At 63.6% G+C, this 41534-nt stretch carries 32 protein-coding genes; 28 read left to right on the top strand and 4 right to left on the bottom strand.

Annotated features, from left to right (window positions below):
* From VEZ38_RS08220 to VEZ38_RS08155, 14 genes are all read left to right on the top strand, one after another.
* The coding region (locus VEZ38_RS08220) for a group II intron maturase-specific domain-containing protein (RefSeq protein WP_324892869.1) at window positions 1–382 on the top strand (382 nt) is incomplete at its 5' end.
* A 186-nt stretch (window positions 383–568) separates the two neighbouring features.
* A complete protein-coding gene (locus VEZ38_RS08215) occupies window positions 569–1069 on the top strand; it encodes an NUDIX hydrolase (RefSeq protein ID WP_324892868.1) in 501 nt (166 codons plus the stop codon).
* A gap of 232 nt (window positions 1070–1301) precedes the next feature.
* Entirely contained in the window at window positions 1302–2141 is an 840-nt protein-coding gene (locus VEZ38_RS08210) for an SPL family radical SAM protein (RefSeq protein ID WP_324892867.1), read from the top strand.
* 129 nt (window positions 2142–2270) lie between these two features.
* Window positions 2271–2819: an RNA polymerase sigma factor gene (locus VEZ38_RS08205; RefSeq protein WP_324892866.1), complete on the top strand. Its 549-nt coding sequence runs from the start codon at window positions 2271–2273 to the stop codon at window positions 2817–2819.
* Window positions 2816–3535: a hypothetical protein gene (locus tag VEZ38_RS08200; protein ID WP_324892865.1), complete on the top strand. Its 720-nt coding sequence runs from the start codon at window positions 2816–2818 to the stop codon at window positions 3533–3535. Before VEZ38_RS08205 ends, VEZ38_RS08200 begins: the two co-directional genes overlap by 4 nt.
* A 140-nt stretch (window positions 3536–3675) precedes the next feature.
* Window positions 3676–5460, top strand: coding sequence for a sensor histidine kinase (locus tag VEZ38_RS08195; RefSeq protein WP_324892864.1), 1785 nt, complete (start codon window positions 3676–3678; stop codon window positions 5458–5460).
* A complete protein-coding gene (locus VEZ38_RS08190; RefSeq protein ID WP_324892863.1) occupies window positions 5457–6551 on the top strand; it encodes a response regulator transcription factor in 1095 nt (364 codons plus the stop codon). The genes VEZ38_RS08195 and VEZ38_RS08190 overlap by 4 nt, the downstream gene beginning before the upstream one ends.
* A gap of 105 nt (window positions 6552–6656) precedes the next feature.
* The gene (locus tag VEZ38_RS08185) at window positions 6657–7985 is read left to right on the top strand and encodes an ABC transporter substrate-binding protein (protein ID WP_324892862.1); all 1329 of its coding nucleotides are present in this window, start codon (window positions 6657–6659) and stop codon (window positions 7983–7985) included.
* Between the two features lie 28 nt (window positions 7986–8013).
* Window positions 8014–8904 (top strand): sugar ABC transporter permease, encoded by an 891-nt coding sequence (locus VEZ38_RS08180; protein WP_324892861.1) that lies wholly within the window; start codon window positions 8014–8016, stop codon window positions 8902–8904.
* Complete coding sequence (locus VEZ38_RS08175) at window positions 8901–9758, top strand: carbohydrate ABC transporter permease (RefSeq protein ID WP_324892860.1); 858 nt, start codon at window positions 8901–8903, stop codon at window positions 9756–9758. The genes VEZ38_RS08180 and VEZ38_RS08175 overlap by 4 nt, the downstream gene beginning before the upstream one ends.
* Before the next feature lie 24 nt (window positions 9759–9782).
* Window positions 9783–11414, top strand: coding sequence for a glycoside hydrolase family 5 protein (locus VEZ38_RS08170; RefSeq protein WP_324892859.1), 1632 nt, complete (start codon window positions 9783–9785; stop codon window positions 11412–11414).
* 180 nt (window positions 11415–11594) lie between these two features.
* On the top strand, window positions 11595–15275 hold the full coding sequence (locus VEZ38_RS08165; protein WP_324892858.1) for a discoidin domain-containing protein: 3681 nt from the start codon (window positions 11595–11597) through the stop codon (window positions 15273–15275).
* A gap of 99 nt (window positions 15276–15374) precedes the next feature.
* On the top strand, window positions 15375–18491 hold the full coding sequence (locus VEZ38_RS08160; RefSeq protein ID WP_324892857.1) for a glycoside hydrolase family 3 N-terminal domain-containing protein: 3117 nt from the start codon (window positions 15375–15377) through the stop codon (window positions 18489–18491).
* Between the two features lie 169 nt (window positions 18492–18660).
* The gene (locus VEZ38_RS08155; RefSeq protein ID WP_324892856.1) at window positions 18661–20868 is read left to right on the top strand and encodes a glycogen debranching protein; all 2208 of its coding nucleotides are present in this window, start codon (window positions 18661–18663) and stop codon (window positions 20866–20868) included.
* Between the two features lie 60 nt (window positions 20869–20928).
* On the opposite strand, the gene VEZ38_RS08150 is transcribed toward VEZ38_RS08155, so the two are convergent.
* Window positions 20929–21141, bottom strand: a complete 213-nt coding sequence (locus VEZ38_RS08150) for a hypothetical protein (protein WP_324892855.1) — start codon at window positions 21139–21141, stop codon at window positions 20929–20931.
* Between the two features lie 117 nt (window positions 21142–21258).
* On the opposite strand from VEZ38_RS08150, the gene VEZ38_RS08145 reads away from it, so the two are divergent.
* The 4 genes from VEZ38_RS08145 to VEZ38_RS08130 all read left to right on the top strand — a co-directional run bounded on the left by VEZ38_RS08145 (window position 21259) and on the right by VEZ38_RS08130 (window position 23402).
* Entirely contained in the window at window positions 21259–21558 is a 300-nt protein-coding gene (locus tag VEZ38_RS08145; protein WP_324892854.1) for a DUF6509 family protein, read from the top strand.
* Window positions 21555–21836 (top strand): DUF1294 domain-containing protein, encoded by a 282-nt coding sequence (locus VEZ38_RS08140; protein ID WP_324892853.1) that lies wholly within the window; start codon window positions 21555–21557, stop codon window positions 21834–21836. The genes VEZ38_RS08145 and VEZ38_RS08140 overlap by 4 nt, the downstream gene beginning before the upstream one ends.
* A gap of 119 nt (window positions 21837–21955) precedes the next feature.
* A complete protein-coding gene (locus tag VEZ38_RS08135; RefSeq protein WP_324892852.1) occupies window positions 21956–22468 on the top strand; it encodes an RNA polymerase sigma factor in 513 nt (170 codons plus the stop codon).
* Entirely contained in the window at window positions 22440–23402 is a 963-nt protein-coding gene (locus tag VEZ38_RS08130) for a hypothetical protein (protein ID WP_324892851.1), read from the top strand. The genes VEZ38_RS08135 and VEZ38_RS08130 overlap by 29 nt, the downstream gene beginning before the upstream one ends.
* A gap of 93 nt (window positions 23403–23495) precedes the next feature.
* On the opposite strand, the gene VEZ38_RS08125 is transcribed toward VEZ38_RS08130, so the two are convergent.
* Entirely contained in the window at window positions 23496–25979 is a 2484-nt protein-coding gene (locus tag VEZ38_RS08125) for an alpha-mannosidase (protein WP_324892850.1), read from the bottom strand.
* Between the two features lie 173 nt (window positions 25980–26152).
* Between VEZ38_RS08125 and VEZ38_RS08120 the strand changes: the two genes are divergently transcribed.
* The 5 genes from VEZ38_RS08120 to VEZ38_RS08100 all read left to right on the top strand — a co-directional run bounded on the left by VEZ38_RS08120 (window position 26153) and on the right by VEZ38_RS08100 (window position 31091).
* Window positions 26153–27391: an MFS transporter gene (locus VEZ38_RS08120; RefSeq protein WP_324892849.1), complete on the top strand. Its 1239-nt coding sequence runs from the start codon at window positions 26153–26155 to the stop codon at window positions 27389–27391.
* 51 nt (window positions 27392–27442) lie between these two features.
* Window positions 27443–28222, top strand: coding sequence for an alpha/beta hydrolase family protein (locus VEZ38_RS08115; RefSeq protein ID WP_324892848.1), 780 nt, complete (start codon window positions 27443–27445; stop codon window positions 28220–28222).
* 95 nt (window positions 28223–28317) lie between these two features.
* Window positions 28318–29667 (top strand): polysaccharide deacetylase, encoded by a 1350-nt coding sequence (locus VEZ38_RS08110; RefSeq protein WP_324892847.1) that lies wholly within the window; start codon window positions 28318–28320, stop codon window positions 29665–29667.
* Window positions 29668–29697: 30 nt separating this feature from the next.
* Complete coding sequence (locus tag VEZ38_RS08105; RefSeq protein WP_324892846.1) at window positions 29698–30525, top strand: AraC family transcriptional regulator; 828 nt, start codon at window positions 29698–29700, stop codon at window positions 30523–30525.
* An 86-nt stretch (window positions 30526–30611) separates the two neighbouring features.
* Window positions 30612–31091 carry a hypothetical protein gene (locus VEZ38_RS08100; protein WP_324892845.1) on the top strand — a complete coding sequence of 160 codons (480 nt, stop codon included), beginning with the start codon at window positions 30612–30614 and terminating at the stop codon, window positions 31089–31091.
* On the opposite strand, the gene VEZ38_RS08095 is transcribed toward VEZ38_RS08100, so the two are convergent.
* Window positions 31088–33073, bottom strand: coding sequence for a LuxR family transcriptional regulator (locus tag VEZ38_RS08095; protein WP_324892844.1), 1986 nt, complete (start codon window positions 33071–33073; stop codon window positions 31088–31090). The genes VEZ38_RS08100 and VEZ38_RS08095 overlap by 4 nt on opposite strands.
* A gap of 128 nt (window positions 33074–33201) precedes the next feature.
* On the opposite strand from VEZ38_RS08095, the gene ilvB reads away from it, so the two are divergent.
* Together ilvB and ilvN are read left to right on the top strand one after the other, a co-directional pair.
* Window positions 33202–34917 carry a biosynthetic-type acetolactate synthase large subunit gene (gene ilvB, locus VEZ38_RS08090; protein WP_324892843.1) on the top strand — a complete coding sequence of 572 codons (1716 nt, stop codon included), beginning with the start codon at window positions 33202–33204 and terminating at the stop codon, window positions 34915–34917.
* On the top strand, window positions 34917–35387 hold the full coding sequence (gene ilvN / locus VEZ38_RS08085) for an acetolactate synthase small subunit (RefSeq protein WP_324892842.1): 471 nt from the start codon (window positions 34917–34919) through the stop codon (window positions 35385–35387). Before ilvB ends, ilvN begins: the two co-directional genes overlap by 1 nt.
* A 39-nt stretch (window positions 35388–35426) precedes the next feature.
* Here the strand turns inward: ilvN and VEZ38_RS08080 are convergent, their stop codons facing one another.
* A complete protein-coding gene (locus VEZ38_RS08080; protein ID WP_324892841.1) occupies window positions 35427–37610 on the bottom strand; it encodes an EAL domain-containing protein in 2184 nt (727 codons plus the stop codon).
* A gap of 179 nt (window positions 37611–37789) precedes the next feature.
* On the opposite strand from VEZ38_RS08080, the gene VEZ38_RS08075 reads away from it, so the two are divergent.
* The 3 genes from VEZ38_RS08075 (at window position 37790) to VEZ38_RS08065 (ending at window position 41368) form a co-directional block, all read left to right on the top strand.
* Window positions 37790–38662: an SDR family oxidoreductase gene (locus VEZ38_RS08075; RefSeq protein ID WP_324892840.1), complete on the top strand. Its 873-nt coding sequence runs from the start codon at window positions 37790–37792 to the stop codon at window positions 38660–38662.
* A 7-nt stretch (window positions 38663–38669) separates the two neighbouring features.
* Entirely contained in the window at window positions 38670–38945 is a 276-nt protein-coding gene (locus VEZ38_RS08070; protein ID WP_324892839.1) for a YqkE family protein, read from the top strand.
* 389 nt (window positions 38946–39334) lie between these two features.
* Window positions 39335–41368: a hypothetical protein gene (locus VEZ38_RS08065; protein ID WP_324892838.1), complete on the top strand. Its 2034-nt coding sequence runs from the start codon at window positions 39335–39337 to the stop codon at window positions 41366–41368.
* Window positions 41369–41534 lie beyond the last annotated feature (166 nt).

Raw genomic sequence — 41534 nt, 5'->3', positions numbered from 1 at the left:
ACAACTGAAGGAGCGCGTGAGGGAGATTACTTCGCGAACGCGGGGGATCTCAATGGAACGCAGGTTGAAAGAACTTAACCGCTATCTAATGGGATGGATTGGCTATTTCCGCTTGGCATCCGCGAAGACGCATTGCGAACGTCTCGACGAGTGGGTTCGCCGAAGGCTCCGCATGTGTCTGTGGAAGCAATGGAAGCTGCCGAGAACTCGCCTCAGAAACCTTCGTGCCCTAGGTGTGCCTGAATGGGCGGCAAGAATGATGGCTAACTCCAGACGTGGAAGTTGGGAGATGTCCCGAAACATAAACAACGCCCTTAATCGCTCCTACTGGAACGACCAAGGGCTGTTGAGTCTGACTTTTCGTTATCTAGAAATTCGTTAACCTTTAGGAACCGCCGTATGCGGACCCGCATGTACGGTGGTGTGAGAGGTCAGGGGCTAGCCGCCCCTACCTACTCGATTTATATCGAAGCGGTTTGGCTCTTTCAGCGTTATTCGGTATATTGGAATCATAGTGTCGAGTTTAACGGACGGGGATGACGGTCGAACATTGAGGCTCATACAGATAATGATTCACCACGCTGTGACGGATACGCAAGGCTCCGCGCTCGAACGGAGGTCGGCCAGGGGGATTGTTTTGGATCGGAACAACATCCTTCTGATCTACACGACGCGCTACAATGATTACAGCTTTCCGGGGGGCGGCGTGGAGGCTCATGAGCAATTGGAGGACGGATTGCGCAGGGAGCTTGCCGAAGAGACGGGCGCAAGCCGGATCGAGATCATTCGGGAATTCGGGTATGTCGATGAATATCGGCCATCTCATAAACCCGAATACGATTTTATTCATATGACATCCTATTTTTACGTCTGCGAGATCGACCATGACTTTACGAAGGTGCAGTTGGAGGAGTACGAGGTCGCTAACGGCTCCCGCCCCGTGTGGGTCGATATTCGCGAAGCCATCGCGCATAACAAGGCCGTCATGGAGAAGAAGGAAGCGTCCATGGGCTTCTCGATCGCGCGCGAAACGTTGGTGCTCGAGCTAATTCTTAAGGAGTTACATTGACACCGGAGCCGGCCTTAGCGGAGAACTCCGCTAACGGGGCGGTTTTCGGCCGGTTTCGGGCCAAGTTACCGGAGAACTCCGCTAACGGGGCCGCTTTCCGCCGGTTTCGGGCCGAGTTACCGGAGAACTCCGCTAACGGGGCGGCATTCGGCCGGCGCTGCGCCGCGGCGGACCGCCGCCGACTATGACGGAGCATATCGAAGAACGAAAGGAGGGGAGTCCGATCTGCTGCATGACCATCGCAAGGCGCGATATCGTATCGAAGAAGATTCTTACGGAGGCGAAAGGGTACCTGGACGTCGGCTTCACCCATTCGCTGAACCCGTACAGCGGGTGCGCCTTCGCCTGCGCCTATTGTTACGTCAGAGAGATGCCTCTCCAGAAATTTAAAGAGACGCCCTGGGGCGAATGGCTGGACGTCAAGACCAACGCGGTCGAGAATTACCGAACCGAAATCGCAAGCCTGCGGCGAAGGCAAAAGCCCGTCCGCATCTTCCTGTCCTCCGCGACCGACCCTTACCAACCGGCGGAGCGGGAGGCGAAGCTGACCCGGAGCATTCTGGAGGAGATGGTCGTTCGCCCGCCCGATGCGCTCCAAATTCAAACGCGCGCCCCGCTCGTCGCGAGAGACATCGACGTGCTGTCGCAGCTGAAGGCGAAGTGCAACGTCGTCGTCTCCATGACGATCGAAACCGACCGCGAAGACATGAAGCGTCTGTTCGCACCGAAGGCGCCGGGCATCGGGCTGCGCATCAAAGCGTTGAGAGAGGTTCACGAGGCGGGGATCTTTACGCAAGCCGCGATTTCGCCCGTGCTGCCGTACACGCCCGACTTTCCGAAGCGGCTCGAGGGCATCGCGGACCGGATATGGATCGACACGCTCCACATCGGCGACGGCGCGATGGGGAAGCGTTCCGCTCGGCTGGGGATGCCCGGGCTGTTCGAAAGCAGAGATCTCGCCGGGTGGTACCGGCCGGACTTACATCTTCTGGTGGAGAAGCAGTTCAAGGAGGCGCTTCCCGAAGCGATCGTTCGCGTGTCCAAAGAGGAAGCGTACCCGTTCGATTCGTAATCATGAAGCACGGCTGCACACGGCGGCGTTCGCCGGGGGCGGCCGTTTTTTCATTTTCGGGGAAACTTATGCAAGGAATGCAGCGGAACGCGCGGATAGACCGTCTAATAGGGTGGAGGTGATCGACGAGTGAAGCCGGTCGGCAAAGACGAGAAGGAACCGTACTCGCGCGATCCGAGCGAGGCGTTGGAGCAGCTGATGGAGCGTTACGGCAGCGCGGTTCTGCGCACCGCATATTTCTACACGGGCGATCGCCATCTGGCGGAGGATATCAGTCAGGAAGTATTTCTAAGAGCCTATCGAAAATGGTCCTCGTTCCGCGGCGACAGCGCCGTCAAGACGTGGCTGACGACGATCGCGGTCAACGTGTGCCGAGACAAGATGGGCGTCCGCATGTTTTCGGAGCAGCCAACCGACCCGAGCCTCATGGAGCTCGGCCGCACGGTCAGCGTCGAAGAAGAGGCGCTGGAGCGGTGGGAGAAGAGCGAGGTGCTGCGGCATCTCTTGCGACTGCCCGTCCCTTATCAAGAAGCGTTGTATTTGTATTATTACATGGAGCTGAGCACGAAGGAGATCGCCGATGCGACGTCGACGCCCGAGGGTACCGTGCGCAATCGGCTGCACCGGGCGCGCGCGGCGATGGCGCGAGAGATGAAACAAGGAGGCGGCGAGGGATGACCGATACGAGCAAAGAGACGGAGTTGGATCGGGAAGTCGATCGGAAGCTGGAACAACATTTGCGGAGGGAGATGGATGAGATGATGTTCGCGAAGATGGTCATGAGCGAGGAAGCGAAGCGGAAGGTGCGGGAGCGGGCGCGGGAGGGAACGGCGCCGGCGGGCGGACGCCGGTTCGTCCTCCCGAGAACGTGGCTCGCGGGGGCGGCGGCGCTGGCCGCGGCGGCGGCGATCGTCGCGGGCGTCCCGGCGCTGCTGCAGCCGGACGCCCCGGCGCCCGCCGAAAGCCCGATCGCCGGCGCGCCGGCGGCGCCCGGCGACGCCGCGGGCTCCCAGTTGTCGGAGCTGAAGACGACGACGCTCGGCTCCATCGAGGAGGCGCGTGCGGCGTTCGGGCCGGAGCTGCGCGCGCCGAGCGGCGCGCCGCAAGGGTACGCGCTGACGGAGACGGTCGCCGTCGCGCAGGGCGACACGGTCCGCGACGTGATCTTCACGTACGCGTCGGGCGACAAGACGGTGACGTTGTCGGCGAGCCGCATGCCGGCGTCGTTCCCGGCGGACCTATTTACGAAGGTCGACGTCGGCGGCGCGGAAGGCTTCGTCTTCGAGCAGCCGGAGCTCGTCGAGCTGTTCTGGACGAAGGACGGCGTCCACTATTCGATCGTCGGCGCGCTGACGGCCGAGGAAGCGCTCGCCTTCGCCGCGTCGATCGAATAACCGCGCATCAATCCAAGACAACGCGCGAGATCAAGAAAATGAAATGACGAAGCTGCCGCGATTGTACTATATTGATATTAGGGCCTGCGCCGGCGCGCAGGCCTTTCGCGTATTATTCATGCGGGGCGGGAGGCTTCATTATGTTTCTAGGCGCGAGCATTCGGTACCGGTTGATGGTGTTAATGATTTGCCTAACCACGATTCCGGTGCTCGTCGTGACGTGGTTCGCGACGCAGCACACGCGCAGCTCGGTGGAGAAGGAGCTTATCGAAGCGAACCGTTCGCGCATGCTGTGGGCGCAGCAATATTTGGACGAGCTCGTACGGCAGATCGATGTCCTGTTTTATTCGCTGCAAATTAACCAGACGCTGATGGACGGCCTCTCGGCGACGGAGCCGCAAAGCGTCGGCCGCCAGTTCCGTACGCAGCAATACATCCAGGAGACGCTGACGACGGCGTTCTACGCCCATTCGCGCAAAATCGATCAACTTTCGTTATACACGCATCAAAATCAAAGCCTCTACTCCGTCAATTTCTCTACCAGCGGACTGATTCATTCGCTGGATATCCGGAGCGGCCCATGGAGCCGGATCGGTATGTCGCCGATCAGCCTGTATTTTAAGCAATCCGGAGACAGCATCTACGCGTTCCACAGCGTCAACGCATTCGAAACCCGCGCCTTGCTCGGCGGGCTGTCCGTCCGCATTAACGACCAGGTGTGGAGACAGGTGAGCGACATCCTGCGGTCGGGCCCGGACAGCGTCGTATTTCTGATGAACGACGAAGGAGAGCTGCTCGCCGGGTCGTCCGCCTCGGGCTCGTTCGACCGCGCCTTGGCGGCGATTCGGGCGGAGCAGGACGCCGGCGCGCTGCAGCGGTTCCGGCGGACGGAAGGTCACTTCCTGTTCGCGGAGCAAATCGAGGACGGAGGGCTCACGATTTTGAAAGCGGTTCCGCTGTCCAGCGTCGCGGCGAGCGCCGATTCCACCGTGCGGACGGGCCTGCTCGCGGGGCTGCTGGCGGCGGCGGCGTCCGTGCTCGCCTCCATTCTCGTCTCGCTCCGCATCAGCCGGCCGATCGTGGCGCTCGCCAAGACGATGCGCACGGCGCCGATCCACCACTTCGAAATGACCTCGGTGAGGAGCCGCGACGAAATCGGCCTGCTCGAGCGGGGGTACAACTCCATGATGCAGCGCATCAAGGAGCTGATCGAACACGAGTACCGGCGCGAGCTCGAGGTGAAGAACGCACAGCTTCTGGCGCTGCAGGCGCAGATCAATCCGCATTTTCTCAACAATACGCTGAATTTGATCGGCGGCCTCGCGCTGTCGAAGGGCGTGCCGGAAATTCATACGATCACCCGGGGCATCGGCGACTTGCTGCGGTATTCGATCGGGTCGGGGGAGGATACCGCCTCCCTGGCCGACGAGCTAAAACATGCGCGCAACTACCTGCTCATCCAGGAGCAGCGCTTCCGCGGCCGCTGCCGGGTCGTCCTGCGCGCGGACGAGCCGCCGCCCGACGTGCGGATGCCCCGCTTCGCGCTGCAGCCCCTCATCGAAAACGCGTTCGAGCACGGCCTCCAGCCGAAGCCGGGCGCGTGGGAGGTCGAAATTCGGGTACGCTCGATTCGCGGGTGCGTCTGCGTGCTGATTCGCGACAACGGCGTCGGCATGGACGCGGAGACGCTGCAGGCGCTGCGGGAGGAGCTTCGGGCGGGCGTCTCGCTCCGCCCGCAGCCGTCCGCGGCCGAACCGGGGCGGCCTCAGCGCCGCAAGGGCATCGGGCTGCGTAACGTAGACGCCCGGCTGAAGCTGAGCTTCGGCGGGGCCGGGGTTCGCCTATTTAGCCGGCCGGGCGCCGGCACCGCGATCGCGATCGCGCTGCCGGCAGGCGGCGGCGCAGAGGAGGGGGAACGCGAATGAGACGCGTATTGATCGTAGACGACGAGCCGTGGGCGCGCGAGGTCGTCAAGTCGCTCGCCGCTTGGGCGCGGCTTCGGCTCGAGGTCGCCGGCGAGGCGGAGGACGGCGACGAGGCGCTGGCGCTGATCGAGACGCTCCGGCCGGACATCGTCGTCACCGACATGCGGATGCCGGGCGTGGACGGCATACAGCTGCTGCAGGCGATGAAGGACCGCTTCCCGCGGCTCAAGATCGTCGTCATGAGCGGGTATGACGACTTCGCGTATTTAAAGCAGGCGATTCAGTCCCGCGCGGTCGAATATATGCTCAAGCCGATCGACCCGGACGAACTGAACGCGGCGCTCGCCCGCTGCGTAAGCGAGCTGGAATCGCTCGAACGGACGGTGCACACGTCTTGGAGGGCGCCGCTCGTCTTGCCCGAGCCGGGCATGACGGAGCGGTACGCCGCGCTGCGCCAACGCGCGTTCGCGGCGTTGTTCGAGCTGAACACGGCGGCGGCGCGCCAGTCGTTCGAGAAGCTCGGGGAGCTGCTCGACGCCGCGTACCCGGGCGGCCTCGACCGGGCGATGCGGGAGAAGGTGCAAGGCGACTTCCTTCAGGTGCTGGAGGAGTTTACGGCGGAGCGGCCCGGCGAGCTCCCGGCGCCGCCGCGACGGGACGTTCCGGATGCGGCGGGCGGCGATGCGGGGGGCGCGGCGGCGCTGCGCGCGATCGCCGAAGCGTACGCGGAAGCGATCGAAGGCATCGAGCGGTTCCGCCGCAGCAAAACGCGGCTCATCCTCGACGAGGTGACGGCATACATCGACGCGCAGTACGCCGATCCGATCACGCTCGAGACGATCGCTCGCCGCTTCTATGTGAGCAAGGAACACCTGAGCCGGACGTTCAAGCTGGCTACGGGGGAAACCGTGACGGACGCGATCGTCGCAAGGCGCATCGGGAAGGCGAAGGAGCTGCTGCTGCGTCCCGGCGTCTCGATCAAAGACGTCGCGAGCATGGTCGGATACCCCGATCTGCCGTATTTCCACCGCATTTTCAAGAAAGAGACGGGCATTACGCCGGGCGAATTCCGCGAAGGCGGCCGGAACTGAAAGCGATGTCAATATCGTGCAACGAAACGCGCTAATCCGCGCGAATGTTCGATCGCGGGCACTCCCTTATACTGAGGTCGTAACTATTCCAAGGGGGTAACCTACATGAGGAAAGCGCTTTATCTAATGTTGATTTTCGCGATGTCGTTAACGTTGCTGGCGGCGTGCAGCAGCGGCGGCGGAACGCCGAGCGCCGAACCGGAGCCGGCGAAGGCGGAGCAGCCGACGAACGCGGCGGCGGAGCAGCCGGCCGCGGCCGAACCGGCGAAGGAGGTCAAGCTGAAGGTCATGCTCGGCCATCCGCGATTTAAGGAGCAGTTCGAGCGGTACTTCGAGCAGTTCAAGGCGAAGGAGCTGGCGGAGAAAAACATCGCCGTCACGATCGAGCTCGAGATGCCGAATCCGGACCAGGCGAAGCAGGTGCTGCAGGCGAGACTCGCGTCGAACGACGCGCCGGACATTTTCGACGTGCATGCGAACGATCTTTCGACCTACTATAAAGCCGGCTATCTCGAGGATTTGTCGGCGCAGCCGTTCGTCGCCTCGCTGTACGACGGCGTGAAGCAGCAGGTGACGCTGGACGGCAAAGTCGTAGCGCTGCCGCTGGAAAGCTTGTCGTGGGGCTATTTGTATAACAAGAAGATTTTCGCGGACCACGGCATTACGCCGCCGCAGACGCTGGACGAAATGAAGGCGGCCGTCGAGAAGCTGAAGGCGGCCGGCGTGGCGCCGTTCCTGCTGGCGTTCCAAGAGTCCTGGGTGCCGCAGCTGATGACGGCGTTGTCGCTCGGCGGCATCGTCTCCTCCGAGCAGCCGGATTGGATCGAGCGGATGAACAAGGGCGAAGCGTCGTACGCGGACGTGGCGGGCATTTTCGATATTATCGATCTCATTATGGAAAATGGTACGGAAAAGCCGTTCGAGGTCGGCAACGAAGCGGGTTCGACCGACTTCGCGAACGGGAAAGCGGCGATGTGGGTGCAAGGCCCGTGGAACGCGGAGACGATTCTCAAGGTCAACCCGGCGATGGAATTCGGCGTCGCGCCGCTGCCGGTCAGCAACAATCCGGCGGGCACGATGATCAACCTGTCGACGTCGACGACGATGGCGGTGTCGCCGACGAGCGAAAACAAGGAAGTCGCGCTCGACCTGCTCAACTACATCCTCGACGAGAACGATTCGTCGGCGCTGTTCCAGGAGCTGAAATTTAACCCGGTCTCGAAGGTGCATCAATACGAAGTGTTCCCTTGGGTGAACGAAGCGTCCGAATACGTAGCGCAAGGGAAGGCGTACCAAGATTTGAAGCTTCCGAACGGCGTGACCGACGAGCAGGCGAAGCTGCTGCAGAGCTATTACGCGAAGGAAGTGACGAAGGAAGACTTCATCGAGACGATGGATCGCACCTGGGCCGCCGCCGTGAAGGCGTCGCAATGATGCGAGACGCGAAGCGGAGGTGAGCGCCATGCCTACCGCGAGTCGAAGACGGAGGGCGACGCTCTCGCTGCTCGCCTTCGTATTCCCGGCCTTGCTGTTTTATCTCGTCTTTACCATCGCCCCCGCGTTCGGGGGCGTATGGTACAGCTTGACCGACTGGAACGGGCTGAACCGGACGTACGACTTCGTAGGGCTCTCGAATTACGTCGAGGCGCTGCGAGACGACGCCTACTTCCTGGATGCGATCCTGTTCACGCTCAAGTATGTGATCTACATGGTCGTGCTGCAGAACGTCATCGCGCTGCTGCTGGCCGTGCTCGTGGAGTCGCGCCGACGAAGCAAGGTGTGGTTCCGCACGATCTTCTTCATGCCGAACATGCTGAGCCTCATCATCGGCGGGTTTATGTGGGTGTTCATCTTTACGAAGGTGCTGCCGGCGCTGGCCGAAGGAACGGGGCTGTCGTTTCTCGATCAATCGTGGATCGGGAATCCTTCGCTTTCGTTCTATTCGATTTTGATCCTGTCGCTGTGGGGCGGCGTCGGCTACTTGATGGTCATCTACATCGCCGCGCTGCAGAGCGTGCCTCGGCAGCTTCTGGAGGCTGCCGCCATCGACGGCGCTCGGACGCTGCAGCTGTTCCGCCACGTGACGCTGCCGATGATTTATCCGGCGATGACGATCGGCGTCTTCCTGACGCTCAGCTCGTCCTTCAAGGTGTACGACGCGGTGTTCGCGCTGACGGGCGGCGGCCCCGGGCGATCGACGCAGGTCATCGCGCTTAATATCGTGGAGGAGGCGTTCCGCTTCCAGCAGCGATACGGCTATGCGAGCGCCAAGGCGATCGTGCTGTTCCTCATCGTGCTGCTCATTACGCTCGTGCAGCTGTGGCTCATGAAGCGAAGGGAGGTGGAAGCATGACGGAGGAGCATCGGAACGGCGCGAGCGCGTTCGGCCGGCGGGCGGGGAACGCCGCGGCGCGGCTCGTCCTCGTCTGCGCGGCGGTCTTTACGCTGTTCCCGGTCTACATGGCGCTGCTGAACTCGTTCAAGGCGGACGGGGAGATGCTCAGCCGAATTTTGGCGTGGCCGAGCCGCCTCGATTTCGCCAACTACGCGGACGCGTACCGGAAGATCGAGTTTCCGTCGAGCTTCCTGAACACGATCGTCGTCACCGCGATCGGCGTCGCCGGCATCGTGTTGTTCGCTTCGATGGCGGGATACAAACTGTCGCGTACGCCCGGCAAGCTCAGCGCGGCGCTCTTCGGCTTCTTCGTGCTGTCGTCGCTCATTCCGTTCCATTCGATTTTGATCAGCCTCGTGAAGATCGCCAGGGAGCTGCATGTCCAGGGCACCACGTACGGACTCGGCCTGATCTATATCGGGCTCGGGGTGGCGCTCGCGATCTTCCTCTATCACGGGTTCGTCAAGTCGATCCCGCGCGAGCTCGACGAGGCGGCCGTCATCGACGGCTGCGGGGAGCTTCGGCTGTTCTTCGCGGTCATCTTGCCGCTGCTGCTCCCGATCACCGCGACCGTGGCGATTTTGAACGCGCTGTGGATGTGGAACGATTTCCTGCTGCCGCTGCTGATGCTGACGAATAGCGATTATTACACGCTGCTGATTTCTACGAATATGCTGTTCGGCGAATACAACAACGATTGGTCGGCGATTTTGGCATCCCTGATCTTAACGATGCTGCCGGTCATCGCGGTATATTTGCTGCTGCAAAAATACATTCTGAGCGGCATCGCCGAAGGGGCGATCAAGGGGTAACCCTCGCTCGGAAGGGAGAACAGGATGGACGCTGCTGCGAACGAAGTATGCGGGTTTTTAAGGGCGTCGGGGCGTCGGCTCGTCAACGGCGAAGGCCGGGAGCTGCTGCTGCGCGGCGTCGGCTTCGGCAGCTGGCTGCTGCCGGAGGGCTACATGTGGCGCTTCCCCGACGCGGGCGATCGGCCCCGGCGCATCGAGCGCATGGTCGAATCGCTCGTCGGGGCCGAGGAGGCGGAGCGATTTTGGGACGAATACTACGATACCTACGTCGCCGAGGCCGACATTCGGGCGGTCGCCGCGCATGGCTTTAACTCGGTGCGCGTCCCGATCAACGCCAGAACGCTGATCGAAAACGAGACGCCCCTGCGGCTTCGGCCCGACCGGCTTGCGCTGCTTGACCGGGTCATCGCCTGGTGCCGGACGTATAAGCTATACGTGATTTTGGACTTGCACGGCGCGCCCGGCGGGCAAACCGGGACGAACATCGACGATTCCGAACACGACCGCCCCGAACTGTTTCTCGACGAGAAAAACAAACAGCTCACGATCGCCCTGTGGCGTTTGCTGGCGGAGCGCTATAAGGACGAGTGGATCGTAGCCGGTTACGACCTGTTGAACGAGCCGCTGCCGGACTGGTTCGCGGCGTACAACGACCAAGTGATGCCGCTGTATCGGGACATCATACAAGCAATCCGCGAGGTCGACGATCGGCACATGATCATCCTCGAAGGGGCGCATTGGGCGACGGATTGGTCGATCTTTACGGAGAAGCTCGACGAGAATGTGATGCTGCAGTTCCATAAGTATTGGAACGCCCCGGACGCCGAGAGCCTGCGGGCGTTCCTCGAGAAGCGGGACGAATGGGACGTGCCGATCTTCATGGGCGAGGGCGGGGAAAACAACTGCGACTGGTTCGCGGGAGCGTTCCGGCTGTACGAGGACCTCGACATCTCGTGGAATTTCTGGACGTGGAAGAAGCTCGACTGCACGAACTCCCCGTATTCGGTGAGGAAGCCGGAAGGCTGGGACCTCCTTGTCGCTTACTTGGAGGGCGGCGACAAGCCGGAGCCGTCGGCGGCGCGGGGCATTCTCCGGCAGTACCTTGAGCATCTGCGCCTCGAGAACTGCGACTACCGGCCGCAGGTCGTGAACGCGCTGTTCCGGCGGCCGCCCGTGCGCATCCCGGCGGCGTTTTACGGTTACGGCGGGGAGGGCGTCGGCTTCGGGGTCCGGGCGAAGACGGAGAGCGCGACCGGCTTTCGAGCGGGCGACGGCACCGATATCCGGTTCGTCGTCGAGGGCGCGCGGGAGCGGCCGAATTTCCAGCATATGAAGGGCGAGGAATGGCAGCCGGACGAGTGGCTGTACGTTCGGCTCGCGGCGGACGATTGGCTCGCGTACGACGTGACGCTTCGGCCCGAGCAGGCAGCGCTCGAGCTCGCCGTCGAGCTTCGGATGCGCACGGCCGGCGGCAGCTTGCTCCTCTTCTGGAACGGCGAGGCCGTCGGCGCCGTCGCCCCGACGGCGGAGGAGTGGCAAACCGTTCGGCTGTCCGGCAGCGTGCAAGGCGCGCCGGGGACCAATCGACTGAAGGTAAGCGCCTATGGGCATCCCGTAGGATTGCAGTGGGTGTCGGTGTCGCCGCATTCTCCTTGAACGAATGGCTGCGGCAGCGGGGGCGCGACGCGAGGAGGCGCGGGTTCCCGTTGCTTGCGGCCGCGTTTCGGCATGCCTGTAAGCGTTTCCAAATCTAGGGAGAGGGGGGATGTCCATCGGGCAGCTTCGAACGCGCTGACGGATTGAAGTCGACATTATAGGATACGGAGGTTATGTATAGTGCGAAGAGGAAGTCGATCGTTCCGCGCCTTGATGGCGTTCGCCGTGGCATTGGGCTTGGGGTCGGGGATCGCGGCGAAGCCGCAGCCGGCCGCCGCCGCGATAACGTCCGGCGATTTTTTGAAGACGGACGGGAAATATTTGAAGAACAATTACGGCACCGGGGAAGTCGTGCAGCTTCGCGGCACGAACGTAGGCGGATGGCTGGCGCAAGAGGACTGGATGTCGCCGCTCGGGGAGAACGCGTCCGACCGGACGGGATGGACGGCCGACGCTTCCGCGAATGCCGGGTCGGCCGGCCTCGCGCTGGACGGAGACCGGACGACCGCCTGGAATACCGGGGCGAATCAGACGAGCGGACAATGGTTTCAGGTGGACCTCGGAACGCCGACGCTGTTCAACCGCATCTATCTCGACGCGGCGGGCCTAACGGGCGATTACCCCCGGGGCTACCAAATTTTAGTTTCGAACGACGCCGTCAGCTGGAAGGATGCGGCGAGCGGGGAAGGCGCCGTGCAGCAGACGGTCGTTCGATTCGCGCCTCAAGTCGCGCGTTACATTCGCGTCGCCCAGACGGGCGGCAGCGCAACGAATTGGTGGTCAATCGCCGAGTTCAACATTTTCTCGGACCCGGTGCTGCATAACGGAAACTTTACGGCGTCCGCCTCGTCGAGCGGGACCGGCACGTCGGCGGCGAACGCATTGGACGGAGACGTCGACACGCGCTGGACGAGCGGCGCGGGACAGTCGCCGAACCAAACCTTCACGATCCACCTCGGGAAAAATACGGAGGTGAGCCGCGTCTTGATCGATGCGGGGCCATCTTCTCCGGGGGACTACCCGCGGGGGTACGAGGTGTGGGGGCTGACCGACGGCACGTGGAAAAAGTACGCGAGCGGCTACGGTTCCTCCCGTATCGTCTATGCGGAATTTTGGTGGGCGGCTTGGATGACCGACATCCGCATCGTCCAAACGGGAAGCCACAGCAACTGGTGGTCGATCGCCGAGGTGGCCGTGTACGGCGGGGGCAGCTTCGAGCGTTCGGGGTGGACGGTGACCGCCTCGTCCAGCGATCCGAGTATGCCGCCGACGCATATGAAGGACAACGACGCCGCCACGCGTTGGTCGACGGGCGCCGCCCAATCGAGCGGGCAATGGGTGCAGATCGATATGGGCGCGGCGATCACCTTCAACCAGATCGTGCTCGATACGGCCAAGAACAGCGTCGAGGAACAGGATTACCCGCGCGCGTACGATGTGCAGGTATCGAAGGACGGCGCGAATTGGACCCCGGTCGCCCAGGGTCAAGGCAGGGTGAAGGCGACCCCGATCAATTTCCCGGCGGTGAGCGCCCGCTACATCAAAATTTCGTTAACGGCGAGCGCCTCCAACTGGTGGTCGATCGGCGAGCTGAACGTGTATTTAAACAACGACGATTACACGTTGTTTAAGACGTTGAAAGCCCGGTTCGGCGACGCGACGACGGAAAGCATCTACACGACGCATCAAAATACGTGGATTCAAGAGAGCGATCTCGATCGGATCGCGAGCATGGGGCTGAACGTCATTCGCCTTCCGATCGCTTGGTTCGAAATCGTGAACGAAGACGGGACGATCAAGAGCAACGCCTGGGATCAGATCGACTGGTTCATCGCCGAAGCGGCCGAGCGCGACATATACACGCTGCTCGATTTGCACACGGTGCCGGGCGGCGGCTGCCCATGGGGAAGCTGCGGTCGGGTCGGCCCGAACCCGAACGAGTTTTGGACGAACGCCGCGCATCAGGACATGGTGGTCGACATTTGGGAAGCGGTCGCCGCGCGTTACAACGGCAACCCGGCCGTCGCGGGCTACGACCTGATCAACGAGCCGCTGATCGATTACGGCGAAGACGCCGACGACGTGAAGCAGAAGAGCGATTACTATCACCGCTTGTATACCGCCGTCCGCGCGATCGATCCGGATCATACGATCTATATCGCGGCGTTCTTCGATTGGGCCAATATCGCGAAGCCGCATGCGGCGCCGTACCATTGGACGAACGTGGTCTACGAAATTCATCCGTACGAGATGCCCGGCGGCAAGGATTATAACGCGCAGAACGCATTGGTCGAAAAGCAGCTTCTCGAGGTCGCAAAGAAGCTGGAGGACCCGGAATACGGGGTGCCGGTGCTGTACGGCGAATTCTCGTTATATCACTACGACGATGTGTGGGCGAAGTTCCTAAACGGACTGAACGCTCTGAACGTCTCGTGGACGAATTGGTCGTACAAAGTGAGAGGCGGCATGTACGAGGGAATCGGGGGCTACTGGGGCTACTACAACTCGAATCCGAACCCGGTGCCGATCATGAACACGGAGACGGCCTCGACGATCGCCGCCAAGCTGGGTCAATTCGGCACGAGCCAATTCCAGCCGAACCAAAGCTTTATCGATACGGTCGGCAAGGTGTCCAGAGGCGGGGTCTACATGCTGCCGCTGCCGCTGGAGCAAAGCGGCTGGAGCGCTTCAGCCTCCTCGACGGAGCCGGGCGGCTCCCCGGCGAACGCGATCGACTGGGACGCGGCTACCCGCTGGAGCAGCGGCGCGCCGCAATCGAACGGACAATGGTTCCAAGTGAACCTAGGGAAGAAGGAGACGTTCGAGCAGCTCATATTCGAAACCGGCTCCGGCAGCACGTGGGATTACGCGCGCGCCTTCGACGTGCAGGTGTCCAACGACGGCGCGAATTGGACGACCGTCGCGACCAAGCAAGGCTTCGGCCATAAGATCGTCGTATCGTTCGCTCCGGTACATGCGCAGTACGTTCGGATCGTGCAGACGGGCAGCGCGCCGGAATGGTGGTCGATCGCTGAACTCCATTTGTACGGCGAACCCGCGCTCGACCGTTCGGGCGTCTCGACTTCCGCTTCCTCGACGGCGCCCGGCGAGTCGCCGGCGAACGCGATCGATGCGGATGCCGCTACGCGATGGAGCACGGGCGCGCCGCAAGCGAGCGGACAATACCTCCAGCTCGACCTCGGCAAGCCGCAGCCCTTCAACCGGGTGCTGGTCGATGCGGGCTCGTACGCGAACGATTATATGAGGGGCTACGAGATTCAGGTTTCGCAGGACGGCGCGCAATGGACGACGGTCGCGAGCGGGTCGAATCAACAGCCGGCGATGCTCGTGACGTTCCCGAATCAATACGCCAGGTATGTGAAGCTCGTGCAAACGGGCGCAAGCTCCTCTTGGTGGTCCGTAACGGATCTACGGGTATTCGGCGAGCTGGAGCGGAGCCGCGCGGGCTGGACGGCGACCGCGTTCTCGACCGAAGCTGGCGGATCCGCGTCGAACGCGCTGGACGGCAACGACGCGACGCGGTGGAGCTCGGGCGTCGCGCAGGCGGAGAGCCAATGGTTCGAGGTCAATATGGGCGCTCGTCAATGGTTCAACCACCTCGTCATCGACGCGGGCGCAAGCTCCGGGGATTACGCGAGGGATTACATCGTGCAGGTGACGTCCGACATCGACGCCTCGACGGGCTGGCCGACGAACTGGCGCACCGTCGCGAACGGCGAAGGAACCGGACCGGTCATCACGGTAAACTTCGGCATCGTTCACGAGCAATTCGTACGCGTCTTAACGAAGGACAGCTCCGGCAACTGGTGGTCCATCCACGAGCTGCGTGTATTCGAATAACGCCGGATCGTTAGCGGTCCATGAAAAGAAAGGGGCCGTTCCTTCCGTTCGCCGTATCGGGGAGGGGCGGCCCTTCTTTCAAAAGGAGGAACAATGACGATGCGCAAGATATACGAACGATTGCTGAAAATCGGGACCGCGGCTCTTGTATTCTGCGGCGGGTGGCTGCCGTCGACGGCAGGCCATGCCGAAGGCTTCCCGTATCAGGATGCGACGCTGCCGGTCGAGCAGCGCGTCGCGGACTTGCTGTCCCGGATGACGCTGGAGGAAAAAATCGGGCAGATGCTGCAAGTGGAGCGATTGACCGCGACGCCGGAGCAGGTAAGGGATCATACGATCGGTTCCGTCTTGAGCGGAGGCGGCTCGAATCCGTCGCCGAATACGCCGACGGCTTGGGCGGACGAGACCGATTCGTTCCAAGCCGCCGCGCTGCAGACTCGGCTGCAAATTCCGATCCTCTACGGCGTCGACGCCGTTCATGGGCACAACAACGTCTACGGCGCCACGATATTCCCGCATAACGTCGGGTTGGGGGCGGCGGGGGATCCGGACCTTGCGAGAAGGGCGGGAGCGATCACGGCCAAGGAGGTTCGCGCGACAGGCATCCAATGGAGCTTCTCCCCTTGCCTGTGCGCGCCGCAGGACATCCGGTGGGGGCGTACGTACGAGGGTTATTCGGAAAACGTTACCCTCGCCGGCCTTCTCGGCGCCGCTTATACCGAAGGGCTTCAGGGAGCGCCCGGCGAACCCGGTTTCCTGAAAGGAACCAAGGTCGCCGGCTCCGCGAAGCATTGGCTCGGCGACGGCAATACGACGGGCGGCGACGATCAAGGCGAAGTAACGCTGACCGAGGAGGAGTTGGACCCATATATACAGCCGTATAAGGAAGCCATCGCTGCCGGCGTAAGAACCGTTATGGTGTCCTTGTCGACTTGGAACGGCATGAAGGCGCATACCCACCACCGGCTCATTACCGGCATGCTGAAGCAGGAGCTCGGGTTTACCGGCATCGTCGTATCGGACTGGAACGGGACGTATGCGCTGGTGAATCAAGGCGTGTACCCGACGTACGCCGAGGCACTGAAGGCTACGGTCAACGCGGGGATCGATTTGTTCATGGAGCCGGACCATTGGCAGCAGTTCGCGCCGACCTTGCTCGGGTTAGTCCAAGGCAACGAAGTGTCGACGGCTAGAATCGACGACGCCGTCAGTCGAATTTTGCGGGTCAAATTCGAGGCGGGCCTCTTCGAAGCTCCTTATGCGGATCGCGGCTTGCTTCAGGAGGGGACGTTCGGCGGCGCCGCGCACCGCGCCGTCGCCCGCGAAGCCGTGCGGAAATCCGCGACGCTGCTGAAGAACGAGAACCGCTTGCTGCCGCTGTCGAAGAGCGCCCGCGTGTTCGTAGCCGGCAAGAAAGCCCACGATATCGGCTATCAAAGCGGCGGATGGACGATTACGTGGCAAGGCTCCCCCGGCCCCATTACGCCCGGAACGACCATCCTGGAGGGAATTCAGGCGGCGGTCGCGAACCCGGGGAACGTCACCTACGCGCAGGACGGCTTCGGCGCGTCGGGGCATGACGTCGCGATCGTCGTCATCGGGGAAGAGCCGTCGGCGGAGATGATCGGCGACGTAGGCCCCGGCCAGCCGCGGCCGGATTTGGAGCTGGCCGCCGAGGATATCGAGCTCCTGAACAACGTGAAGAGCGCCGGCGTGCCGATGGTGGTCGTCCTGCTGTCGGGCCGGCCGATGATCGTGACGAATGCGCTGCCGGAGTGGAGCGCGTTCGTCGCCGCATGGCTGCCCGGGACGGAAGGGGCCGGTCTCGCGGACGTGCTGTTCGGGGACTATGACTTTACCGGCAAGCTGCCCTTCACGTGGCCGAGAAGCATGGATCGGATTCCGGCGAATTCGAACGATGCCGCATCCTCTCCGTTATTTCCGTTCGGCTATGGGTTGAACGGCTCGCCGTCGCACACGAAGGAAGCGCCGGGCTTCGTCGAGGCCGAGAATTTCAACGCCGCCGCCGGCGTGCAGACGGAAGCCTCCACAGACGTGAACGGGAGTTTGAACGTCGGGTACATCGATCCGGCGGATTGGATGGAGTACCGGCTGAACGTACCCGCGGCGGGAGCGTACCGCATCCGGCTTCGCGTCGCCAGCCCGAACGGCGCGAACGATGGGATCGCGCTGCGCAGCGGAGCGACGACGCTGGCGACGGTAACCGTTCCTCCGACGGGCGGGTGGCAAAGCTGGACCACCGTCGCCCAAACCGTCACCCTCGCGGAGGGCGTGCAGACGATCCGGGTGCAAGCCGAAGCGGGCGGCTGGAATTTGAATTGGCTGGAAGTCATCCCCGCTGGGCCCGAAAGCAATCTGCTCGCGAACCCAAGCTTCGAAACGGCCGGCGCGTCCGGCTGGGAGCAGTGGAACGGCGACGTGCTCGCGCAAAGCGTCGATGCGGATCAGCCTTATTCGGGCAGCCAGAAACTGACGCATTGGGCGTCGTCGCCCTACAAGCAATTGACGCGGCAGACGCTCGCGGTGCCGGACGGCGTATACCGACTTAGCGCTTGGGCGCGCAGCGGCGGGGGGCAGAAGGCGATCCGCCTGTACGCGAAGTCCGGCGGGCGGGAGCGGTCGTCGGAGATCGCCTCCGGTCCGGAGGCCTGGAGAAAATACGTCATCGACCGGATCCAGGTCGTGAACGGCCAGCTCGAGGTAGGCGTATGGTCGGACGCGCATGCGAATCAATGGGCGGCCTTCGACCATTTCGAATTGAGCCCGGCGAATCTGCTCGCGAATTCCGGTCTAGAGTCCGGCGACGCGGCGGGGTGGTCGGAATGGCATAGCGGAGAGCTGGCTATGAAGGCGGACATGGACCAGCCCAAAACAGGAAGCTACAAGCTTACGTTCTGGGGCGCATCGCCCTATCAACAATTGGCTTCGCAGACGTTGTCGGTGCCGAACGGCACGTACCGGTTCGCCGCATGGGTCCGCTCCGGAGGCGGGCAGCAGGCGCTTCATCTGTTCGCCAAGCAATACGGCGGATCCGAAGTTACCGCGGCGATCGGATCGAACCCGGTTCCCGGTTGGACGTACTATTCGATCTCCGGCATACAGGTGACGTCCGGCCGGATCGAGGTCGGGGTTTGGGCCGACGCGGGCGCGAACCAATGGGCGGCGTTCGACGATTTTACGCTGATTCGGCAATAGGGAGACTGCATCGAGGGCTGATCCTTAAGGGTCAGCCCTTTCCGACCGGGGACTTCCTGCTTTTTCCTTCTGTCGATTGTCGACAATCTATTTGCAAGCGCCTCCAACGGTGGTATGATGCGGACAGAGACGTCGGTGGCAACCATCCGAGGAAAGAGGCGGCGGAACGATGAAAACCGGACTGCAGAGCAAACATCCCTTTAATTTATATTTGACGGCGGGAGAATACTGTAAAGTCATCGGGACGCAGGACGGGTACTTTCCCGATTTCGGCCATCACGTGGCGAACGAAATGGGGGGCGTCTGGCTGCATCCGATTAAACTGCTCGACGGCTTCTGGCTGCGGGTGACGGATAAATCGCGCAATATCTCGGTGTGGGCGCGGGCCGACGAATATGTCACCCATCCGTGGGGAGCGACGTTCCGGTACGATCACGGGCTGAGCCATATCCCGGTCTCGATCGAGCGCGAGCAGTTCGCGCCGGAGACGGAGAAGGGGCTCGTCGTGCGCTACGAAATTTATAACTACGGGCGAGGCGAGACGACGCTCGAGCTGGAGCTGCTGGCGCGCACCGATTTGCGCCCGGTATGGCATTCGGAGACGGCGGGCATCGTCGACGGCGCGGCGGACGTGGCCAAGGCGCTGCATGCCCGGCTGATGCTGGCGAAGGACAGCGGCCACGACTGGTACGCATGCGTCGGCACGGATTTGCCGGGCGACGACGTGCGGATCGGCCGCGACCTGTTCGGGCCGGAATTTACGAGCGGGAACGGCACGGGCGTCTCCTTCCGTACGACGGCGACGCTCGCTCCGGGGGAGCGGCTGACGTTCCGCCTGTTCGTCGCGGGCTCGACCGAGAGCGCGGCGGACTGCGAACGGACGTACGAGACGCTGACGTCGCGCCATGCGGAGCTGCTCGCGGAGAAGCGGGCGGCGTACGAAGCGATTCGCGAGCGGGCGTCGTTCGAGGTCGAGGGGGATGCGGCGTTCGGGGACATTTTCAAGTGGGCGAAGTGGAATACGCAATGGCTCGTGCAGCGGGTCGACGGCATCGGGCGGGGGCTGACGGCGGGTTCGCCGACGTATCCGTGGTGGTTCGGCTGCGATAATTCCTATGCGCTGCAAGGGGTGCTGGCGGTCGGCGATCATGCGCTGGCGCTCGAGACGGCAAAGCTGATCCTCGAGTTCTCGAAGCGGGAGAACGGCAACGGGCGCATCATCCACGAGGCGACGACGATGGGGCTCGTGGCGAATCCGGGCAATACGCAGGAGACGGCGCATTACATCTGCTTGGTGTGGGAGCTGTACCGGTGGACGGGCGACAAGCAAGTGCTCTCGGAAAATGAAGCCTACTGCCGCCAAGGGCTGGCCTGGCTGCTCGGCGAGATGGATCCCGACGGCGACGGGCTGCCTTCGGGCTACGGCATCATCGAAATTCCGGGGCTGAACATGGAGCTGATCGACTCGGCGGTGTATACCGCCGCGGCGGCGGGCGCGCTCGCGCGCATCGTCCGGGAGCTCGGGGACGAGCCGGGCGCAGCCGTCTACGAATGTATGGCGGAGAAGCTGACGCGGGCGGTCAACGACGCGTTCTGGGACGAGGAGGCGGGGCTGTACTGCGACGCGGTTGCGCCGGCGCGGGACGTGATGGCGAAGGTCGAGACGATCGTCGAGACGGCGGCGTTCTGGGGCGCCGACGAGGCGAAGACGCGCGAGGCGCTGGAGCGAGCGTTCGCCGCGGCGTCGCCGGATGTCGATGCGGATCGCGGCTGGCTCATTCAGCGCAACTGGGTCGTGTCGACGCCGATGGAGGCGGGCGTCGCCGACCGGGCGAAGGGCGAGCGGGCCGTGCGGACGATGCGGGACGCGGCTTTCGTCGGCGAGTATGGGGTGTACTTGTCGGCGGCGCTCAAGCAAGGCACGATGACGATCAGCACGGGAGCGCAGGCGGTCGCCGAGCTGCGGTACGGCGACCCGGATGCGGCGCTCGGGCTGCTGCGGCGCATGAATCGCTCGTTCTCGATGGCGATGCCGGGCTCGATCTGCGAGATGTCGCCCGATTACGGCTGCATCGCGCAGGCTTGGACGCTGTACGCGCTGGCCGTGCCGGTCGTCATGCATATGGTCGGCTTGCAGCCGGAGGCGCATCGCCGGCGGGCGCGGATCGAGCCGCGGCTGCCCGCTTCCTGGGAAGGCCGATGGGTGCGGCTGTCCCGGGCGCGCGTCGGCGACGCGTCGCTCTCCGTCGCGCTGCGGTTCGAAGGCGGCCGGCTGACCGCCGAGATCGACAACCCGTCCGGCCTGGAGGTGGAGCTCGTCTGGGGCGGCCGTTCGATGACGAGCGCGGAAGTCGTCGTCCGGGCGGACATGGGCTGAGGCCGACGATACGGCGTCAAACGAAGAAGGCCCGGCGGCGACGCCGGGCCTTCCGGCGGTTTACTTCGCCGTAATTTTGTAAGCGGTCAGGATGCACGGGACGCCGCGACCGACGGCGCCCGGCTGTTTCATTTTCTCCATATACTCGATCCCGCGGTCGCACTGGCTCTTGCATGCCGCGCATACCTCGGACGTAACGATTCTCGTATACGTTTGAAGTGTGTTGTGATAAGAGATCGTTCGCTTCTTCGCTCCTCCGGATTTCCCCGCCATGGGCCCATCTCCTTCCTTCCCAGCCTGCGTTCCAACGCTACTGCTACCATATGAAGATGCCGGGCGTTCGGTCATGGGCTATAATGGAGAGAGAGACTCCGAAAGGATGGAACGCGAATGATCGAGATCAGCGCATACAGCGTGGAGAAAATTAAAGACCCCTTCGGCATCTTGGCCGGGGAGCGATACGAATTTTACCTCGACCTGGAGGTGGAGGAGGACGACGAGCTGTACCTGGAGGAGGGGCTCGCCGCCCGGGTCGTGTACGCGGTGGAGGAGTCGGGGGCGCGCATCGTCAAATACGAGCTGCTCGAGCGCGCGACGGAGAAATACGTAGCCTTCGAACTCGAGGAGGAGGAGCTGGAGGCGGTGGCGGCGTTTTGCCGCGAGCATCTGGCGGAGGCGGGGCAGGGGTGAAGTATTTTTACTTCTATCTGGCGGTCGTGAACGTGATCGGCTTCTTCTTAATGCGCTACGACAAGGAGCAGTCGAAGCGAAGCCGGTGGCGCGTATCGGAACGCCGCCTCTTCGCGTACGCCGCGGCCGGCGGGGCGCTCGGCGTCTGGGCCGGCATGCTGGCGTTCCGGCATAAGACGAAGCACTGGAGCTTCGTGCTCGGCGTGCCGGCGCTGCTCGTCGTCAACGCCGCATGCGTATATGCGGTATTGACGCGCGTCCCGATCGGAACGGAATAACCCGGCGGCGGCCGGCGCGAGCGCGAACGTCGGCCTCCTTCGAGGCCGGCGTTTTTTTTCGTCGGGCGTCACAAGGGGCTTGTCCCGATTGTCTTATCCAATAGAGAGGAGGGGATCCGGTGAGCGTCGAGGATTGGGTGACGGCGTACCATGAGCGGATCTACAAGTATTGCTGCTACATGCTGCGCCACCCGCAGGAGGCGGAGGACGCCGTGCAGGAGGTGTTTTTGCGGGCGTGGCGTTCGTCGGAGGGCAAGGCCGAGGAGCCCCGTTCCGTGCAGGCCTGGTTGTACCGGATTGCGCACAACCACTGCTTGAACCGGTTGAAACGCCGAAGGCTGCTCGTGTGGCTGCCGTTCCGACCCGAGTGGCCGGAGCGTTCGGCGGAGCCCGCGGCGACGCAGGCCGCCGCGTCGATCGACGAGCTGCTCGGACGCCTTGCGCCGCTCGACCGATCGATCGTACTCCTCCGCTTGGCGGAGGAGCGTCCGTACGAAGAGATCGGGGCGGCGGTCGGGCTGACGCCCGGCGCGGTGCGGAAACGGTTCGAGCGCGCGAGGAAGCGACTGCAAGCGTCCATTCAGAGGAAAGGGGGAGTAGCCCGTGAAACGGAATCGATTCCGATCGTTTGAAGATTTTGCGGAGGCGCTGCGGACGGAGCCGGTGCCGACGCCTTCCGCCGAACGGGTTCTTGCGCGCATCGCCGAAGCGCGCTCGTCGTTCCCGTCGCGCCGGCCTGCCGCGGCGCGATACGGGCTGCGTACGGTCGCGTTCGCGGCCTTGGCCGCGCTTGGGTTTGCGGCGACGGCGCTGGCCGCGGCGCATACGTGGCAGCTGTATAACGAGCGTGGCGAGCTCGTGTACGAGGTGCGGCCGCTCTCGGCGGATTGGGTCGAGCGGGATCGCCAAGTCGAGACGATCCGACAGAAATATTTCTCCGAAATCGGGAGGCTGGAGGACAGCTTGGCGCCGGGGGAATCGGCTGCGTTCCTCGCGGTGGAGGCGTACGAACTCGGCGGTTACGTGTTCGACGTCCGGAGGGCCGCGGAGTATGCGCAGCCGGAGCAATTAATGAAGGATATCGGTCTGACGCTTCCGCTTCCTACGGCATTGCCGGACGGGGTGGAGCTCCGCCGCGCTGCTGCCGAATTCGCCGTACCGGGAGCGGCGGACGCAGCGGCTCGGGCGGAGGAGTATCGGCTTTTGTACGAGGAGGCGAAAGCGAAGGGGGAGCCGTACGCCGTTCGAAGGTATCCGCCGTCGGGCGAGTTCGACCTGCTGCGATTCGAATACGGCGCCGAGGGCGGCGTCGACCGCGTGCTGCAGGTAAATATCCTTCCTTCCCGGGGCGGGGAGGCGTCGTCGTGGGAAGAGGAACATCCAAGCGAACTCGTGACGATCGCGGGGACGGAGGCGTTGTACAATGAAGCGCGGAATAGTCTGATGTTCGTCGCGAACGTCGGCGGCCGGAACCTGCAATACCTGTTGATCGGCATGGCGCCGCAAGAACGGTGGATTTCGAAAAGGGAGCTGGTCGCCGCGGCCGGGAGCATGCTCGCGCCGTAAGAAGAAGCCCCGCCGCTCGCTCGATTCGCGAGGGGCGGGGCTTTCGTTGCGCGACGAATGCCGGCGGCCGGCGGGCCGGCGTTGCGGTACGGCTTAGTCTTCGATCAAATTCGTCTCGACGATCGGCGCGTCCTTCTCTAGCGGGATGCGGAACGTCTTAATTTCGCACGGGCCGAAGTCGGCGCGGATGACGCGGCCCAGATGCGGCAGCGCGATCTCGGCGCCGGACGCCGGCTCGCCGTGGGCTTCGTAGCACCGGACGATAAGATCGCCGCCGTCCTCCGCTTGTTTGATCGCGGAGACGACGAGCGCGTCGTGCGAGACGGCGATGAAGGAGCCGCGCTGCGGCAGCGGTCCGGCATGGTACGTCTCCATCAGCGGAATCGGGCGCTGGTTCAGCTCGGCCGCGCGACGTACCGTCCCGGCTTCCTTCCACGTGCCGCGGTGCGGCAGCAGCGCGTACGTAAACCGCTGCTCTCCTTGATCGATGAACGAGTAGTCTTTGTCTTCCTCGATCGGTCCCGGGATGTGATGGGCGTAGATCGGGGAACGCAGGACGGTCATGCTCATCGTAGCGCCCGCGACGTCGAAGGCGTACTTGCCGTCGTTCAGCAGGCTCACGCCGTAGACGACGCCGTCGCTCGCGTTCGAGCCGCCGTCCGCCGCGTCGCCGGCGGCGAACGCCAGCCCGCCGACGTCGATCCAGCTTTGCCCCGGCTCCTCGTCGCCGTCGGGTTCGCGAACGATGTGCCCGTACGGAATTTCGTAGGTGGCCGTCGGCCGCACGACGTTCACCGGGAAGCGGAGCTTCAGCAGCTTGAACGTCTCGCGCCAGTCGACCTTCACGGCGACCTCGATCGGATCGTATCCGGGGCGCAGGATGAAGTCTTGCGTCAGCGTCGAGCGGCCGTAGGCGCTCGTCACGCGAAGGACCGACTTTACCGGACCATGCTCGGCCAGCTTCACGCTCGTCGCCGTAAAGACGCCGATTTCCTCGTCGTACCGCGTCATATTGTGGCCCCACGTATCGCTCGGATCATGCACGACGACCGGCTTGGCGGCCGGACCCGCGAACGCCTCGACGCCGGCGGCTTTGTCGTAGAGCGACGCGATCCAGCCGGTGGCCGGGTCGATCGTCAAGCGGTACCGCTCGTTCTCGATCGTCGTTCCGACGGCCTCCGCGGCGGGCGGGAGCGCCGGCGCCTCGGCGTCGGCGACGACGCGGTAGACGCGGTACCCGAGCGCCGGCAGGTCGGCCATGAAGCCGATGCGCTGGCGGAAGCGCGTCGTCGCGAGCGACTGGACGACCTGCATCGGCACGCGGCGGCCCTCGTCGTCGAGCAGCACCTCGTCGCCGCGAAGGAAGCTTTTGCCGACGAGGCCGGGATGCCCGAACTGCAGCTCGACGTTCGCGCGAACCGGCCAAGCGTTCGGGTTGAACGCGACGATCGGCACCATCCCGTCTTCGGCGGGAATGTCGATGCGCCAAGCCAGCGCCTGCAGCGCGTAATTGAGCCCCGTCGCCGCGATCGTCATGGCATACCCGTGCATGTCGCGGGCGTCGTCGTACGCCGGTTCGATGCTCGTGCCGGCGAGAATGTCATGGAATTGATTAAAAAGCACATGCTTCCAGGCGGCTCCGAAATCCGTCGGATACGGCTGACCGGCGACATCGCGCGCGACGCTCGCGAACTTCTCGGCGACGAGCAGCCGGTTTTCCCCTTCGCGGTTCCACCGTTTAATGCCGGAGTGGACCGAGTAGCAGCCGACGGCGTGCATCTGCAGCTCGTCGTGCACGACCGGCAGCGGCCACGACGGGTCGACCTCGGCGAAATAACGGACGGGGTCGCTCATCGTCAGCTCCGGCAATCCGTCGCGTCCGCTGAGCGCGCGGATGCTCTCCAGATTTTCCTTCGTCGGGCCGCCGCCGTGATTGCCGACGCCGTAGAAGCACATGACGTGACCGAAGGCGTTCGGCAGCTCGCCCGCGCATTTCTCCACATGCTCGTCGAGTTGTTTGCCCCATCGCGTATATTCGAACGGAATGCGGAACGCGAGCACCTCCGAGCCGTCATCGGAGCGCCACCGGAACAGCCGGCTCGGCAGCGTCTTCTCGTGCGGCTGCGGCCGCATGAACACGTAGTGGTCCATGCCGCTTTTCTTCAAAATTTGAGGCAGCATGCCGTGATGGCCGAAGCTGTCGGGGTTGTAGCCGACGGTCGCCGTCGCGCCGAGCTTCTCGCGGAAATACCGCTGCCCGTACAGCCCTTGCCGCACGAACGATTCGCCCGAGGGGAGATTGCAGTCGGGCTGCAGCCACCAGCCGCCGCACAGCACCCAACGGCCCTCGGCGACGCGCGAGCGAATTTCCTCGAACATGGCGGGCTCGTTCCGTTCGATCCATTCGTACATGACCGCCGAGCTCGAGGTGAAGACGAAGTCGTCGTACTCGGCGAGCCGATCGAGCGCGGAGCGGAACGTCGCCTTCGCCTCCTGAAACCCTTCCTGCCATTGCCAGAGCCACACCGGATCGAGGTGGGCGTTGCCGATCATATGCATCGGTTTGTTCGTCGTCACTTGTCGAAGCCTCCATAACGGTTGAATTAGCTATTAGCATACACCTTTCGCCCCGCCGGAACCAAACGTTCGCCGCGCTCGAAGCCGATTGACAGTCCCGCCGGGCGGCAGTATCCTTGGTAGGAAGATTTGACCGGTGGTCACAATAAAGATCGATATGGAGAGTCATCCCGATGCTGCGCCTTCCCGCCATGCCTTCCTATTCTAAAGAAATGAAAATGTTCATGTTCGCCAGCCTGCTTAACGCGGCGGGCAGCTCCTTGATGTGGCCGATCGTCTCGATGTACGTCTTCGACGAGCTCGGGCGGAGCATGGCCGACGCGGGGCTCGCGCTGCTCGTCCATTCGCTCGGCATGATCGGCGGACAGCTCGTCGGGGGAGCGCTCTATTACCGCGTCGGCGTGCGTCCCTTGATCGTCGGCTCGCTCCTCGTTCACGCGGCGGGATTGGGGGCGCTTGCGTTCGCAGGGAGCTCGTGGCCGTTGTTTCTCGCGCTGCTTTCGTTCATCGGCTGGTTCAACGCGATGGCGATGCCGGCCATTCAGTCGTTCATCGGCTTCCGCTTTCCGGAGCGCCGCGCGGAGATGTTCAACGCCGTCTACGTGGCGAACAATATCGGCGTCGCCGTCGGCACGGCCGCGAGCGGCTTCCTCGCGGAGCTGTCGTACGCGTTCAGCTTCGCGGCGAACGGCGCCGCTTCGGCCGCCTTCGCCGTATTCTTCCTTCTTTATTTACGCAAAGCCGGCGCCGCCGCGGCAGGCGATCCGAGCGTCCGGAAGTCGGCGGGAAGCGCCGGGAACGCCGCGCTCCTTGCCAATCTGCGGCTCTACTTGCTGCTGGCGCTCGCCGGCTTGCTGCTGAACTTGAGCAATTCGGTCTGGAACGCCGGCGTCTCGCCGTTCCTCATATCGGAGGGGAGCTCGAAGTCGGCGTACGGCCTGCTCTGGACGCTCAACGGCGTGCTGATCTTCGTCGCTCAGCCGCTCATCGGCCTCTTGCGCCGAAAAATCGCGACGACGTATACGGCGCAGATGACGGCCAGCGCCATTCTGTACGCGGCCGGCTTCGCCTGCTTCTTGGCGCTTCCGAATTACCCCGGCCTCGTGCTCGGCATGATCCTCGCCACCTTCGGCGAGATGCTGATCGCCCCGGCGGTGCCGGCGTTCCTCTCGGAGGCGGGCGGCAAGGATGCGCCGTTTTATCTCGGCCTCGCGGGCGGCGTCGGCTCCGCGGGGCGCGTCGTCGGCCCGTACGCGATGGGCAGCTTGTACGACGGAGGCGGGCTCGCGCCGGTCGCCTGGCTCGCCGTGGCCGCGGCGGCGGGAGCGGCGGCGTTGTATTACGGGCACGCGAGGTGGAATCGACCGTCCCGGCGCGCCGCGGAACGGGTTTCGGCGAATATTTCTTCATGATAAGATGAAGGTATCAACCTAGCCCCCCAGCGAAAAAGGAGCCCCACGAACATGGCGATTCTCCGTTGCAATTTTTTCTCCGACGCGCTGCAGCTCAGCACGTCGATGACCGTCATCCTGCCGCAGAAGACGTATACGCAAATCGGGATGGCCGGCGCGGGCGGTTCCCGGGAGAAGCTGCCGACGCTGTACCTGCTGCACGGCCTGTCGGACGACGACACGATCTGGACGCGCCGCACGTCGGTGGAACGGTACGCCGCTTCGTACGGACTCGCGATCGTGATGCCGAACGTGCACCGGAGCTTCTATGTCGATATGGCGTACGGCGGCCGCTATTGGACGTTCCTCAGCGAGGAGCTGCCGGCGCTCGCGCGCTCGTTCTTTCCGTTGTCCGCGGAACGGGAGGACAACTTCGCCGCGGGCCTGTCGATGGGCGGGTACGGCGCCATGAAGTGGGCGCTGTCGCGTCCGGACGCGCTGGCGGCCGCGGCGAGCCTGTCCGGCGCGGTCGATATCGCCGCGAAACGGCGCGATCCGGAGCCGTGGCTGAAGCCGGCGCTCGATCTCGCCTTCGGCGAACGGGAGCTCACCGGTACGGAGCACGACTTGTTCGCGCTGCTGGACGCGGTCGACCGCTCCGCGGGGCCGAAGCCGAAGCTGTACCAGGCGTGCGGCACCGAAGATTTCCTGTATCCGGACAACGTCGCGTTCCGCGACGCCTGCCGGCGGACGAGCCTCGATACTTCGTACGAGGAAGGGCCGGGCGGCCACGATTGGGCGTATTGGGACGCGAAAATTCAAGACGTGCTCCGATGGCTGCCGATTCGCTAGATTCCCGTCGCCGAACGAAAGATTGCTAGTCTATTTTCTATCAGACGGCCATATACTCTACCAATTCGACGAATCGATGCGGGAGGGTGTCCGGAATGGTAGGTTCCTGGTCCAAGAGAGTCGCGGGGTTGACGCTGGCGTCTATGTTATTGCTGCTGTGGCCGAGCACGGCGGAGGAGGCGGACGTGCAGGCCGCTCCGGAACGCGAGCGGCCGATCGCGTCGGGGCAGCCGGCCCCGGCGGTCCGGGAGGAACGCGCGGCGATTTCGCTGGGCGCGGCGGTCGAGGAGGCATCGCCGACGCCGGAAGCGGTGTCTGCGGCGGCTGCGCCGGAACCGGAACCGGAAGCGGAACCCGCCCCGCGGCCGGCGATCGATCCCCGCGAGCTGTTCGCGCGGCTTTCGGCCGGCGATCCGACCGACGGCATGCTTCCGCAGGACGACCGATACGTTACGCCGGAGCAGCCGACCGTCTATCTCACGTTCGACGACGGTCCGTCCAAGTGGACGCCGAAGGTGCTGGACGTGCTGCGGGAATACGGCGTGCCGGCGACGTTCTTCGTGCTCGGCGAGCTTGCGGAAGAGCAGGAGGAGACGATTCGCCGCATCGTCCGCGAGGGCCACGCGTTAGGCAACCATACCTATAACCATAAATACGACGAGCTGTACGGCAGCTTCGAGACGTTCTTCGAGCAAGCGGAACGCACCGGCGAAGCGCTCGAGCGCATCACGGGCGAACGCGTATCGCTGCTTCGGGCGCCGGGCGGCACGGCGAGAAATTTCGACGCTTTCTATTTCTACTATTTGGAGGCGGCCGGCTACGTCGTGCACGATTGGAACGTCGACTCCGGTGATTCGAAGCGCCGCGGCGTACCGGCGTCCGAAATCGTCGCGAACGTGAAGCGGGCGAAGCTGCAGCATGAGATGAACGTGCTGCTCCACGACGGGGCGGGACACGAGGAAAGCGTGAAGGCGCTTCCGGAAATTATCGAATACTTTCTTGGCGAAGGGTACCGCTTCGCGGCGCTCACGGAGGAGGTAAAGCCGATCGCCTTCCACGTCGGGAAGGTGAAGTGGGCGCGCTCGATGGACGCGGAGAAGCACGAGCGGCTGCTGGCGCTCGTCGAGCCGAGTCCGACGGTGACGGTGTTGTCCGCGGAAGCGCCGCCGGCCGAACCGGTTCCGCCCGCGCGGACCGACGACGACCGGGAGCCGCTGCGGGCTTGGGCCGAGCGCGCGGGAGCGGCCGTCGCTTGGGACGCGGAAGGCGAAACCGCGGCCGTCACGCTCGGGCAGAAGACGTTCTACTGGAGCGTGCGCGCCGGATCCGGCTGGATCGTGGATGCCGCCGGCCGCCGCGCGCCGGCTACGTTCGAGCTCGAGCTGCGGGACGAACGTCTCTACGCGCCGGCCGCCGAGCTCGCCTCGGCGCTGCAAGCCGATTGAATCATCGAATAACGGAGGGTCGCGTTGCGCATGCCGGACATTGAAATATTAGCCGCTTCGTATTCCTATCACACGAAGCCGTTCCATACGATCGCGAAAGACGGGCTGCAGGCGCATTATTTGCTCCGCTTGCAAACCGAAGGGCGAAGCCGAACGCGAATCGACGGCAAGCTGGCGCCCGTGGAGCCGGGCGACCTGTTGATTTTCTCGCCGACGATGCCCTACGAGCTTCATGTGGACGAGGAGGATCGCGGCGGAGAGCGAGCGGTGGCCAGCGGGGATTATTTCGCGTTCTTCCGCGGCCCCTGGGTCGACGCGTGGTGGGCGAAGAAGCAGAGGCCGACGAAGCTGCGCATCCCGCTCGACGAAGGCATGATTCCGCTCTGGCGCCAGCTCATCGCCGAGCATCGCCGCCGCTCGCCGGAGTCGCCGGACATCCTCGATGCCCTCATGCGGGTGCTTTGCCTGACGGTCGACCGGCACTGCGAGGAGCAGCGCCCGATGCAGGGCAGCGCGTTCTTGGCGTACCGGATGAAGAGCTTCATCGAGGAGCGCGCCACGACGCTGTTTCAGCTCAAGGACGTCGCGGCGCATTGCAGCGTCAGCGTTTCGCGGGCCGTGCATTTATATAAGCAGTTTTTCGGGAAAAGTATGATTCAGTACGCGCTGGAGGTGCGGCTGAAGGTCGCGCAGGAGCGGATGCTGTTTACGCGGACGCCGCTCGAGGTGATCGCGGAGACGTCGGGCTTCCCGAGTTATACGTATTTCTATCGTGTGTTTAAGAAACAATTCGGCGTATCCCCGCAGCAGTATCGAAGAAAACACAGCGGCGCGTACGAGGAAGAACGCGGCGAATAAATTAACACTTATTTACAAAATATAAGCTATCCCCTGCGACGCTCCTCGATCATCGGGCGCGCGCGAAACAAGTTAGGACGGTACGCATGAGAAAAAACGCCTCCCCCCTCGAAGCGCTGCTCTGGAGCATCGCCCTGCCAGGTTTCGGGCAATTTTTAAACGGGAAATACGTGAAAGCGGTCGTCCTGATCGGTCTGGAATTTCTTATTAACCTCGGCGCAAGGCTGAACCTTGCCATCATGTCCAGCTTTCAAGGCGATATCCATGCCGCCATCGCGCACACGAACTACCAATGGCTTATGTTCTACCCATGCGTATACATGTTCTCGATTTGGGACGCTTATAAGGACGCCGGCGGCGGAACGAGCGGGTACGCCACGCTGCCGTTCGTCGGCTGCGCCTTCGCGGGCACCGTCGGCTTAATGTATTCGCCGACCCTCCGGATATTCGGCGCGCTGCTCGGTCCCGTGTGGCTGCCGATGCTGTTCGCCGGCGCGGGGCTCTTGATCGGCGTCGGGCTGGGCAGCGTCCTCCGCCGCCGCGCGGCCGGCGACGGTACGGCTTAATCCGGCTCCAATAGGCGGGTGACGAGCTGCGTCCGGTTCCGGACGCCCGCTTTGCCCAGCATCGATTGGATATGCTTCTTCACGGCCGCCTCGCTGACGAACAGCTGCGCCGCGATTTGCGAATTCGTCGCGCCGTCGACGAGGCGCGAGGCGACCTCCTTTTCCCTTGGGGTAAATCCGAATCGATCCGGCGCGCCGAACGCGGCCGTCCCCCTCCCGGGGGCGCTCATAGGCGCCGTCAAGCCGCGAAGCCAGCGCATGAACCGCTCGCCGCCGGTGTCGATCGCGTACGTGGGCGTCGGCGTCTCGCCGTCGTATTCGGTATGCTCCGCGCCGGGCACCCGTTCGAAACCCATCGCAAGATGAATGTGCTCGTAATGCGGGAGCGGCGGCGGCGAGGCGATCGTCAGTCCGCCGGACAGGATATAGTCGAGCATCAGATGCACGATGTCGGACCGGCGCTCTTCGCGTTCCAAATCGATCATATCGACCGACAGCACGTACCAACCGGCGGGTGCGTCCGCGGGCGTAAGCAGCTGACGCAGCCGTTCGGCGGGCCATGCGGCGAAGAAGGCGCGGCTTACGCCCCGTTCGGCCAAGTAGGGCACGGTTCCGGCATGGAGCGGTACCGCGGCCGCGAGTCCCGCCACGGCGCCCTCCGCATCCCGTACGAGCCGAAGCGACCTCGGGTCCAGCGCGTACAGCGAAGCGGGGTCGATGCCGTGCAGGCGAAGCAGGCTTTGAGGCGCGGTGAGATCGTACCGGAACAGCTCCCCGGTGTCCGGGTCGGCGCAGCGGATCCGTACCGGCCGCGCTTCGTTCCTGCGTCGGTGGATGTATTCGACGGCTTCCGGGAGCGTCCGCTCGCTGACCGTCTCCAAGTAACTGGAGGGAAACCCCGATTGGCGGTAATGTGCGCGAAGCACGGGGCTTGCGGCGTATTGGAGCAATTCGCCGACGAGCGGCGCGACGGAACGTCCCTGGCGGCGTCGATGCCGTTCCAGCCGGTCGAACGTATGCGCGAGCCAGCGGTCGCGGTAGCGCTCGTACTGCGCCGGCTTGCGGGCGCGGAGGGAGCTGCGGAACGCGGCTCGAACCGGGTCGTGCAAGCCCCAGCCGTCCGCCGCCCGGCGCAGCAGAGAAAGCTGCGTCAGCCGGTCGAAGCGGGCGTCGGACACGTCCTCCTCCAAAATCGCGCAGAGACCCTCCTGGTCGAACCGTTGCGCGATCGAAGCGGCCGATAACAATTCGACAGACTCCTCCTCCGGCGCTTCCTCGATCCAATGCCGGATCAGCGCGGCCCACTCCTCGGGGCGGTCCTGCCTTCGAATGCCGGGGCCGCCGATCGAGGCGGCGCACAGCGTCAGGGCGAGCGGATGCCCCATGGAACGAACCCACAGCTCGTCGGCGGCTTGCTCCGAGAGGCCGAGACGCCGGGCGTATTCCCTCACCTCTCCATAGGTCAACGCCTCCAGCCCCACCGGCACAAGGAGCGACCGCCAAGCCGCGTTCGCCCACGGTCCTTGCAGCGGCCGGCGGCTCGCCATCGCGACCAAGACGTCCGCGTCGAGGGCGGGCAGGAAGCGCTCGCGAAGCCATTGATCGGCCGTGCCGAGATCGTCGCAATGATCGAGGAACAGGACGAACGCGCCGCCGCCGGCCGCCTCGCACGCGCGGCGAATCGCCGTTTCCGCCTCCCCGGACTGACGGCTAGCGCCGCGCAGGTCGACGGAGACGACGGGGCGGCCGCGGCCCTCGGCGAGCGCCCGCCACCGATCGAGCAAGGCGCTCTTTCCGATGCCGCTGCTGCCGAACGCGTGGACGATCCGCTCCTGGCGCGACGCCGTCCGGTCGAGCAGCGCGTCGAAGAACGACAGCTCGAAGGAGCGGCCGACGAACAGCCGCGTATGCCAAGCCTCCAACCGATCGCCAAGGCGCCGCGCCCGCGCCGCGCCCGAGGGCGCGTTTTCGCTGTGGCCCATCCGTTCCTCTCCCCAATCGAAAAATTTATCTACTAGTATACTACCAAGGTAGCCGAAAGAGTAGTTTCCGCTCGAAGCGGTCCTGATACCATGAAGCTCGAACCGAAGCGAAAATGGAGGATGGAACGATGGACGATACGGAAAGGGAACGATGGAGGAAGCCGGCGCGATTGAGCGGCGCCGAGATGCTGCTGCGGACGTTGCTGCTCGAAGGCGTCGAGTGCGTGTTCGGTTACCCGGGCGGCGCCGTCTTGTATATGTATGACGCCATGCACGGCAACGAGCGCTTCCGCCATCTGTTGACGCGGCACGAGCAAGGAGCGATTCACGCGGCGGACGGGTACGCGAGGGCGACCGGGAAGACGGGCGTATGCATCGCGACGTCCGGCCCGGGAGCGACGAATCTCGTGACGGGCATCGCGACCGCTTTTATGGATTCTGTCCCGATGGTCGTCATCACGGGCAATGTCGCGAGCGAGTTTACGGGGACCGATGCGTTCCAGGAGGCCGACATCGTCGGCATCACGATGCCGATTACGAAGCATAATTTCTATGTCAGAAGGGCGGAAGACGTGCCGCGCGTGCTGCGGGACGCGTTTCGGATCGCCGCCTCGGGACGCAAGGGGCCGGTGTTGGTCGACATTCCGAAGGACGTGACGGCGGCGGTGGCCGATTTTACGTATCCGGACGAGGCGCCCCCGGAGCCGGCTCGCCTCGCCCCCGCCGCGGCCGCGCAGCTGGAGCGCCTGGCGCGCCGGCTCGACGAATCGTCCCGCCCGGTCGTCTTGGCGGGCGGGGGCGTCGTCGCCGCGGAGGCGAGCGCAGCGCTCGTCGGCTTCGCGGAGCGGGCGAACGTGCCGGTAACGACGACGCTGCTCGGCTTAGGCGGCTTCCCGGGAGATCACCCGCTATGGCTCGGCATGCCGGGCATGCACGGCGCGTATACGGCGAACACGGCGCTGCAGGAATGCGATCTTCTCGTGTCCGTGGGCGCCCGGTTCGACGATCGGGTCACGATGAAGCTCGAGGCGTTCGCGCCCGGCGCCGATATCGCGCATATCGATATCGATGCGGCGGAACTCGGTAAGCTGGTGCCGACCGCGTATCCGGTTGCGGCGGACGCCCGCGAAGCGCTGAATTGGCTGCAAGGGCGCATGAAACCCTCGCCTCGCCGGGACGCGTGGGTTCGAACCTTGCAGGAGCGCAAGCGCGCATTCCCGCTCGCCTACCGGGACAGCGAGACGGAGCTGAAGCCGCAGACCGTCATCCGCACGATCGACCGGCTGACCGGCGGCAACGCGATCGTGACGACCGACGTGGGCCAGCATCAAATGTGGGTCGCGCAATATTATCGTTTTCTCGAGCCGCGCACGTTTCTTACGTCGGGAGGTTTAGGCACGATGGGGTTCGGCTTTCCGTCGGCGATCGGCGCGCAGCTCGGCCGCCCGGACCGGGTCGTCGTTTCGATTAACGGAGACGGCGGCATGCAGATGTGCGCGCAGGAGCTGGCGGTATGCGCGATTCATCGGATTCCCGTCAAGATCGCGGTGATCAACAACGGAACGCTGGGAATGATTCGCCAATGGCAAAAGCTCATCCACGAGGAACGGTACAGCCAGATCGATCTCTCGGGCAGTCCGGATTTCGTCAAGCTGGCGGAAGCGTACGGCGTTCGAGGCTTTCGCGCGGAAACTCCGAAGGAGGCGGAACGGGCGTGGAAGGCGGCGCTCGAAACCGACGGGCCGGCGCTCGTCGACTTCGTCGTCGCCCGGGACGAGCTCGTCTACCCGATGGTGCCGCAAGGGAACGCCTTGCACGAGATGATCTTAGGGGGCGAGGCGTAATGCGCGCGACGTTATCTTTGCTTACGGCGGATCAGCCGGGCGTGCTGCAACGGGTGGCCGGGTTATTTTCGAGAAGAGGGTATAACATTGAGAGCATCGCGGTAGGTCCTTGCGAGCGTGAGGGCTGCGCCCGGATGACGATCGTCACCGAGGCGCCTGGGGGAAGCGTGCCGCAGGCGGTGCACCAAATTCGAAAGCTGATCGACGTGTACGAGGTCGATGCGTTGGAGGAGCCGGCGATCGCGCGCCAATGCATGCTCGTTCGGCTCCGGATGAGCCCGGGCGAGGAAAGAGCCGAGCGGCTGCGGCAATGGACGCAGGCGTTCCCTTGCACGGTCCTTAGCGTACGCGACGATATCGTCGTCCTTCAGCTCGTGGCGACGAGCTCGCAAAATCGGGCGTTCGTCGCCTTGGTTTCGGACATGGTGCTGCAGGTCGCGAGCGCGGGAGAGGTCGCCGTTCCGTTATAAGAAGACGCCGACCTTACTCCCAACGCCCGTCCCCGAATTTCATCGAAACCCGCGCAAGAACGCGGCGACGTCGTCCGCGGGCAGCGGCCGGGCGAACAAGAAGCCTTGCGCTTCGTCGCAGCCGTGCCGCTCGAGGAATGCGGTCTGTTCCGCTCGTTCGACCCCCTCGGCGACGACGCGGATGCCGAGGCTGTGGGACATCGTGATAATCGCCTTGACGATATCCTTGTCGTTTTGGTCCTCGAGCACGTCCCGAATGAACGACTGATCGATCTTCAGCCGATTGACGGACAGGTGCTTCAAGTAATGCAAGGAGCTGTACCCTGTGCCGAAATCGTCGATCGCGATGCCGACGCCGATTCGCTGCAGCCTGCGGATGACGTCCGACGACAAGGCGCGGTCCATCGTCAGGCTCTCCGTCAGCTCGAGCTCGAGCCGTTCGGCCGGCAGTCCGGACGCGCGCAGCGCCGAATGAACCGCGGACACGAAGTCGGGATGCTGCAGCTGCCTGGCGGAAATATTGACCGATACCGTCACCGGGGGAAGCTCCTCGGCGGCCCACGCCGCCGCCTGCCGGCACGCTTCGCGGAGCACCCAATCGCCGATGCCGAGAATGAGGCCGGTCTCCTCCGCGATGGGGATGAACTCCATCGGCGGCACGAGCCCCCAGCTGGCGTGCCGCCAGCGGAGCAGCGCCTCCGCGCCGATCGGCCGCCCGGTCCGGATGTCGATTTGCGGCTGGTAGTGCAGCTCGAGCTCGAGCCGCTCCGGCGCCCGCCGAAGATGATTTTCGATCTGCAGCCGGCGGTCCGCCTTCGTTTGAAGCTCTTGCCGAAACAACCGGTAGCCGTTGCGGCCGCTTTGCTTCGCTTGATACATCGCGTGGTCCGCGTGCTTCAGCAGCGTCTGCGCATCTCGTCCGTGCTCCGGGAATACGCTCACGCCGACGCTCGTCGTCACGAACAGCTCATGCCGCTGCACCACGAACGGCGCCTCGAACGCGGCGACGATGCGCTCCGCGACCGTCCGCGCCTGCGTCTCCGACGCCTCGTCCAGCAGCAGCACGAATTCGTCGCCGCCCTGCCGGGCGACCAGCCCGCGTTCCCCGGCGGCCTCGACGAGCCGCGCGCCGACTTGCCGGAGCAGCTCGTCGCCGATCCGATGCCCGAGGGAATCGTTCACGAGCTTGAAGCGGTCGAGATCGAGGAAGAGCACCGAGACGGCCCCTTCCGCGCGCCCCGCCCGGTCGATCGCCCGCTGGAGCGCCTCCTCGAGGCACCGGCGGTTCGCGAGGCCGGTCAGCGCGTCATGGAACGCCATGTGACGGATCGTCTCGTCTTGCCGCTTGCGCTCGATCGCGAGTCCCGCGAGAGAGCGGGCGCGTTCGATGAGCTGCAGGTCGTCCTCTCCCGGCGCGCGGCATTCCCGGTAATACATCGCGAACGTGCCGATCGCTTCGCCCTCCTGCAGAATCGGCACCGACCAGCACGCCCGAAGGCCGAACGGCTCGGGAATCGAGCGAATGTCACGCCAGCGGGGATCCGTCGCGATGTCCGCGGCGATGACGGGCGTCTTCAGGTACGCCGCCGTGCCGCACGAGCCGCAGTCCGGCCCGATGGGAATATCGGTCATCAATGCGTTGTATGCGTCAGGCAAGCTCGGCGCCGCCTTCAAGTAGAGGGAGTTCCGCTCCGGATCCCTCAGCAGCACGGAGCACAGCGCGCCGGATTGCTCCTCGATCAAGAGGATAATATGGCGCAATATGTCGTCGAGCGGCAGCGACTTCGCGATCATCTCGAGCGCGAGGGCGTGCCCGTCGACGAGACGGAGCGCCTTATTGCGGGACGTCATATCCTTGGCGATGGCGATCGCGCCGGAAGCGGCCCCGTTCGCGGGAAGCGGAACGATCGTGACCGACAGTTCGGCCGGCGTCCCGTCTTCTCTCGTCAGGCAAACCTCGAGCGTCTGCGCTCGCGCGCGGCTCGATACGGCTTCGAAGCCGTCCCGCACCGCATCGGCATGCGCCGCCCCGAAGAACGTCAGGAAGCAGCGCCCAAGGAGCCGGAGCCTCGCGATTCCGCTCAGCGTCTCCCCGGCCGGGTTGGCGTCGAGGATGAGGCCGCCGGCGTCCAGCACGAAGACGGCGTCCAGATTATATCGAAACAACGTTGCGTAATACGATTCCTCGTGAAGGCTGATTAAATTCCGATTCGATCGCCTCATGGGGATCACTTCCTCGTAGATGTCTGATCGTTCGTTCGTACTAGGATTATAACGGTATGCGATTACAAGTGTAAACGGAAAATCGCGCGACCGAACCCGCTAAATAACGCCGCGGCATCGGGTTCATACTAAAGGCGCTGCACGCAGCCAAGAAACCGAAGAGAAAGGAAGGCGACGAGATGGCGACGACGACGCAAGCGCCGAAAGAGACGTTCCCGCCGCAGCATCAATCGACCCAACCCGGGATCGAGCGGCAGATGAACCCGAGGCCGGTCTTCGAGGATCGGACCTATAAGGCAGCCGGCAAGCTGACCGGCAAAACCGCGCTCATTACGGGCGGCGACAGCGGCATCGGCCGAGCGGTCGCCGTGACGTACGCGAAGGAAGGCGCGGACGTCGCGATCGTGTATTTGAACGAGCGGACGGACGCGGAGGAGACGAAGCGGCAAGTCGAGCAGGAGGGGCGGCGATGCCTGCTGATCGAGGGCGATATCGGCGACGAAGCGTTCTGCGGGGACGCCGTCGAGCGAACCGTGCGGGAGCTCGGGGGGCTCGACATCCTCGTGAACAACGCGGCGGAGCAGCATCCGCGCAAGCGCATCGAGGACATTACGGCGGAACAGCTGGAGCGAACGTTCCGCACGAATATTTTCTCGATGTTCTATTTGACGAAGGCGGCGATGAAGCATCTGAAGTCCGGCTCGGCGATCGTGAACACTGCGTCCGTGACGGCGTACGAAGGCAACGAGCAGCTGCTGGATTATTCCGCGACGAAGGGCGCGATCGTTACGTTCACCCGCTCGCTGTCGCAGCAGCTCGTCGGCAAGGGCATTCGCGTGAACGGCGTCGCGCCGGGACCGATTTGGACGCCGCTCATCCCTTCGACGTTCAATGAAGAGCAGGTGTCGAAATTCGGCGCGACGACGCCGATGCAGCGCGCCGGGCAGCCGGAGGAGCTTGCGCCGAGCTACGTGTTTCTCGCTTGCGACGACTCGTCGTACATGACGGGGCAGATTTTGCACGTGAACGGTGGTATGATCGTTAACGGGTGATGCAGTCATGGGGAAACGAGCGAAGCGCGGCTCGGAACCGGTCCGGCCCGCCGCGGGGCCGCCGGCGGAATCGAAGGCGCCGACGCTGAAGGACATGGTCGGCGCCGACGTGCTCGCGAAGCTGAAGGTGCAGGCCGAGGCGCTGCGCGCGCACGAAGCGGCGGAGCGGGAGCGGCAGAAGGCCGAAGCGGAGGAGCGCCGGAAGGAAGAGCAGAAGCGGCTCGACAACGACTTCGGGTATTTGCTCGAGCAGAGCGGGATGGATTGGAAGAAGTTCAAATAGCCGCGTAACGACGCGGCGAGAAGCCGCCCGGATTCGATCCGGGCGGCTTTCTTTCTGTGCCGCCGGCGCAAGAGAGAATTCCGGCGTCGGAACGTCTGACGATGATCGGCGACTAGAGCGTCGCCCTGCCGGAGGCAAGAAAGCGCTCTATTTGCAGGAAATGCAGTTATTCAGCCGAAAGGAGCGGTCAACGCCATGAAATAAATGTAGATTGGTAAGAATGCGCTTGCATACGGTGACAAGGGGAAAAATAGCCTGTATTTTTCTGTCATAAGGCTTCGCCCAGGTAATGCTTAGGACGCGAAAAATAGACCATATATTGTCAATGTTTCGCATGATATAATACAAAAGTCAGTTATTATTTAGGGATTATCATAGGAGTGGAAGGGATGAGAATACAGAAAACGATAGCCGGCTTCTTGGCGGCCGCGCTGGCGCTTGCGCCGTTCGCCGCCGCGCACGCCTCGACGCGCGGGGAAGCGGCGGAAGCGGAAGAAGAGAGATCGTTCTTCTCGGCGATGACGCTTTCCGAGAACGCGGAAGTCATCTACCCCGCGGGTTCCGTAGTGACGACGGCTTCCGACGTTTTGGTCGTCTTCACCGCGCCCAGCGGCGAGAAGGTGCAGATCGCGGAAGGCGACGAAGTGCTCTGGGAAGGATTCGGCCTCGGAGGCGTGCGGGTCGCCGCGCAGCTTCACGGATTGACCGCGGGCGAGGTGCATCTGCTCACCCTTCGCTTGCCCGACTTGGGCGAGAGCGTGACGCTTCCTCCGATCGTTGTAAAGTCGTACGTCTCGTTCGACATACGCGACGTCGCGAAAATCGCTATGGGGATCGGAGGTACGACCGGCTGGGATTTTAACCAGGACGGACTATCGAACACGCCGGCGGAGAAAGCGGCGGATATGGCCGCGGTGCTTCGCAAGCTGGAGCCCACCGGGCAGGCCGCTCCTACCGCGAATGACCTCGACGAGTTGCTGTGGAGCGATGAGACGGGGAGCGGCTTATGGAATGTTTATTATGCCGCGACGGATTTGAAAAACGAGGCGGTAGGGCGTTACGTGCAATTGCCGGCCGGGGACGGCAGCGAAGGCAAGCTGCCGGTATCGCCGTTCGGCGATACCAGCCTTTGGTACGGCAGCGCGACCGTCACGAACAGCGTCTACGGGCAAGGCAACTACATGAATCAGGTGAGCGGTTCGCCGTGGTTGAACGGTGGAATGTCCATTTCTTCGCACCAGGGGTCCATCGTTTCGCCGGTCGTATCGGTTCCGGCGTCCGCGCATGCTTCTCTTAGCTTCTGGAGCTGGTGGGAGATCGAGAGCGACGCGCCGGACAGTTTCGACGTCATGACCGTTCGGGTATACAACGACGACTACGTAGAGGAGTTCGTGCTCAACCCGGAGGAATACGACCATACCTTGCCGGACTATAAGCCTTACACCTCCGGCGGCGCGGACGCCCCCGCGAAGTGGGTGCGTTACGAATTCCCGCTCGGCACGTTCGCGGGCGCCGACGTTCGGATCGAACTGGATTTCTCGACCGGCGACGCGCAGTACAACGGCTTCCGGGGCTGGTTCGTCGACGAGCTGTTCGTCGGAGCGAATACGGAGCCCGTCGGCACGGAAGCGTCGATCGGCGGAACGGCCGCCGTCGGAGGCGTGTTGACGGCAAGCCTCTCGGCCGCGGACGCCGACGGCGACGCGCTCGGCGCGCCGAAGTTCGCGTGGTATGCGACGGACCCGCAAGGCAATAAGAAGCGGATCGGCGGCGGCGCCGCGTTGACGGTGTTGCCGGAGCATGAAGGCAGCTTTATCACCGTAGAGGCGTATCCGTACGACGGGAAGGAATACGGGCACCCGGCGTCGGCGACCGTCTGGATCGAGTCGGACGAACTTGCAGTATGGCCGGCCGACGGCGTCGTGACGGAGGATGAAGGCATCCTCCTCTTCGCTCCGAGCGGCAACGACATCTTTTACACGATCGACGGCAGCGATCCGTCCGATCCGGTCAATGTTGCAAGACACACGTTCGCCGCGCCGATTTTCTTGGAAGAGCCGTCGGTCGTTAAAGCGGTCTACGGGGCCGGCGAGGAATACAGCGACGTGCACGAGTTCGAATTCGAGCTGCTGTCCACGCCGGAGACGGACTTCGAAGGCACGGAACTCCCTTTGTATAATTACATATACGGAGGGCTGGATTACGCGCCGAACGGAACGAACGTATACGTCGTCGTAGAAGGAGACGGAATTTTCGAGAAGCAGCTCGTGTATCTCGATGGCGGGTTGAATTTCGTATGGTACGCAACGGATACGACATGGGCCGGCAAAACCGTAAATCTCCATTTTTATGCGGAGTACAAAGGGAAGCAGACGCCTTACAAGAGCATCGAAGGAATTACATTTACCTATACGCCTGTATAATGGCAGCCGAAAAGCCCCTCGCGTTTGAAGTGCACCCCTTATAGTGGACATTGGATAAACACCCTGTGTTTAAAACCGATGAATACTATAGGGGGTGCTTCTCGTTATGGCAAAAAAGGGACAGAAGTTTGAATCGTATAGCTTTGAGTTGAAGAAGCAAGCCATT

The sequence above is a fragment of the Paenibacillus sp. genome (genome assembly GCF_035645235.1).
In the GTDB taxonomy this organism is placed as follows: domain Bacteria; phylum Bacillota; class Bacilli; order Paenibacillales; family YIM-B00363; genus Paenibacillus_AE.
Note: the sequence above shows the minus strand (reverse complement) of the source record. Positions and strands in the feature narration are given on the sequence as shown.

What these genes read in the sequence shown, in the direction of transcription:
- VEZ38_RS08170 (WP_324892859.1), top strand. Translation starts at nt 9,783, where the DNA reads ATGGACGCTGCTGCGAACGAAGTATGCGGGTTTTTAAGGGCGTCGGGG.
- VEZ38_RS08145 (WP_324892854.1), top strand. Translation starts at nt 21,259, where the DNA reads ATGATCGAGATCAGCGCATACAGCGTGGAGAAAATTAAAGACCCCTTC.
- VEZ38_RS08175 (WP_324892860.1), top strand. Translation starts at nt 8,901, where the DNA reads ATGACGGAGGAGCATCGGAACGGCGCGAGCGCGTTCGGCCGGCGGGCG.
- VEZ38_RS08200 (WP_324892865.1), top strand. Translation starts at nt 2,816, where the DNA reads ATGACCGATACGAGCAAAGAGACGGAGTTGGATCGGGAAGTCGATCGG.
- VEZ38_RS08185 (WP_324892862.1), top strand. Translation starts at nt 6,657, where the DNA reads ATGAGGAAAGCGCTTTATCTAATGTTGATTTTCGCGATGTCGTTAACG.
- VEZ38_RS08210 (WP_324892867.1), top strand. Translation starts at nt 1,302, where the DNA reads ATGACCATCGCAAGGCGCGATATCGTATCGAAGAAGATTCTTACGGAG.
- VEZ38_RS08070 (WP_324892839.1), top strand. Translation starts at nt 38,670, where the DNA reads ATGGGGAAACGAGCGAAGCGCGGCTCGGAACCGGTCCGGCCCGCCGCG.
- VEZ38_RS08180 (WP_324892861.1), top strand. Translation starts at nt 8,014, where the DNA reads ATGCCTACCGCGAGTCGAAGACGGAGGGCGACGCTCTCGCTGCTCGCC.
- ilvB (WP_324892843.1), top strand. Translation starts at nt 33,202, where the DNA reads ATGGACGATACGGAAAGGGAACGATGGAGGAAGCCGGCGCGATTGAGC.
- VEZ38_RS08150 (WP_324892855.1), bottom strand. Translation starts at nt 21,141, where the DNA reads ATGGCGGGGAAATCCGGAGGAGCGAAGAAGCGAACGATCTCTTATCAC.
- VEZ38_RS08095 (WP_324892844.1), bottom strand. Translation starts at nt 33,073, where the DNA reads ATGGGCCACAGCGAAAACGCGCCCTCGGGCGCGGCGCGGGCGCGGCGC.
- VEZ38_RS08115 (WP_324892848.1), top strand. Translation starts at nt 27,443, where the DNA reads ATGGCGATTCTCCGTTGCAATTTTTTCTCCGACGCGCTGCAGCTCAGC.
- VEZ38_RS08160 (WP_324892857.1), top strand. Translation starts at nt 15,375, where the DNA reads ATGCGCAAGATATACGAACGATTGCTGAAAATCGGGACCGCGGCTCTT.
- VEZ38_RS08190 (WP_324892863.1), top strand. Translation starts at nt 5,457, where the DNA reads ATGAGACGCGTATTGATCGTAGACGACGAGCCGTGGGCGCGCGAGGTC.
- ilvN (WP_324892842.1), top strand. Translation starts at nt 34,917, where the DNA reads ATGCGCGCGACGTTATCTTTGCTTACGGCGGATCAGCCGGGCGTGCTG.
- VEZ38_RS08100 (WP_324892845.1), top strand. Translation starts at nt 30,612, where the DNA reads ATGAGAAAAAACGCCTCCCCCCTCGAAGCGCTGCTCTGGAGCATCGCC.
- VEZ38_RS08080 (WP_324892841.1), bottom strand. Translation starts at nt 37,610, where the DNA reads ATGAGGCGATCGAATCGGAATTTAATCAGCCTTCACGAGGAATCGTAT.
- VEZ38_RS08075 (WP_324892840.1), top strand. Translation starts at nt 37,790, where the DNA reads ATGGCGACGACGACGCAAGCGCCGAAAGAGACGTTCCCGCCGCAGCAT.
- VEZ38_RS08155 (WP_324892856.1), top strand. Translation starts at nt 18,661, where the DNA reads ATGAAAACCGGACTGCAGAGCAAACATCCCTTTAATTTATATTTGACG.
- VEZ38_RS08110 (WP_324892847.1), top strand. Translation starts at nt 28,318, where the DNA reads ATGGTAGGTTCCTGGTCCAAGAGAGTCGCGGGGTTGACGCTGGCGTCT.
- VEZ38_RS08105 (WP_324892846.1), top strand. Translation starts at nt 29,698, where the DNA reads ATGCCGGACATTGAAATATTAGCCGCTTCGTATTCCTATCACACGAAG.
- VEZ38_RS08195 (WP_324892864.1), top strand. Translation starts at nt 3,676, where the DNA reads ATGTTTCTAGGCGCGAGCATTCGGTACCGGTTGATGGTGTTAATGATT.
- VEZ38_RS08120 (WP_324892849.1), top strand. Translation starts at nt 26,153, where the DNA reads ATGCTGCGCCTTCCCGCCATGCCTTCCTATTCTAAAGAAATGAAAATG.
- VEZ38_RS08215 (WP_324892868.1), top strand. Translation starts at nt 569, where the DNA reads ATGATTCACCACGCTGTGACGGATACGCAAGGCTCCGCGCTCGAACGG.
- VEZ38_RS08065 (WP_324892838.1), top strand. Translation starts at nt 39,335, where the DNA reads ATGAGAATACAGAAAACGATAGCCGGCTTCTTGGCGGCCGCGCTGGCG.